Below are 57,450 nucleotides of genomic sequence, written 5' to 3' on the forward strand. Positions count from 1 at the left end.
GAACAACCTCCTCGCCGGCTCGAAAAAAGCCTTCGCGCAGAAACTGGAAATGGCGCGCGCCGTGAAGGCCCACGGCTATCCGATGGTGCTGAACTTCGTCACCCATCGGCACAACATCGACAAGATCGACCGCATCATCGAGCTGTGCATCGCGCTCGAAGCGGACTTCGTTGAGCTCGCCACCTGCCAGTTCTACGGCTGGGCGCAGCTCAATCGTGTCGGCCTGTTGCCGACCAAGGAACAACTGGTCCGCGCCGAACGCATCACCAATGAATACCGCGCCAAACTGGAAGCCGAAGGGCATCCGTGCAAGCTGATTTTCGTCACTCCGGACTACTACGAAGAGCGCCCGAAAGCCTGCATGAACGGCTGGGGCAGCCTGTTTCTGACGGTCACGCCGGACGGCACCGCCCTGCCCTGTCATGGCGCCCGACAGCTGCCGGTACAATTTCCCAATGTCCGCGACCACAGCATGCAGCACATCTGGTACGACTCGTTCGGCTTCAACCGCTTTCGCGGTTATGACTGGATGCCCGAGCCGTGCCGCTCCTGCGACGAGAAAGAACAGGACTTCGGCGGCTGCCGCTGCCAGGCGTTCATGCTCACGGGCGATGCCAGCAATGCCGACCCGGTGTGCAGCAAGTCCGAACATCACGGTGTGATCCTCAAGGCCCGCGAAGAAGCCGAGCACGCCACCCAGACCATCGAACAACTGGCCTTTCGCAATGAACGAAACTCGCGCCTCATCGCCAAAGGCTGAGCCTTTCAGCGCCACTGCCGCGGTTGCCGCTGGCGTGGATTTCGCCGAATTGCAGCTCGGTGCCCATGGCTTGTTCTGGAATGAATACCGCCCCGCAGACGCCGCATGCCGGATCTGGCACTGGCGCGATGGCGCGGCGAAATGTCTGACGCCTGCAGGTTTCAGCGTTCGCAGCCGGGTGTACGAATATGGTGGTGGGGCGTTTTGTCTGACGCCTGATGGAGTAGTCTTCATCAACGAGGCGGATCAACAGCTGTATCGCCAGACGCTGGATGGAGAGCCCGAGGTTCTGACGTCGGGCGAGTGCCGATATGGTGATCTGCACTTTGCCGATGGGCAGGTGCTGGCCGTTGAAGAGAACGGTGATTGCCATCGGCTAGTGGCCATCGATCTGGCGACTGGTGCCCGCCATAGGCTGGCTGAAGGCGCGGATTTCTACGCCTCGCCAATCATCAGCCCGGATGGTCAGCACCTGGCGTGGATCGAGTGGAGCCGCCCGCATCAACCGTGGACGTCCACCCGTTTGATGCTCGCCGAGCGCACAGGTAATGGATTTTCTGCCCCACGTTGCGTGGCCGGTGAAACGCTTGAAGAGTCGATCCAGCAACCGCGCTTCGATGCCAATGGCCGACTGGGCTGTCTGACCGACCGTAATGGATATTGGCAGCCGTGGATCGAGTCTGCAGACGGCTTGCAACCGCTACCCTGTGCCGCAGCCGATCACGCGCCGGCCCCATGGCAACTCGGCGGCTGCACCTGGCTGCCCACCGACGAAGGCTTTTTGGCGAGCTGGAGCGAAGGCGGTTTTGGTCGCCTCGCGCTCAACGGCGAAGACTTCACCGGCGACTACAGTCGCTTCCGTCATCTGGCTGTCGATGATCAGTTCATTTATTGCATCGCCGCTTCACCGATCAGCCCTTCAGCGGTACTCGCCATTGATCGCGATTCGCGTGAAGTGAAAGTGCTGGCCGGCGGCATTGCACCGCTGCCCGTCGAGCGCATCAGCCGCCCGCAAACCCTGCGCTATCCCAGCGGTTCGGGCGAGGCTCACGGCTTCTTTTACCCGGCCACCAATGGCGATGAGAAACCGCCGTTGGTGGTGTTCATCCATGGCGGCCCGACATCGGCGTGCTACCCGATGCTCGACCCGCGCATCCAGTACTGGACGCAACGCGGCTTCGCCGTTGCCGACCTCAACTACCGTGGCAGCAGCGGCTATGGCCGGGAATACCGGCAAGCGTTGCATCTGAGTTGGGGCGCGGTGGATGTCGAGGATGCCTGTGCGGTAGTGGCTTACCTGAATGAACGCGGCATGATCGACGGCGAGCGTGCATTCATCCGTGGCGGCAGCGCCGGCGGCTACACGACGTTGTGTGCCCTGGCGTTCCATCACGTGTTCCGCGCTGGCGCCAGCCTGTACGGCGTCAGTGACCCGGTCGCCCTGGGCCGCGCGACACACAAGTTCGAAGGCGATTATCTGGACTGGCTGATCGGCGATCCCGAGCAAGACGCCGAACGCTACGCGGCCCGCACGCCGTTGCTGCACGCCAGCAACATTCGCGTACCGGTGATTTTCTTCCAGGGTGAACTGGACGCCGTGGTCGTGCCGCAACAGACCCGCGACATGGTCGCGGCTCTGGAGCAAAACGGCATCGAGGTCGAAGCGCATTACTACGCCGACGAACGTCACGGCTTCCGCCGGGCCGTCAATCAGGCCCATGCGCTGGAGCAGGAGTGGCGCTTCTACCGGCGAGTGATGGGTCTGGCGGACTGAAACTCAGCGCTTGGCGATGATGTACACCGCATGCACGATCCCCGGGATGTAGCCGCACAGCGTCAGCAGAATGTTCAGCCAGAACGCACCGCCGAACCCGACCTGCAGAAACACACCCAGTGGCGGCAACAGAATGGCGATGATGATTCGAATGAAGTCCATGGGGCAGCTCCTGATTGGGGGTTGGCTCGACTGAGCCATACAAGCTAATCGACCTGTGCCGTTTGTCAGGGTTCAGTACAACCCGCGATCTCGCCATTTGAATGCCATTACCCGGCCACAAAAAAACGCCCCACGCCAAAAAAATCAGGCGTGGGGCGTGCGTTATACCGCGAGACGGTTCTTGAATTCGGGTGGGAAACTTCAGCTCAGACGGCAATCCCTTTTCGGCATTGCAGTTGCGCAGTACGTACCCGGGAGAAGGCGCGGGCGAGACGCAGGAGCATTTCGTCGATATTGGCCTTGCTGACGGTAAGCGCCGGGGTGAAGCGCAGGCAGTTGGCCTGCGGGGCGTTGAGCAGCAAACCTTCATGGAGCGCAGCTTTGACGACGGCCTCGGCAGAGTCTTCCGACAGGGTCAGTCCCCAAAACAGCCCTTGCCCGCGCAACTCGCCATGTTCATAACGATGCGCCAGACGAGCGAGCCCTTCGCGCAGATGCTGGCCGTTTTCCCGGATCTGTTCGAGGAATGCGCGGTCCTGCACGCTGTCTAGCACCACCAGCCCTGCAGCGGTCATCAGCGCGTTGCCGTGATGAGTCCCGCCCAACTCGCCGGAGTCGAAACAGCAGGCCTTGCCTCGCGCCAGCAATGCAGCCAGTGGCACGCCACCGCCGAGGCCTTTGCCGAGCACGACGATATCGGCGCGCACGCCGTAGGATTGTTCGGCGAGCAAGGTGCCGCAGCGGCCGATGCCGGTCTGCACCTCGTCGAGAATCAGCAGAATCCCCAGCTCACGGCACAGGCGCTCGACACCCTTGAGGTAATGCTCAGTCGCAGGAATCACACCGGCATCGCTCTGGATCGGTTCGAGCATGATCGCCACGGTCTGCGCATCGACCGCGGCATGCAGCGCTGGCAGGTCATTGAACGGCACCAGATCAAAGCCCGGCAGCAGCGGCGCAAAGCGATTATGCAGGTTGCAACTGTCCGACGCCGAAATCGTCGCCAGACTACGTCCGTGGCAGCCTTGTCTGGCGACAATGATCCGCGAGGCACCACCGCGATGCAGTTGACCCCATTTACGCGCCAGCTTGATTGCGGCTTCACAGGCTTCGCTGCCACTGTTGAGCAAATATGCTTGATCGCTTGAGGTACTGGCACACAGACGCTCGGCGAGGCTGAGCATGCCGCGATTGTGCAGATTGAAGCCGGGATTGATCAGGGCCTGGGCCTGGCTGGCGATGGCTTTGACCAGTGCCGAAGGGCTGTGGCCGAGGCTGTTAGCGCCACCGGCCTGGGAAAAGTCCAGATAGGCGCGGTCATTGCTGTCCCACAGCCAGGAACCCTGGCCGCGAACGAACACCTGTTGCGGGCGTTCGACGCTGGGCATCAGGCGCTCGGCATTCAGGCCGTCAGCGGCATCCGATTCATGGGTTTCAAAAGCCAGGTCATCGAGGCTCGGCGTCTGGCGCCGCAGGCTGAACAGATTCATTGCAAAAAGCCTCGCAGGAGGTTTTTTGAACTGCCTATGTAATCGTTATCGAAACAATCGCTGGTCATTGCCCTTTCCGGCCCTGTAAGCCCCGTGGATGCGGTTAGACTAGGCTCACACACGGCCGCCGGCCATTTCGATTTCTCAGCATTTTCGATAAGTATTACTTATGGATTTCAAACAACTGCGTTATTTCGTCGCGGTCTACGAAGAAGGTCACGTCGGACGTGCCGCCGAACGTCTGTCGATCTCCCAGCCGGCGCTGTCCCAGCAGATCCGCCACCTGGAACAGAACCTCGACGTCACCCTGTTCGAACGCAGCAGCAAACGCCTGCTGCCGACCCTCGCCGCCCATACGCTATACAACCACGCCCTGCCACTGCTCGACGGCATGCAACGCGCGCGTGAGGCGCTGGGCAACTTCAAGGGGCAGGCGCTGCGCACGCTGGCGATTGGCGTACTGCAAACCGTGCACACCAGCCTGGTGCCGCAAATGCTGGAACGGGTGCGCAAGGCCCAGCCGCATCTGGTAGTACAGATTTATGAACTGACAGGATTGGAGATCGAGCGGCGCCTGCTCAATGGCTCGCTGGACATTGGCATCAGTTATCTGCCGCCACGCCAGCCGGGGCTGCACGGCGTGATGCTGTACGAAGATGAACTGACGCTGGTCATCCCGGCGGATCATCCATTGCGGGAGTTCAAGAAAGTCTCGATGAGCCAGGCTGCCGAATTGCCGATGCTGCTGCTGGGCGAGGAATTCCAGATCCGCCAGATCTGGCAGGCCCAACTGGCCAGCCTTGGACGCCGCCCGCAAGTGCAGGCGGAACTGAACAATATGGTGGGGATTCTCGACAGCCTGCCGCACACACGTCTGGCGACGGTGCTGCCCGGTCGTTCGCAAAAGGAGTACGACGATCAGGATCTGCTGTGGAAACCGCTAAGTGAGCCGCGTGTGCCGTTGAAGGTCGGGCTGGTATGTCGCGACGTACAACGCCAGCAGGCGCCATTGGCCTTGCTGCGAACCTTGCTGGAAGAGGTGATGCAGCGCGAGGACAAACCGCTCAAAGGCGCGCCAGCCATGGATCCGCTGAGCTGAAAACTTTTCTGCGGGCAAAAGAAAACCCCGCCGAAGCGGGGCTTTGCAGACTGTTTCCCTGACATCCATTTCACTCCGCCACCCTGGCAGAATCCTACGTGTCCGTGTTGTTGCTTTGCGCTTCCTGCGCGACGTCCATGAAATGTAGATTAGCTCTGGATCCAATCTGCGCCTATGGGAGAACAGCAGCACGTCATGTAAGAGATTGCTTACATGACGTTACATCATCAGAACTGCCCGGCATCCAGCAGGAACAGCGACTCGCTGCCGGCCTTCACCGACGCGCTCAACGAGTGAATCCGCGGCAGCAGACGGGCGAAATAGAACCGCGCGGTGCCGAGTTTGCTCGCGTAGAAATCGTCCTGCGCTTCTTTGCCCAGCGATGCCTTGGCCATCAGCGCCCACATGTAGGCGTAGGACACGTAGCCAAACACCTGCAGATACTCGACCGACGCCGCACCGATTTCGTTCGGATTGGTTTTCGCCCGGTCCAACAGCCACGAGGTCAGCTCGTCGAGGGTGTCGACGGCGTCATTCAGCGGCTTGGTGAACTCGCCGAGATTGGCACTGGCGGTGGCGGTGAAATGGCGGATCTCGTCGGCGAACAGTTTGTAGAACGCACCGCCGCTGCCGACGATCTTGCGACCCACCAGGTCCAGCGCCTGAATGCCGTTGGTGCCTTCGTAGATCTGGGTGATGCGTACGTCACGCACCAGTTGCTCCTGGCCCCACTCGCGGATGTAGCCGTGGCCGCCGAAGATCTGCTGGCCATGGACAGTGGTTTCCAGACCCAGGTCGGTCAGGAACGCCTTGGCCACTGGCGTCAGCAAGGCAACCAGGTCCTCGGCACGTTTACGGGTGGCAGCGTCTTCACTGAACTTGGCGGTGTCGAGTTGCATCGCCACGTAGGTGGAGAACGCACGGCCGCCTTCGTTCGAGGCTTTCATGGTCAGCAGCATGCGACGCACGTCCGGGTGGACGATGATCGGGTCGGCCACCTTGTCCTTGTTCTGCGCGCCGGTCGGCGAACGGCTTTGCAGGCGGTCGCGGGCGTATTCGATGGCGTTCTGGTACGAGCGCTCGCCGGTAGCCAGGCCTTGGATACCGACACCCAGACGCTCGTAGTTCATCATGGTGAACATCGCGGCCAGGCCTTTGTTCGGCTCGCCGACCAGGTAACCCACGGCTTCGTCGAAGTTCATCACGCACGTGGCGGAGGCCTGGATGCCCATCTTGTGTTCGATCGAACCGCAGTTCGCCGGGTTGCGCGCACCCAGGCTGCCATCGGCATTGACCATGAACTTCGGCACCAGGAACAGCGAAATGCCTTTCGGCCCCGCCGGCGCGTCCGGCAGCTTGGCCAGCACCAGGTGGATGATGTTTTCGGTCAGGTCGTGCTCACCGCCGGTGATGAAGATCTTGGTGCCGCTGACCTTGTAGGAACCGTCCGCCTGAGGCTCGGCCTTGGTGCGAATGATGCCCAGGTCGGTGCCGGCATGCGGCTCGGTCAGGCACATGGAGCCGGCCCAGATCCCGGCGTACATATTCGGCAGGTAAGCGGCTTTCAGTTCTTCACTGGCGTGGGCGTTGATCGACAGGCAGGCGCCGGCAGTCAGCATCGGGTACAGACCGAAGGACAGGCTGGCAGAGTTGACCATTTCTTCGACCTGGGCCGACACGGCTTTGGGCATGCCCATGCCGCCGTATTCAGGATCACCGCCAACACCGACCCAGCCGCCTTCGGCATAAGTCTGATAGGCCTGTGGGAAACCGGCTGGCGTGGTGACAGCACCGTCGGCCCAGTGGCAGCCTTCTTCGTCGGCCGCACGGCTCAGGGGCGCGATACTTTTGCTGGTGACCTTGCCGGCCTCTTCGAGAATCGCTTCGACGGTTTCCGCGTCGACAGTCTCGGCCAGGGCCGGCAGTTCGGCCCAGAGTTTGGCGACTTCGAACACTTCATTGAGGACGAAGCGCATATCGCGCAGCGGCGCTTTGTAGTCAGCCATGGCAAACCTCGCAAAGATCTAAACAGGTGATTCGTGGAAAGGTGATTTCGTTGAGCTGGAGTGTAACCCAACAACTTTTGCGACACATAGGGTCAGGCCATGACTGTTTTGTTATTTTTAGTCACTAGATAGCACCCATAAAGAAGCCCGCAATCAGCGGGCTCTTTTGTTTAACAGGGGCGTGTTACAGCGAGAACAACTGCGCCGGCAATTTCATCAGGCAATCACTGCCCGCCTCAATCGCCGCGCGATGCGCCGCAGTACGTGGCAACAACCGCTTGAAGTAAAACTCGCACGTGGCCAGTTTGCCCTGACAGAAATCGCCATCACCTTCGCCCGACTCCAGCTGTGTCTGGGCGACCAGCGCCATGCGCAACCACAGATAGCCGAGGACGATGTAACCGCTGTACATCAGGTAATCCACCGACGCGGCGCCAACTTCATCCGGATTCTTCATCGCCGCCATACCGACCTGCATGGTCAGTTCGCTCCACTGCTGATTAAGGCTGTCGAGTTGCGCCACAAACCCGCCCAGATGCGCATGCCCGGCGTTGGCGGCGCAGAACTTGTGGACGATCTTGGTGAAGTTGCGCAGCAGCTTGCCTTGGCTGCCGAGGACTTTGCGCCCCAGCAGATCCAGTGCTTGAATGCCGTTGGTGCCCTCGTAGATCGGCGCGATCCGGCAATCGCGAACCAGTTGCTCCATGCCCCACTCGCGGATAAAACCGTGGCCGCCGAACACCTGCATGCCGTGGTTGGTCACCTCCAGACCGGTGTCGGTCATGAACGCCTTGCAGATCGGGGTCAGGAACGCCAACAGATCTTCAGCGTCCTGACGCGCGTCGGCGTCCGGGCTCAGGTGCGCGACATCGAGCATCTGCGCGGTGAAATAGGTCAGCGCGCGGTTGCCTTCATTGAAGGCTTTCATGGTCAGCAGCATGCGTCGCACGTCCGGGTGGACGATGATCGGATCCGCCGGTTTGTCCGGGGCTTTGGCGCCAGTCAGGGCGCGCATCTGCAGACGGTCGTTGGCGTATTTGATTGCGCCCTGGAAACTCGCCTCGCCCAGACAAAGGCCCTGCATCCCGGTGCCGAGGCGCGCATGGTTCATCATGGTGAACATGCAATTCAGGCCTTTGTTCGGCTCGCCGATCAGGAAGCCTTTGGCGTCATCGAAGTTCAGCACGCAAGTGGCCGAAGCCTTGATGCCCATCTTGTGCTCGATCGAACCGCAGGAAACGCCGTTGCGTTCCCCCGCCTCACCGGCTGTATCCGGCAGGAATTTCGGCACGATGAACAGCGAAATCCCCTTGGTCCCGGCCGGCGCGTCCGGCAGTTTGGCCAACACCAGATGAATGATGTTGTCGCTCATGTCGTGCTCGCCGGCGGAGATGAAAATCTTGCTGCCGGTGACCGCGTAACTACCGTCGGCCTGAGGCACGGCGCGGGTCTTGATGATGCCCAGGTCGGTGCCGCAATGGGCTTCGGTCAGGCACATGGTTCCGGTCCACTGGCCCGCAGTGAGTTTGCGCAGATAGGTGTTTTTCTGTTCCTCGGTGCCGTGGGCGTGGATCGCCGACATGGCGCCGTGGGTCAGGCCCGGGTACATGCCCCAGGAAGTGTTGCTGGAGGCGACCATTTCGCTGATCACCAGCCCCAGCGAACTCGGCAGGCCCTGACCGCCGTAGGTCGGGTCTGCCGCCAGACCGTGCCAGCCACCTTCCACGTATTGTGCGAAGGCCTGCTTGAAGCCTGTAGGCGTTGTCACCACGCCGTTGTCGAATTGGCAGCCCTCTTCGTCACCGCTGCGATTGAGCGGTGCCAGAACGTTCTCACAGAACTTCGCGCCTTCGTCGAGGATCGCGTTGACCATGTCCGGGCTGGCGTCGTGGGCGCCGAGGGCCGCGTACTGGGTGTGAAAGTCGAAGACGTGGTCGATCAGAAAGCGCATGTCGCGCAGGGGAGCTTTGTACTCGGGCATGGTGGCTTCTCCTTCAGCAGATTTCTCCAACCTACTGCCGGCCACCCTGCCCCACAATCACTGTCCAGACGCTGAATGCGCCGTCATCACTCAACCTGCGGCGCTGTCCATGCGCACCGCGCCACGACGGTTCTGACCGAACGCCATCACGCAGTTTCGACCTGCCCCTTTGGCGGCATAGAGCGCTTCGTCGGCGGATTTGAGCACTTGCTCCGGGTTGCGCTGCTCCACACGCTCGGCGACGCCGATGCTCACCGTCACGGACACACTGGACGCACCGGAACCGGCACGACGCTGGCGACCCTGCTGGTCGTCCTGCGGGCGGTTTTCCTGATTGCGCAACTGGATGTTGTAGGACGCGATCGACTCGCGGATGACTTCCAGGTGCGGCATGCACTCTTCAAGGGTCTTGCCCGCAAACACCAGGGCGAATTCCTCACCCCCGTAGCGATACGCCCTACCGCCACCGCTGATTTTGGACAGCTTGCTGGCCACCAGTCGCAGGACCTGGTCACCCACGTCGTGACCGTGGGTGTCGTTGAATTTCTTGAAATGATCGACGTCGCTCATCGCCAGCACATAGTTGCGCCCCAGACGCTGCATACGCTCGTTGAGTGCGCGACGGCCCGGCAGGCCGGTGAGTTCGTCGCGGAAGGCCATTTGGTAAGCCTCGTGCGCTACGGCCGCCGCAATCATCAGCATCACCTGGCTGCACATGATGTTCAGGGTGAACGGCAGGATGAAGGTTTTCGGCAGCATCCAGAACACCCCGAGCAACCCCACCAGTTGCGCCGCGTGCAGTGGACGCGGGTTGCGCCAGTACTGCCAGGCCAGCAACAGGAACGCCGAGAGGAACACCGGATAGGACATCTGGATCAGGCTCATCCACGCGCCGTGCAGCGCCGGCCAGCGAATCTCGGAAAGCCACATCAGCAACGCCTGCGGATAACTTTGCTCCAACCCCAGCGCCACGCTGCCAAACGCCAGCAGTACGGCAAACCGCGCCACCATATCCTGGAACAGGTGCGTGCGCTCCTGCCACGCGGCGAACAGTCCGAACAACAAGGGCAACAGCAGGCAGACCAGATGGAACACCACGGCCGCGTCTTCGCGCACCTTGCCGTTGTCACGGTAATAGTCGGTCTGGGTATCGAGCAAAAAGTAGGCGATGTACACCGTGACCATCAGAAACAGTTCGCGCTGGCGTCGGTAAACCGCGCAATACGACCCGCCCAGCAACAGCACCAGGGTTGGCAGCACGTTGAACAGCGAGGTGAAGAACACGTTGAGGTCTTTGACGTACGCAGCCGCCAACCCCGCAAGCAACAACAGCAGTGAAGGTATGAAATGACTGAAACGTACAGCGGAAGAACGCGGCAAGGGTAAAGCTCCGACCGTCTTGGCAAAGAGATGGCATTGTGCCTGCAATGTGGCCAGTTAAGCACACACAATGTGATCCAGATCACAGGCTGTCTCTTTAACGGCCGAATCCCTCGGTTTCTGAGCCTTCAATCAAGGTTTTTTGCCTGAGAAGCATGAAACTTTCGTCATGGCCATCATGCTTGATGGCCATGACGATCATTTCTACTCAAAGATCGTTGTAGAACGGCTGCAACGGCCCCTCCGCCGCCGGCCGACCTTCAGCGCCATAAGGCTTGAGATTGAGCGATGCATCCGTTGCCTGACGAGTCGTGACTTTCGGACTGGCCGGGCGCTGGGTCACGGCGTTTTCATCCCCGATATGGCCCTGCGGGATCACCAGCGACGGGTGATCGAAAGGCGCCCGTTCCCAGGCAACGCGCGGATCGGTCAGTCCGACTTCCATGAATTTCACCAACGCGTCGATTTCGTCAGGCGTCAGGTTCAGCGCCGTCATATCCGGATCGAGGTTGGAGGTGTTGTGCTGATTCACCGCCGGGTGCTCGAAACCGCTGGTGTTGTTGGCGTCCTCACCACGCCGGTCACCGCCACGGTTGTAGAACTCCATGACCTGCTTGAGCGTGGCGCGACTGCCGTTGTGGAAGTACGGGCCGGTCAGGGCGATGTTGCGCAGGGTCGGCGTCTTGAACGCGCCATCGACCGAATCGCGGAACCCGACATTAGGCTTGAGCGTGGCGTCGCACGGAATAGCTGCACTCAGCGGCGCTTCGAAGGTGCACACGTCGACATCCAGTGGGTCGACCGAGCGGCCGCCCTGCAACACGGTGTTGTACTGACGGGTGAACGACCACGGATTGCCCCAGGCATCCGCGCCACCGAGGGCCAGATCTTCGGAAGTCGGACGCACACCGGTGTTGTAGAAACCGTTGTCATAAAGGGTGGTCAGGTTGTCAGCCATCACCATGCGCTCGATACGCTCACGTGGGTGCATCAACAAGCGGCTGGCCGCGTTGGTCAGCTCCGCGCCGCCGTGGCAATTGACGCATTTGCCTTTGCCGAGGAACAGGTTCATCCCCTCGACCTGCTGCGCGTTCATGGCGGTGTGGTCGCCTTGCAGATAGGCATCAATCGGCGCCTGATCGGAGACCAGCGTGGCTTCGTACATCTGAATCGCCAGGCCGAAGAACAGCGGGAAGTTGGCCTCCATCTGGGTGTACGGCGCGCCGCCCACCGAGACGTTTTGCGTGGCGTTCCACAACCGGGGCTGGAAGGCATTCTTGATCAGTTCGCGATAAGTCGGCCGGCGCGCGCCGGACACTGGCCCCAGCACCGAATCACTGGAAGAAATCCGCTGCTGCTTGAGCATCAGGGTGTCCAGCATCCTGCGACCGATGTCGGCGAAGGTGCGACCGCCGCAGGACATTTCCACCGGGCTGCCGGGCGGGCCGACGGCTTGCGAGGCGGCAGACGCATCGTTGAGCGCCAGCCTGACTTTGGTAGCGACCGTGCTGCGTTCGCTGGTCACGTAGATCCCCGCATCCGGGTCGCGATTGCCGAAGGGCGAAAATCCGTTGAACACGTTGTTGGCCCGACCGTCCCAGAAGTTGCGCACGTTGAACGCGGCGTTGATCACCGACGGCGCGTTGCGACCGGTGCTGCGCCGTACGTTGATGCCGCCGACCTGGAACAGGCCGTCCGGCTGCTGGGTGCATTTGTCGAACCGTGGCTGGTTGGGTTTGACGAAGTTGGCGTCGAACACGCCTTGGGAACCGACCACATCGTCGGTCGAGTAAACGATCGGCGAGTTGCGCTCCAGTGGATTGCTCAGCACGTGGGTCGGGAAGTCGTTTTTTTTCAGCGTGTAGTTCGGGCCACCCTTGCCACCGGACAACGTGGCGTAGGTCGCCACGTCGCCGGGAATGTCGGAAGCCACAAACGGCTTGTTGAAAATCGACGCGACGTTGGCGTTGGTGTTGGTGTTGGCCTGGCCGGGGTTGAGCTGGTTGGTGATGCGATGATCGACGCCGGCATGGTAGTGGCAGGATGCGCACGCTGTGGCACCGTCGCTGCCGATCTCCATGTCCCAGAACAACGCCTTGCCCAACAGGATCGCAGCCGAACGATTGAGCACGTAGTCGGTCATCAGGTCGACCTTGCGTCCGCCTTCGGTCCCGGACGGATCGGGAGGCACCATCCCGCGCAACGATTGCAGCGACGGGACTTCCGGCACCGGGGGATCGACTTCGGCGGGGTCGGCGGCCCATGCGCTGTGGACTGACAGCGCGATGGGTAACCAGAAGGTCAAACGAGCGAGTCGACTGATGTTCATAGGCTTCACCCTGACTGTTGTTGTTAAGTGCCGGGCGTCATGCTTCTTTGAGCAGGCAGTTCTCGTTAGCACCGGTAATTCGGACAGTGCAATTAATTGGCCACCCTTCTGGAAACATCTTGAATCAATAAGCGCAGGGGTTCGGCTGAGCAAAGCCGTCATCAATGCTGGGGAATCAGCCCCGGGATTGGGGAAATCCGGGCACAAAAAAAACCGCTGCCCCCGAAGGAGCAGCGGTTTTCAGAACGACCGCGTTAAGGCTTAGTAGCCCAGCGAGAAGTTCTCTTCTTTCATGTCCATCAGGTTGTTTGCGCCCGACAGCATGGTTGCCACGTGCGTACGGGTACGCGGCAGGATGCGCTGGAAGTAGAAGCGCGCGGTTTGCAGCTTGGCGGTGTAGAAGGCCTCGTCGGTGGTACCGGCAGCCAGTTTTTCAGCAGCCAGACGCGCCATGTCAGCCCAGAAGTAAGCCAGGCAGGCGTAACCGGAGTACATCAGGTAGTCCACGGAGGCCGCGCCGACTTCTTCGCGATCTTTCATGGCAGCCATACCGACCTTCATGGTCAGCTCGCCCCACTCTTTGTTCAGTGCAGCCAACGGTGCGACGAATTCTTTAACGGCTTCGTTGCCTTCGTTGTTCTGGCAGAACTTGTGGACGATCTTGGTGAAGCCTTTCAGAGCCTCGCCTTGAGTCATCAGCACTTTACGTCCCAGCAGGTCGAGTGCCTGGATACCGGTGGTGCCTTCGTACAGCATCGAGATGCGGCTGTCGCGAACGTTCTGCTCCATGCCCCACTCGGCGATGAAGCCGTGGCCGCCGTAGATCTGTACGCCGTGGTTGGCGGATTCGAAACCGACTTCGGTCATGAACGCCTTGGCGATTGGGGTCATGAAGGCCAGCAGTGCGTCGGCTTTCTTCTTCTCTTCTTCGTCCACGCCGTATTTGACGATGTCGACCTGTTTGGCGGTGAAGTACACCATCGCACGGTTGCCTTCGGCGAATGCCTTCATGGTCAACAGCATGCGGCGTACGTCAGGGTGAACGATGATCGGGTCAGCCGCTTTTTCTGGCGCTTTCGGGCCAGTCAGGGAGCGCATTTGCAGGCGATCGCGAGCGTATTTCAGGCCGCCCTGGAAGCCGATTTCGGCGTGGGCCAGGCCTTGCAGCGCGGTGCCCAGACGTGCGGTGTTCATGAAGGTGAACATGCAGTTCAGGCCTTTGTTCGCCGGGCCGATCAGGAAACCGGTCGCGCCGTCGAAGTTCATCACGCAAGTGGCGTTGCCGTGGATGCCCATCTTGTGTTCCAGCGAGCCGCAGCTCACAGCGTTGCGAGCGCCAACAGTGCCATCGGCATTCGGCATGAACTTCGGAACGATGAACAGGGAAATGCCTTTGGTGCCAGCCGGTGCATCCGGCAGGCGGGCCAGTACGATGTGGACGATGTTGTCGGCCATGTCGTGTTCACCGGCCGAGATGAAGATCTTGGTGCCGGAGACTTTGTAGGAACCGTCGGCCTGAGGTTCGGCCTTGGTGCGCAGCATGCCCAGGTCGGTGCCGCAGTGCGGCTCGGTCAGGCACATGGTGCCGGTCCATTCGCCGGAGACCAGTTTGGTCAGATAGGCTTCTTGCTGCTCTGGAGTACCGTGCTCGGAGATGGTGTTCATCGCGCCATGCGACAGGCCCGGGTACATGCCCCACGACCAGTTGGCTTCGCCGACCATTTCGCTGACAGCCAGGCCCAGCGACTCAGGCAGACCCTGACCACCGTGCTCGACGTCATGGGCCAGGCTTGGCCAGCCGCCTTCGACGAATTGCTTGTAGGCCTCTTTGAAGCCGGTCGGGGTTTTCACGCCGGACTCGCTCCAGGTGCAACCTTCGATGTCGCCCACGCGGTTCAGCGGTGCCAGCACCTGCTCACAAAACTTGGCGCCCTCTTCGAGAATGGCGTCAACCATGTCCGGCGTTGCGTCTGCGCACGCTGGAAGGCTCTGATAGTGCGCTTCGTAGCCGAGCAGTTCGTCACGAACGAAGCGAATATCACGCAAGGGGGCCTTGTAGTCAGGCATAGCGATAAACCTCTGCTGATGTAACCGGGAATGAACGACCGCATTGATTTGTTGTGACGGTCAAACAGTTGTTTGAAACATACGTTTACGCCGAAATCTTGTCAAGCGTCGATCTTTTGCCATTCGTCATCACATTTTTCGAACACCGGACACAGCACCGCGACATGCGCCCGGGCGAGCCATGTGCAATGAAAAAAGATTAGTTGAGGGAGAAGGACTTACAACGAAAAACGCCGCGAACAGTCGCGGCGTCTGGCAAAGCGGATATCAGAAAATCAGGCGAACGTATCGATGATCGTACCGAGCATTTCATCGGAAGCCTTGGCGACTTTCGTGCCCAGCTCCACTTGAAACTTGCCCTGGGCCATCTCGGCCATGGCGCTGCCCGGATCCATTTGCTGGCTGCGATCCACACCGCGCAGGCGATCGATCTGTGCCTCGGAAGACTGACTGGTGACCGAGCGCTCAATGGTGTTGTTGGCGATCTGGCTGGCCGCCTGATCGACACGGTTCTGCCCGGTCTGAATGCTGCTCAGACCTGCATAAAAAGCTGTGTTTCCGGAGATTTCCATGGGAGCTCTCATCCTTGGGAAGGATCAATGGGTGCCATTGAACCAGAGGCGTCAGAAAAACACCCGTCAAAAACACTAATGGCACAGTGCCTTCCCATAGTCAAAATCAGTCGAGCAGATCCAGTTGCAAGTGATCGGCGACCGCCTCGGCGCTGACCGCCTTGAGTTTCGGCACCCGCCCCAGACACGGCGCCGGAATACGCTCGGCCAGTGTCGCCAGGTTTTCTTCCAGCCGCGAGGTCTTCGGATCAATGATGTTCGCTACCCAACCGGCCAGTTGCAGCCCGTCACGGGCAATTGCCTCGGCCGTCAGCAACGCATGGCTGATACAACCCAGACGCACGCCGACCACCAGAATCACCGGCAGATTCAGCGCAATGGCCAGGTCCGACAGATTGTCCTGATCTGCCAACGGCACCCGCCACCCGCCCGCGCCTTCAATCAATGTGAAGTCGGCGTTCATGGCCAGAATCTCGCGCATCGGCGCCAGCAGCGATTGCACGGTCAACGCCACGCCTGCCTCACGGGCCGCCAGATGCGGCGCGATGGCCGGCTCGAACGCCACCGGATTGACCTGTTGATAAGTCAGCGGCAACGAGCATTCGGCCTGCAGCGCCAAGGCATCGGAGTTGCGCAGACCTCTGGGCGTCACGACACAACCGGACGCCACCGGCTTGCCCGCCGCCGTACTCAACCCTGCCGATCGGGCGGCATGCAGCAACCCGGCGGCGACCGTCGTCTTGCCGACGTCAGTGTCGGTTCCGGTGATGAAATAGGCTGCGCTCATACGGGTTTCTCCAACACGGCGTAGACCACCTGATAAGTCGCCGGCAAGCCCTGCGGCTGACGGAACTGCTCGTAGGCTTCGACCAGCCCCAGAATCCGCGCCCGACCGGTCAATCCGCCCGGCCGACCGGGGTTCAGGTTATGCGCGCCCAGCGCCTTGAGTTCGTGCGTCAGGCTGCGCACATCCGGGTAATGCAGCACATGTGGCCGGTTCTCCAGACTGACCGTGCGCAGACCACTGGCCGCACACAATTGCTCGTACCGGGCGAACTCGCGGAAACGGTTGACGTGCACCAGGCCATCGACCTGACGCCAACTGTCGCGCAATTCGTACAGCGTCCCTACACAAAGACTAGCAAACGCAAAAATCCCCCCCGGTTTCAGCACCCGGAAGGCTTCGCCGAGTACCGATTCGAAGTCTGCGCACCACTGCACGGCGAGGCTGGAGAAGATCAGATCGCAGGTCGACTTCTGCAACGGCAGACGCTCAGCATCGCCAGCAATAAAGTGCGCGGCCCCGCCCAATGGCCGGGCGTGATTGAGCATGCCCTCGGCGATGTCCAGCGCCAGCCCTTCATTACAAGCAAAACGTTCGGCCAGCGCCCGGGTGAAATAGCCAGTGCCGCAGCCCAGATCCAGCCAGCGCGACGGCAGAAGACCCACCGGCAGACGATTCAGCAACTGCGTGCCGACATCACGCTGCAACTCGGCGACGCTGTCGTAGCTGGCCGCTGCGCGGGAAAAGGAAGCCGCTACCTGGCGCTTGTCAGGCAAGCCGCCGGGCAGCGCAGCAAGAGACAAATCAGTCATCACCACACTCACTTAAAAACGCCTGGATCGCACCGGCCACTCCGTGGGGGTCTTCCAGAAGAAACGCATGGCTGGCCTGCTCGATCAGCCCGACCTCGACATCCGCCAGCAAGGCGAACAACTCGCCCGCGGCTTCCGCCGGCACCAGCCCGTCCAGCCCGGCAAACAGATGCAATTGCGGGCCTCGAAACACCTGCAAGGCATTGCGCGTATCGATCTGCGCCAACAACTCCAGACCAGCCATCAATGCCGCCGGTGAAGTGTTTGGCGCGCCGCCCAGCAACAGTCGCGACAAGCCGCGAGAGTCTTGCGCACCCTGAGCGCACAGCAACGAAAAACGCTTGAGGGTCTGACGCGGATCAGCACTGCAACCGGCCAGAAATGCATCGAAGGTTTCCCCCGGCATCGCGCTCGGCCACTGGTCATGGGCAACAAAAGAAGGATTGCTCGCCAGCGTCAGCAAGCCGCAGCAATGTTCACCACGCCGCGCCGCCAGCTCAGAAGCCAGCATGCCGCCCAGCGACCAGCCACCCAGCCAGACGTCCTGGGGAATGCGCTCATCGAGTTCGTCGAGCCAATCCGCAGGATCGCTGGATTCCAGCTCCGGCAACGGTTCGATTTCGACCGTCAGGTGTTCGTCGAGCCCACGCAGCGCAGCCGCCAAGGGTTCCAGCGGGGAAACACCGAGGCCCCAGCCGGGGAGCAGAATCAGACGATCACGCATGGCTTGGCTCCGACTTCAGTTGGGCAAAGCAATCGGCCAGTCCTTCTAACAATAGTTGCACCTGCGCCTCGCTGTGGGCGGCGGTCAGCGTGACCCGCAGCCGAGCACTGCCGGCGGGCACAGTCGGCGGGCGGATCGCGGTGACCATCAACCCACGCTCGCGCAGCATCTGCGACAAACGCACGGCGCGGCCGGCATCGCCAATCATGATCGGCTGAATCGGCGTGAAGCTGTCCATCAGCTCCAGACCGATCTGTTCGGCGCCGTGGCGGAACTGGCGGATCAGCGTCTGCAAATGCTCGCGACGCCAGTGTTCGCTGCGCAGCAGTTCCAGACTTTTCAAGGTTGCGCAGGCCAACGCCGGTGGCTGGCTGGTGGTGTAGATGTACGGACGGGCGAACTGGATCAGGCTTTCGATCAGCTCTTCACTGCCAGCGACAAACGCGCCCGCCGTGCCGAACGCTTTGCCAAGGGTGCCGACCAGCACCGGCACGTCATCCTGGCTCAAGCCGAAATGCTCGACGATCCCGCCACCGTTCGCGCCCAGAGGACCGAAACCGTGGGCGTCATCGACCATCAGCCACGCGCCTTTGGCCTTGGCTTCGCGGGCCAGCGCCGGCAGGTCGGCGAGATCACCGTCCATGCTGAACACGCCGTCGGTGACCACCAGCGTATTGCCGGTGGCTTTCTCCAGACGTTTGGCGAGGCTTTCGGCGTCGTTATGCAGATAGCGATTGAACCGCGCGCCGGACAACAATCCGGCATCCAGCAACGACGCATGATTGAGCCGGTCCTCCAGCACCGTATCGCCCTGCCCGACCAGCGCCGTGACCGCGCCGAGGTTGGCCATGTAGCCGGTGGTGAACAACAGCGCACGTGGCCGTCCGGTGAGGTCGGCCAGAGCTTCTTCCAGCGCGTGATGCGGGCCGCTGTGGCCGATCACCAGATGCGAAGCACCGCCGCCGACGCCCCACTTCGAGGCACCGGCGCGCCAGGCTTCGATCACTTGCGGATGATTGGCCAGGCCCAAGTAATCGTTGTTGCAGAACGCCAGCAATGGCTGACCGTCGACCACCACTTGCGGCCCCTGGGGGCTTTCAAGCAGCGGTCGCTGACGATAGAGATTTTCGGCACGACGGGCAGTAAGGCGTGCGGCGAGATCGAAAGACATGCAAGCCTCACGGGTGGCAAATGAATCAGCAGGCGCTGCCCGAGGCAGCGCCTGAAAGAACGGACGATCAGACTGCCGCGTTGTAGAACTGCTCGCTGCTCTTCTGCTCCACCAGCGCCTGCTCGATGGCGGCCTGATGCACTTCATCGGCGTGTTCTTCGCGGGCTTCCGGCTGAATGCCCAGACGCGCAAACAGCTGCATGTCCTTGTCGGCCTGCGGGTTGGCGGTGGTCAGCAGTTTGTCGCCATAGAAAATCGAGTTGGCGCCGGCGAAGAACGCCAGGGCCTGCATCTGCTCGTTCATCGCTTCACGGCCGGCGGACAGACGCACATGGGATTGCGGCATCAGGATCCGCGCCACGGCGAGCATGCGGATGAAGTCGAACGGATCGACGTCGTCAGCGTTTTCCAGCGGCGTGCCGGCGACTTTCACCAGCATGTTGATCGGCACCGACTCCGGATGCTCCGGCAGGTTGGCCAACTGGATCAGCAGGTTCGCGCGGTCATCGAGGGACTCGCCCATGCCGAGGATGCCGCCGGAGCAGATTTTCATGCCGGCATCGCGCACGTAGGCCAGGGTCTGCAGACGCTCGCTGTAGGTGCGGGTAGTGATGATGCTGCCGTAGAACTCCGGCGAGGTGTCCAGGTTGTGGTTGTAGTAGTCGAGCCCGGCCTTGGCCAGTGCTTCGGTCTGATCCTGATCGAGGCGACCGAGGGTCATGCAGGTTTCAAGGCCCATGGCCTTCACGCCTTCGACCATCTTCAACACGTAGGGCATGTCCTTGGCCGACGGATGCTTCCACGCCGCGCCCATGCAGAAACGGGTCGAGCCGATGGCCTTGGCGCGGGCAGCCTCTTCGAGGACTTTCTGCACTTCCATCAGCTTTTCTTTTTCCAGGCCGGTGTTGTAGTGACCGGACTGCGGACAGTATTTGCAATCTTCCGGGCAGGCGCCGGTCTTGATCGACAGCAGGGTGGAAACCTGGACGCGGTTGGCGTCGAAATGCGCGCGGTGCACCGTCTGCGCCTGGAACAGCAAGTCGTTGAATGGCTGAACGAAGAGTGCTTTGACTTCGGCCAAAGACCAGTCGTGACGCAGGGTGGCAGTGGTGCTGGCGCTCATGGGCGATTCCTTGGTTATGCTTGGCTGGCGCCTGGGGAAACGGAATACCCACAGGCACGACACGGATGTTCGGCATATTTAAGGAAGAGCCATGCACTGTCAACCACATCAAGATAGACCGGTTTACATCTGGTTAAATAACAACCAGCACTGTTTACTGTGCGATGAGCCGGCGGAAACCGAAACACCCCTCTGCGTGGCCTGCGAAACCGAACTGCCCTGGCTGGGTGATCAATGCGTGACATGTGCCTTGCCGCTGCCCGCTGCGGGCCTGACGTGCGGCGGCTGCCTGAAGGATCCGCCCGCCTTCGAACACGTGGCGGTGCCCTGGTCCTACGGCTTCCCGGTGGACAGCCTGATCACCCGCTTCAAGCACAATGCGAAATGGCCGTTTGGCCGCCTGCTCGGCGATGTTCTCGGGCAATTCCTGCAACATCGCTTCGATGAAGGCCTGCCACGCCCGGACGCCTTGTTACCGGTACCGTTGGCGAACAAACGTCTGCGGCAGCGCGGATTCAATCAGGCGGCAATGCTGGCGCGGTGGCTCGGCAAGCAACTGGATCTGCGCTGTGAAGAAAATATCCTGCGCCGAATTCAGGACACCAGCGCCCAGCAGGCACTCGATGCCAAGGCGCGCAAACGCAATCTGCGCAATGCCTTCGAACTTTTGCCAGACGCCCACATACAAGGTCGGCATCTGGCCTTGGTGGATGATGTGCTGACCACCGGCGCCACCGCCCAGGCACTGGCCCGGCTGCTGGTGGACGCGGGCGCCACGCGGGTCGACGTCTACTGCCTGGCCCGAACACCGAAACCTGGCGACGCGGCTTGACTCACACGCGCCAAGCGGCCAACTTCCTCCACCATCAACCCAGCACAAAGCACCCGACATGTCCTTGCCTTCCCTGTTGTCCCAGCACATCGTCCGCCGCCCGCAGCGCATCGCCCTGCTGCAACACATTGCCGAACAGGGCTCGATCACCCGCGCCGCCAAAAGCGCGGGCCTGAGTTACAAGGCGGCGTGGGACGCTATCGATGAGCTGAACAATCTCGCGCAAAAGCCGCTGGTCGAGCGGGCTGTCGGCGGCAAGGGCGGCGGTGGCGCCAGACTGTCCAGCGAAGGCGAACGGGTGCTGCGTCTTTATCAGAAGCTGCAAGCCTTGCAGGCGCAGGTACTGGAAGCTGCCGAAGACGCCAGCGATCTGGATCTGCTGGGCCGCTTGATGCTCCGGACCAGTGCCCGCAATCAATTGCACGGCAAAGTCATCAGCATCGAGCATCAGGGCCGCAATGACCTGATCCGTCTCGAACTGGCCGAAGGCCTGTGCATCGATGCGCAGATCACCCACGACAGCACCGTGCATCTGGAGCTGCAACCGGGCACCGAAGTGGTGGCACTGATCAAGGCCGGCTGGCTGGAGTTGCTGGGGCGAGAACAGGCTGCAACATCTGGTCACAATCTTCTGAGCGGTACCCTCGAAGCCATTCTCGATGCCGAAGACGGCCCCAGCGAAGTACGCGTCGCCCTGCCCAATGGCCAGACACTCTGCGCCCTGGCTGAGCCGTTGCACCTGCGCACCCACGGACTGACCGTCGAACAACCGGTGCAAGTGCAGTTCTCGCCGTCCAATGTGCTGATCGGCACACCGCTTTAGCGCGGGTTCCTGCAACAAAAGCGTCATCGCCTCTCATTAAGGTGGCTGCCAAAACCAAGCAGGGAGCCTGATGTGAGCCTATTAGAAGAAAACCAATCCACTGACCTGGAAAAAATGGTCGGCATGAGCCGTCGCGGTTTCATCGGCGCCGGCGCACTGTGCGGCGCAGCGATGTTCCTCGGCGGCAGCCTGTTGAGCCGCAGCGCGCTGGCCACCGGTGTCAGCGCCGGCAACAGCCGCCTGCTCGGCTTCGACAGCATTCCGGCCGCCACCACCGACGTCATCAGCCTGCCCAAGGGCTACAAGTCGTCGGTGCTGATCAGTTGGGGTCAGCCCCTGCACAAGAACGGCCCGGCCTTCGACCCGAGCGGCAACGGCACTGCGGCTGCACAGGAAGTGCAGTTCGGCGACAACAACGACGGCATGAGCCTGTTCGCCTTCCCGGACGACAAGAATCGCGCCCTGATGGCGATCAACAACGAATACACCAACTATCGCTACCTCTACCCCCATGGCGGCCAGCCGCAATCGGCGGAAGACGTACGCAAGGCCCTGGCCTGCGAAGGTGTGTCGGTGATCGAAGTGGCGCGCAAGAACGGTCAGTGGCAGTTCGTTCAGGGCTCGCGCTACAACCGCCGCATCCACGGCAACTCGCCGCTGCGCATCAGCGGCCCGGCTGCCGGTCATGAGCTGATGAAGACCAGCGCCGACAAGCACGGCAAGAAAGTCCTCGGCACCTTCCAGAATTGCGCCAACGGCAAAACGCCGTGGGGCACTTACCTGACCTGTGAAGAGAACTTCACTGACTGCTTCGGCAGCAGCAACGCCCAGCAGCAGTTCGACCCGGCGCAGAAACGTTACGGCGTGTCGGTCGCCAGCCGCGAGATCAACTGGCATCCGTTCGATCCGCGCTTCGACATGGCGAAGAACCCGAACGAGCTCAACCGTCACGGCTGGGTGGTGGAAATCGACCCGTTCGACCCGCAATCGACCCCGGTCAAACGCACCGCACTCGGTCGCTTCAAACATGAAAACGCGGCCCTAGCCGAGACCGACGACGGTCGCGCCGTGGTGTACATGGGCGACGACGAACGCGGCGAGTTCATCTACAAGTTCATCAGCCGCGACCGCATCAACCACCGCAACGCGAAGGCCAACCGCGACATCCTCGATCACGGCACCCTGTACGTGGCGAAATTCGACGCGGGCGACGGCAACCCCGATCACCCGAAAGGCCAGGGCCAGTGGATCGAACTGACCCACGGCAAGAACGGCATCGACGCCAGCAGCGGTTTTGCCGATCAGGCCGAAGTGCTGATCCACGCACGCCTGGCGGCCAGCGTCGTCGGCGCGACGCGCATGGACCGCCCGGAATGGATCGTGGTCAGCCCGAAAGACGGCCAGGTCTATTGCACCCTGACCAACAACGCCAAACGCGGCGAAGACGGGCAACCGGTGGGCGGCCCGAACCCGCGCGAGAAAAATGTCTACGGGCAGATTCTGCGCTGGCGCACCGACCGCGACGATCACGGTTCGAAGACCTTCGCCTGGGATCTGTTCGTGGTGGCCGGCAACCCGGGCGTGCATGCCGGTACGCCGAAGGGCGGTTCGTCGAACATCACCCCGCAGAACATGTTCAACAGCCCGGACGGCCTCGGTTTCGACAAGGCCGGCCGACTGTGGATTCTCACCGACGGTGATTCGAGCAACGCCGGGGACTTTGCCGGGATGGGCAACAACCAGATGCTCTGCGCCGATCCCAAGACCGGTGAGATTCGCCGGTTCATGGTCGGGCCGATCGGTTGCGAAGTCACCGGGATCAGTTTCTCGCCAGATCAGAAAACCCTGTTTGTCGGGATCCAGCATCCAGGCGAGAACGGCGGCTCGACCTTCCCCGAGCATTTGCCGAACGGCAAGCCGCGCTCTTCGGTGATGGCGATTACCCGTGAGGATGGCGGGATCGTCGGCGCCTGATACGGCAGCGGTCAGATCGTTCCCGCGTTCTGCGCGGGAACGATCCCCCTCAAGACAGCCCGTCTGCGCTACCATGCTGGGCCGGACGCGGCAGCCTGCTGCGCGCAGGAGTCAGCATGGCCCACCCGTTTGAAACCCTCACCCCAGACCTCGTGCTCGATGCCGTCGAAAGCATCGGCTTTCTGAGCGACGCGCGCATTCTGGCGCTCAACAGTTACGAAAACCGCGTCTATCAGGTCGGCATCGAAGACTCCGAACCGCTGATTGCCAAGTTCTATCGCCCGCAGCGCTGGACCAACGAAGCCATTCTCGAAGAGCACCAGTTCACCTTCGAACTGGCCGACGTCGAGATCCCGGTGGTGGCGCCACTTATCCACAACGGCCAGACCCTGCACGAACACGCCGGTTTCCGTTTCACCCTGTTTCCCCGTCGCGGTGGCCGGGCGCCGGAGCCGGGCAACCTCGACCAGTTGTATCGCCTCGGTCAGTTGCTAGGGCGCATTCATGCAGTCGGCGCAACACGTCCGTTCGAGCATCGCGAAGCGCTGGCCGTGCAGAACTTCGGCCACGCCTCGCTGAACACGTTGCTGGAAGGCAACTTCATCCCCAAAAGCCTGTTGCCGGCCTACGAGTCCGTCGCCCGCGACCTGCTCAAGCGCGTGGAAGACGCCTACGCCGCCACGCCGCATCAGAACATCCGCATGCACGGCGACTGCCACCCCGGCAACATGATGTGCCGCGACGAGATGTTCCACATCGTCGACCTCGACGACTGCCGCATGGGCCCGGCCGTGCAGGATATCTGGATGATGCTCGCCGGCGATCGTCAGGAATGCCTCGGACAACTGTCGGAATTGATGGACGGCTACAACGAATTCCACGATTTCGACCCGCGCGAACTGGCGCTGATCGAACCGCTGCGCGCCCTGCGCCTGATGCATTACAGCGCCTGGCTGGCCCGACGCTGGGACGATCCGGCGTTTCCTCACAGTTTTCCGTGGTTCGGCACGGAACGCTATTGGGGCGATCAGGTACTGGCATTGCGTGAACAACTGGCGGCGTTGAATGAAGAGCCGTTGAAGCTTTTCTGACACGACACGTCTATACAACTGCCCGTACAATCGCTGCTTTGTTAGCTGCCTAAGCAAGGATTCTGCATGCAAGCCGCCAACCCGCGTCGCGGGTACATTCTGGGCCTGAGTGCCTACATCATCTGGGGCCTGTTCCCGCTCTACTTCAAAGCCATCGCCGAAGTGCCGGCGGTGGAGATCATCATCCACCGGGTGTTGTGGTCGGCGCTGTTCGGCGCGCTGTTGCTGATGGTCTGGAAGCATCCGGGCTGGTGGCAGGAGCTGCGCGACAACCCGAAACGCCTGGCGATTCTCGCGCTCAGCGGCACCCTGATCGCGGCCAACTGGCTGACCTACGTCTGGTCGGTGAACAACGGCCGGATGCTGGAAGCGAGTCTGGGTTACTACATCAACCCACTGGTGAATGTGCTGCTGGGCATGCTGATCCTCGGCGAACGCCTGCGGCGCATGCAGTGGCTGGCGGTCGGTCTGGCGGCGGTCGGCGTGGCGCAGCAGGTATGGCAGGTCGGCAGTCTGCCGTGGGTGTCGTTGGTGCTGGCACTGACCTTCGGTTTCTACGGGCTGATCCGCAAGCAGGCGCCGGTCAAGGCACTGCCGGGGCTGGTGGTGGAAACCTGGATGCTGGTGCCGATCGCCCTCGCGTGGCTACTGTTCAATCCGACCGCCACCAGTGCACAAGCTGCGTTCTGGACCACCTCCGAAGCCTGGTGGCTGGTGGCAGCCGGCCCGGTGACGCTGGTGCCGTTAGTGTGTTTCAACGCGGCCACGCGGCATTTGCCCTACACCACCATCGGCTTCCTGCAATACCTGGCACCGACGCTGGTGCTGTTGCAGGCAGTGCTGCTGTTCGGTGAGCACTTGTCGTCCAGCACGCTGATCGCCTTCATGTTTATCTGGGCCGGTCTGGCGGTGTACAGCGTCGATGCGTGGATGAGCCTGCGCCGCCGCAGCTGATCAAAAAACGCACAAACCTCCACAGGCCACGGTTCTCGTGGCCTGTATCGTTCCTTCCCAAGGTTATCCACAGCGTGATCCCCGCCGTTTGTGCGCAAGTCACTGAATGCTGGCGGTTTTTTGATCAATCTTCGCCAAGCCACGGCGGACGTGGCCTGGCGGTCGGTCTCTACAGGTTATCCACAGGCAGGTGCACGTTTAAACTGGATAACCCGATCCGTCTTCACGGGTCGGTGCGCAGCACCAGTTCCACCATCAAGTCATCGGCCAGGGTTTCCAGGCGCGATTGCAGCACATCCAGCGACAGGGTCAGCGGCACCGCCAGAATCGCCTCGGCGTGGAACAACGGCTCGCTGCTCATCGGCGCCGGGCGCACTTCGGTCACCAGCCGTTCGAGATTCACACCCTGCTCGCTCAGCAGCCGGGTGATATCGCGCACGATGCCCGGACGATCATTGCCCACCAGTTCCATGGCAATCGGTTTCCAGGTGCAGGCCTGTTCAATACCGCTTTCGGCGACCAGCACACGAATGCCCTGAGCCGACAAAGCTTGTAGGGCATCGACTAATTCGTCGTAAGCCTCCGCCGGCACGCCGACCCGCAGAATCCCGGCGAACTGCCCGGCCATCCGTGACATGCGGCTTTCCAGCCAGTTGCCACCGTGCTCGGCGATGCATTGGGCGATGCGCTCGACCTGCCCGGGCTTGTCCGGCGCGAAGACGGTGAGTACGAGGTGATCCATGGCGCAGCCCTCTTGTCATGACTTTTGTTATAGAAAAACAAGTATAGGCAAGCGTTCGACAGACGCCTCAGACGCTCGAAATCACAAATCGTGTACAACTTTTTATATTTAACTGGAACAATCCATTGGTTTTTTGAGAACATCCCGTTCCGCGCCGTGACCGCAATGCGTCATGGGGTCGCAGAACGACGTAATTAGTCTGATTTTCACAACCGCAATGCATCATGTAGTATGCCGCAGCGCGCACTACATAACGTTGGATCGATGTCTGCCCAAGGCACGTTCGCAACCCTGAAAGCCCCGTCAGCAAGGCCCCAAGCCGTTGATTGGTCCCAGCCCAGCCGCCAGCGATGGCATGTACTGGTCGAGGGGTTTGTGGTTTAAATGGCCAGAGGCTTCATTGTTAAATTGAAGAGCTGAAAAGCGAAATAGCTGAGCAGAGTGAGGCAAGCAATGACTGAACACGTTCAAGTCGGTGGCCTGCAGGTCGCCAAAGTCCTGTTCGACTTCGTGAACAACGAAGCCATTCCCGGTACCGGCCTCACCGCCGAAAAATTCTGGGAAGGCGCCGACAAGGTCATTCACGACCTGGCGCCGAAGAACAAAGCCCTACTCGCCAAACGCGATGACTTCCAGGCCCGTATCGACGGCTGGCACCAGAGCCGTGCCGGTCAACCACACGACGCCGTGGCCTACAAAGCCTTCCTGCAAGAGATCGGTTATCTGCTGCCAGAAGCGGCTGATTTCCAGGCAACGACGCAAAACGTCGATGACGAAATCGCCCGTACCGCCGGCCCGCAACTCGTGGTCCCGGTGATGAACGCCCGCTTCGCCCTCAACGCCTCGAACGCCCGCTGGGGTTCGCTGTACGACGCCCTGTATGGCACCGACGCCATCAGCGAAGCCGGCGGCGCGGAAAAAGGCAAAGGCTACAACAAGGCGCGTGGCGACAAAGTCATCGCCTTCGCCCGTGCGTTCCTCGACGAAGCGGCGCCACTGGCCGCCGGCTCCCACGTCGATTCCACCGGTTACAAGATCGCTGACGGCAAACTTGTCGTCACCCTCAAGGGCGGCAGCAACAGCGGACTGCGCAACGATGCGCAACTGATCGGTTTCCAGGGCGATGCGTCGGCTCCGATCGCGATCCTGCTGAAGAACAACGGTCTGCATTTCGAAATCCAGATCGATGCCAGCACCCCGGTCGGCCAGACCGACCCCGCTGGTGTCAAAGACATCCTGATGGAAGCGGCGCTGACCACCATCATGGACTGCGAAGACTCCGTGGCCGCCGTCGATGCCGACGACAAGGTTGTGATCTACCGCAACTGGCTAGGTCTGATGAAGGGCGACCTCGCGGAATCCGTTTCCAAGGGCGGCCAGACTTTCACCCGCACCATGAACCCGGATCGCACCTACACCAAGGTCGACGGCAGCGAACTGACCCTGCACGGCCGCTCGCTGTTGTTCGTGCGCAACGTCGGTCACCTGATGACCATCGACGCGATCCTCGACAAGCACGGCAATGAAGTGCCGGAAGGCATCCTCGACGGTCTGGTGACTTGCCTGGCGGCGATGCACAACCTGAGCGGCAACACTTCGCGCAAGAACACCCGCACCGGTTCGGTCTATATCGTCAAACCGAAGATGCACGGCCCGGAAGAAGCAGCGTTCACCAACGAACTGTTCGGTCGCATCGAAGACGTGCTGGGCCTCAAGCGCAACACCCTGAAAGTCGGGATCATGGACGAGGAACGCCGTACCACGGTCAACCTCAAGGCCTGTATCCAGGCGGCCAGCGAGCGCGTGGTGTTCATCAACACCGGTTTCCTCGACCGCACCGGCGACGAAATCCACACCTCCATGGAAGCCGGCCCGATGGTGCGCAAGGCTGACATGAAGGCTGAAAAGTGGATCGGCGCCTACGAAAACTGGAACGTCGATATCGGTCTGAGCACCGGCCTGCAAGGTCGTGCGCAAATCGGTAAAGGCATGTGGGCGATGCCCGACCTGATGGCGGCGATGCTCGAACAGAAAATCGCTCACCCGATGGCCGGTGCCAATACCGCCTGGGTTCCATCGCCGACGGCTGCCGCGCTGCACGCGCTGCACTACCACAAGGTCGACGTGTTCGCCCGTCAGGCCGAGCTGGCCAAACGTGCTCGCGCTTCGGTCGATGACATCCTGACCATCCCGCTGGCGGTCAACCCGAACTGGACCCCGGAGCAGATCAAGAACGAACTGGACAACAACGCCCAGGGCATTCTCGGTTACGTGGTGCGCTGGATCGACCAGGGCGTGGGTTGCTCGAAAGTGCCGGACATCAACGACGTCGGCCTGATGGAAGACCGTGCGACGCTGCGTATCTCCAGCCAGCACATCGCCAACTGGCTGCGCCACGGAGTGGTCACTGAAGCGCAAGTGATGGAAAGCCTCAAGCGCATGGCGCCGGTGGTTGACCGTCAGAACGCCAACGACCCGCTGTACCGTCCGCTGGCACCTAACTTCGACAGCAACATCGCCTTCCAGGCGGCGGTGGAACTGGTGATCGAGGGCACCAAACAGCCGAACGGTTACACCGAGCCGGTCCTGCACCGTCGCCGTCGCGAGTTCAAGGCTGCCAATGGCCTGTAACCCGCGCTGATGCCGGACATGAAAAAGCCCTGATCTTTCGATCAGGGCTTTTTTGTTTGCGTCGGATTAGCTAGGGCTCGATCCCCAACTCATGCTTGACCAGCCCAAGCAATTTGACGGTATCAATCGGCTTGAGCAAAAAATCCACCACGCTCAAATGCATCGCCGCGATGGCGTCCTTCACGTCGGCATCACCCGACACAATGATGATCGGCATCGCCGCCCGTACCGACTCGCGCACCTGGCGGACCAGCTCGAGACCGCCGACATGCCCCATCCGCAGATCCGTGATCACCAGCCCGATGGAAGGTTTTTCCTCGATCATCTTCAGCGCGGATTCGCCGCTGGCTGCCGTCATGCAACGAATGCCGTCCAGTGCCAGGATCTCCGACAGCAACTCGCGGGCGTCCTTGTCGTCATCAACGATCAGTACCCGCTGCGGCGGCAGGTCGGGTTCCAGCATGACGGCGCTGAGCGCTTCCCGCTCGGCGTCGCTCAAAATATCGTGGTCGGACATGGCGTTCTCTACGTTTTCAAATCGATCCCCTGGCACAGTGGTCAGACATCGCTGGGCAGAGCTTCAATGTGCACTTCGTCGGATTTTTTTCCAAGGGGCTAACCTGAGAATTTCCGACTGTTTGTGTAGGGCATATCCGAAAACTACCCAACGGCACGCCAAACCTAGACTTACGTCCAATGGGCACCCCGCGCGATGGGGTCGACCATGGCTGCAACGATCCAATAACAACAATTCGAAAAAGACTGCGGTAATGGTTATGAGTAAAGCGGACGCCTTCACCCAGGCAGGGAAAACCGCGGTGTTGCAGAACATTCAGGGCACTTTGCAATTCCTCCAGCGCTTCCCCCCTTTCAATCAGATGGAACACGCCCACCTGGCCTATCTGGTGGAGCAATGCCAGCTGCGCTTCTACGGTCAGGGCGAGAGCATCATCAAACCCGCCGACGGGCCGGTCGAACACTTCTACATCGTCAAGCAGGGCCGGGTGGTCGGCGAGCGGCCGCACACGGCCAAGGGTGGCACCGAAACCACGTTTGAAATCACCACCGGCGAGTGTTTTCCCCTCGCCGCACTGCTCGGCGAACGGGCGACCCGCACCGAGCATCTGGCCGGCGAAGACACCTTCTGCCTGCAACTGAACAAACTGGCGTTCATCAAGCTGTTCGCCCTCTCCAACACCTTCCGCGACTTCGCCCTGCGCGGGGTCAGCAGCCTGCTCGATCAGGTCAACCAGCAAGTCCAGCAGAAAGCCGTGGAAACCCTCGGCACCCAATACTCGCTGAACACTCGCCTGGGCGAATTGGCCATGCGCCATCCGGTGACGTGCAGCCCTTCCACTCCACTGCGCGAAGCGGTGAAGCTGATGCACGAACAACAGGTCGGCAGCATCGTCGCGGTGGATGAGCACAAGGCGCCACTGGGGATTTTCACCCTGCGCGATCTGCGCCATGTGGTGGCTGCGGGCGTCGGCGACTTCAATGAACCGATCGAACGCCACATGACGCCCTCGCCGTTCTATCTGTCGCCGGATCACAGCGCCTTCGATGCGGCGATCGCGATGACCGAGCGGCATATCGCCCACGTCTGTCTGGTCAAGGATCAGCGTCTGTGCGGCGTGGTCTCCGAGCGTGATCTGTTCTCGCTGCAACGGGTCGATCTGGTGCACCTGGCACGGACCATCCGCAGCGCCCAGCGGGTTGAACAACTGGTGACCCTGCGCGGCGAGATCGGCCAACTGGTGGAGCGCATGCTGGCTCACGGCGCATCGTCGACCCAGATCACCCACATCATCACCCTGCTCAACGATCACACCGTGTGCCGGGTGATCGAACTGACGCTCGCGGAGAAAGGCGACCCCGGCGTGCCGTTCAGTTGGCTGTGTTTCGGCAGCGAAGGCCGGCGTGAGCAGACCCTGCACACCGATCAGGACAACGGCATTCTGTTCGATGCGCGGGATGCGGCCCATGCGGCGGAGATTCGCGGCAAGTTGCTGCCCATCGCCCAGCAGATCAATAACAGCCTGGCGCAGTGCGGCTTCACTCTGTGCAAAGGCAACGTCATGGCCGGCAATCCGCAGCTGTGCCTGTCCCGTGCCGAATGGGCTCGACGCTTTGCCGCGTTCATCCGCGAGGCAACGCCGGAGAACCTGTTGGGCTCAAGCATCTATTTCGACCTGCGGGTGGTCTGGGGCGACGAACAGGGTTGCGAGCAATTGCGCCGGGGGATTCTCGATCAGGTCGGCGACAATCGTTTGTTCCAGCGGATGATGGCCGAGAACGCCTTGCGCAACCGCCCGCCGGTGGGGCGTTTCCGTGAATTCGTGCTAACCCGCAAGAACGGCGAGAAAGCCACGCTGGACCTGAAGATCCAGGGCCTGACGCCGTTTGTCGACGGTGCACGTCTGCTGGCTCTGGCCAATGGCATCGACGCCAACAACACCCTCGAACGCTTCCGCCAGTTGGTGGAGAAAGAAGTCATCGACCGACTGGATGGCGCCGCGTACGAGGAGGCTTATCACTTTATCCAGCAGACACGCATGCAGCAGCATCAGCTGCAGACCCGGGAAAACCTGCCGTATTCGAACCGGGTCGATCCCGACAGCCTCAATCATCTGGACCGGCGCATCCTGCGTGAATCCCTGCGTCAGGCCCAGCGCCTGCAAAGCAGCCTGACCCTGCGGTATCAGCTATGAGCCTGTTCTCGTGGCTGCGTCCGGCCAGCCCGGTTCTGCCGGACGATCTACAACAACGCCTGGCGAAACTGCCGGCAATCGGCGAACTAAGCGAATGCAGCCTGCGCGAACAGCGCTGGGTGGTGCTGGATCTGGAAACCACCGGGCTGAACCTGAACAAGGATCGGGTGCTGTCGATTGGCGCGGTGGTGATCGAGGACGGCGCCATCGATTTCAGCCAGCAGTTCGAACGCACCCTGCAATGTCGCGAACTCAAGCTCAGCCCCAGTGTTTTGATCCACGGGTTGGGACCGAACGCGATTGCCGCCGGCAGCGAGCCGGCCGAGGCGCTGCTCGAGCTTCTGGAGTTTATTGGCGACAGCCCGGTGCTGGCGTTTCATGCGCCGTTCGATCAGCACATGCTGGGCCGGGCGGTGAAAGAACACCTGGGCCACAAGTTGCAGCAAGTGTTTCTGGATGTCGCCGACATTGCACCGCTGGTTTGCCCGCAGGCGCACATCCGCGAGGCTGGGCTGGACGAGTGGATCGACTGGTTCAAGCTCGAAGTGTTCGAGCGCCACCATGCCAGCGCCGACGCACTGGCCACGGCGGAACTGGCGTTGATTCTGTTCAGCCGGGCACGTCAGCAGCAGATTCACAGCCCATTGAATTTGCAGCAACGCCTGAGTCAGTGGAAGCGCCGCCAGCAGACGCATTCGTTCTGAGCCCCGGGTTGTCGCCCGACAACCCGACCGGTGGCCAATTGCTAACCATTCCCACCTCTGCCACAATCGCGAACAATTCTCGTTAGTTAGCATTTCCCAGTCGGTGCCTTCGTGTCGTCAGCCCAAAGCCCTCACAGTGAGCTCGTCGGTGCGTTGTATCGCGACCATCGCGGCTGGCTGCTGGGCTGGCTGCGGCGCAACGTGGCCTGCCCGCAACGCGCCGAAGACCTGAGCCAGGACACCTTCGTCCGCCTGCTCGGTCGCGAGGAACTGCTGACGCCCCGCGAACCCCGAGCCTTTCTGGTGGCCATCGCCAAGGGTCTGCTGTTCGACTACTTCCGTCGCGCGGCACTGGAACAGGCTTATCTCGCTGAGTTGATGCTGATCCCCGAAGGCGAGCAGCCGTCGGTCGAAGAGCAGCAACTGATCCTCGAAGACCTCAAAGCTATCGATCGTCTGCTCGGCCAATTGTCGACCAAGGCCCGCGCCGCATTCCTTTATAACCGTCTCGACGGCCTGACCCATGCCGAGATCGCCGACAAACTCGGCGTGTCGGTGCCGCGCGTGCGCCAGTATCTGGCCCAGGGCATCCGCCAGTGCTACATCGCCCTGTACGGTGAGCCGACATGAACCCGGCCAGTTCCAAACCGGTCTCGGCCCACGTGCTGGACGCGGCGATAGCCTGGCAATTGACCCTCGATTCCAGCAGCCCGCTGGAGCGCGAAGAATTCGCCAAATGGCACGCCGCCAACGAAGAACACGCCCGTGCCTGGCGTCAGTTGGGCATGCTCGACCAGCGTTTCAGCGTGGCCAACGGCCCGGCCCGCAGCGCGTTGCTGCAATCGCGCGAAGGCATCCGTCGCCGGGTGCGCAAGCTCGGCAGCGGTCTGGCCAGTGTTGTCGCGGTGGTCGGCCTGTCACTGTTTGCCGCAGAACACTATCTGCCGCTGGATTACTGGCTCGCCGACCAGCGCACCGCTACCGGTGAACAACGCACCGTACGGCTGGCGGACGGCACCGTGATCAACCTCAACACTCACAGCGCCGTGGATGTGCGATTCAATGAAAAGCAGCGGCTGATCGTGCTGCAGGAAGGTGAAATCCTCATCGAGACCGGTCATGGCGATGCACGACCGTTCATCGTCGAAACCCGCGAAGGCCGCATGCGCGCGCTGGGTACGCGGTTTCTGGTCAAACGCGAAGAACAGGGCACGCGCCTGAGCGTGTTGCAGTCGGCCGTCGCGGCGCATCCGCAATCCGATCCGCAGGAACAGATCCTGCGCGAAGGCCAGCAGGTGCTGATCCGCAATAACGGGCTGGGCGCAGTCGTCGCGCTCAACCCCGGCGCCGATGCCTGGACCCGCGGCATGCTGGTGGTGGACAACGCTCGCCTGGAAGACCTGATACACGAGCTCGGTCGCTATCGTCGTGGCCATCTGGGCATCACACCGGAAGTCGCCGACCTGCGCATCACCGGCAGTTTCCCGCTGCACGATACCGACAAGGCGTTGAGCGCCCTGCTCCCGACCCTGCCGGTGCAGATCGAGCAACATACGCCGTGGTGGGTCACCGTGGCCAAGGCTGATCCGAAGCCCTGATCCTCTGCCATAACGCCGTCCATTTCGCGTTAATGGAAATTATTTTCATCCAGCCCTATCACTTTTCGATTCTCGTCCGGCACACAGGCAATTGAGAAATATTTCCATTCAGGAGCCGCCGTATGTCCCGTTCGCTAGACACCTTGTTGCGCCCCAGTTTGCTGGCGGTCGCCATTGCCCTCTGCACCCCGCTGGCCAGCAGCCAACTGATCGCCGCAGAACAGGCGTCGAGCGTTCGCGCCTACAACCTGCCGGCCGCGCCGCTCTCCACCACCCTGAACCAGATCGCCAGCCAGGGCGGCCTCACGCTTTCGCTGAATCCGTCGCTGGCGGCGGGCAAGACGTCGGCGCCAGTCAACGGCCAATATGACGCGGCAGGCGCACTGAGCGCCGCCCTGCGCGGCACCGGCCTGCAACTGGAACAAAGCAGCACCGGCACGTACACCCTGGTCGCGGTGCCGGAAGGCGTGATGGCCCTGCCGGAAACTTCGGTAATCGGTGTGGAAAACTCTGAAAGCGCCTGGGGCCCGGTCGAAGGCTACACCGCCACTCGCACCGCCGCCGGCACCAAGACCGACACCGCGCTGGTCGAAGCACCGCGTTCGATCTCCGTCGCCACCCGCCAGCAGATGGACGACCGCAGCGTCCACAGCCTCGATGACGCCGTGCGCTACATGCCGGGCATCACCGCCAGCAGCTACGGCAGCGACACCCGCTCCGACTGGCTGCGCGTGCGTGGCTTCGAACCGACCCAGTTCCTCGATGGCCTGCCGCTGCCAAAAGGCGTGTACGCCAACCCGAAACAGGAAACCTGGAACCTCGACCGCCTCGCCCTGCTGCGCGGCCCGGCCTCGTCGGTTTACGGCCAGACCCCGCCGGGCGGCCTGCTGGACATGGTCAGCCGACGTCCAAGCGATGTGCAGAGCAGCGAAATCCAGTTGCAGTACGGCAGCGACAACCACCGTCAGATCAACTTCGCCAGCACCGGCAAGATCGACGACGCCGGTCAGTTCCTCTACGGCCTCAGCGGCGTGGTACGTGAAAGCGGCACGCAGATCGATCACGTCGACAACAAGCGCTACAACATCGCGCCGAGCCTGACCTGGAACATCGACGACGACACCAAGTTCACCCTGCTGACCCAGTTCACCCGCGACGATACCGGCATCACCAGCCAGTTCCTGCCAGTGCAGGGCACCAAGATCGACATGCCGTTCGGCAAGGTTTCCCACCACAAGAACCTCGGCGATCCGGACTGGGAATACTACGACCGCACCTACTACGCGCTCGGTTATGCCTTCGAACATCGCCTGAACGATGTGTGGCAGTTCAAGCAGAACCTGCGTTACACCAAGTCGGATCTGTCGTTCCAGAGCCTGACCCCGGGTTCGTATCCGTACACCCAGGTGGACAACGCTGGCAACGTCGGCCGCACCAGCACCAGTGTCGAAGAGGACATCAGCCAGTTCGCCGTGGACAACAACTTCCAGGCTGACTTTGCCACCGGCGACATCCGCCACACGCTGCTGCTGGGTCTGGATCACCAGCGCAGCAACACCAACTACACCTCGATCTTCGGTGACGGTCTGACCACCAACGTGCTCAACCCGATCTACGGTCAGCCGATCGTACGCCCGGCGCGCTCCACCGCCTTCTACGACTACGACCAGAAGACCTACCAGACCGGTCTGTACGTGCAGGACCAGATGGCCCTCGACCAATGGCGCCTGACCCTCGGTGGCCGTGAAGACTGGGTGCACACCGGTACGAAGTTCATCAACAAGGCCGACGCCACCAACACCGACCGCGACAAGGCCTTCAGCGGCAACGCGGCACTCAGCTACGTGTTCGACTCCGGTTTCGTGCCGTACATTTCCTACGCCGAATCCTTCCAGCCCACCAGTGGCGCCGACGCCTCTTCCACTGAATCGCTCAAGCCGACCGAAGGCAAGCAGTGGGAACTGGGCATCAAGTACCAGCCGCCCGGCAGCAAGACCCTGCTGTCCGCCGCGGTGTATGACCTGACCCAGAAAAACGTCTCGGTAAGCTCCTTCGTCAACGGAGTATCGATCACCAGCCAGACCGGCGAAGTGAAAGTCAAAGGCCTGGAGCTGGAAGCCACCTCCGATGTCACCGACAACCTGAAAGTCATCGCCGCCTACACCCTGGCCAAGTCCGAAGTGCAGAACGGTGCCGACAAAGGCAATCGCCTGCAACTGATGCCGAACCAGCAAGCCTCGCTGTGGACCGATTACACCTGGCACAGCGGCGTGCTCGACGGCTTCGGCGTCGGCGGCGGTGTGCGTTACACCGGCAACACCTACGGCGACAAGGCCAACACCTGGCTGGGCAAGGCTGACGCCTACACCGTGTTCGATGCCGCCGTGCATTACGACCTCGGTCGCCTGGACAACAGCCTCAAAGGCGCGTCGCTGGCACTCAACGCCACCAACCTGCTGAACAAGGACTACATTTCCACCTGTGACAGCTTCTACTGCTACTACGGCGACCAACGCAGCGTCGTCGCCAGTGCCACCTACAAGTGGTAAGCGCTTGAGCTGAAACAGGCCCTGCAACCAGGCCGTCCCTCGTGGACGGCTTTGGTGTTTTTGAAGGTCATGAAATGAAAAGTAAAACAATCCGCCGCTGGTCGTTCGTCCACACCTGGACCAGCCTGATCTGCACCGTGTTTTTGCTGCTGCTGGCCCTGACCGGCCTGCCGCTGATCTTTCATCACGAGATCGAGCATCTGCTCGGTGACGCACCCCAGGTGCGCGAGATGCCGGCCGATACGCCGCACCTGAATCTGGCGCAACTGGTGCAAGCCGCCGAAGCCCATCGCCCCGGTGAAGTCGTGCAGTACTTCGGCTTCGAAGACGACGAGCCGAACACCGTGCTGACGATCATGGCGAAGACGGCCGGCACCGAGCCGAACTCCTCGCACACTTTCATGCTCGACGCCCGCACCGGCGAAGCGCTGGAAACACCCTCGGCCAACGGTGGCCTGATGCTGTTCATCCTGCGCCTGCACGTCGACATGTTTGCCGGTTTGCCGGGCAAGTTGCTGCTGGCGTTCATGGGCGTGCTGTTCGTGGTGGCGATCGTGTCCGGGACGGTGTTGTACCTACCGTTCATGCGTCGCCTGGACTTCGGCACCGTGCGCCGGGACAAATCCACCCGTCTGCGCTGGCTCGATCTGCACAACCTGATCGGCGTGGTGACCCTGACCTGGGCGCTGGTGGTCGGTGTGACGGGAGTGATCAGCGCCTGTGCCGATCTGATCATCGCGGCCTGGCGCAACGATTCGCTCAACGCTATGATCGCGCCCTACCGCGATGCGCCGCCGCTGACTCACCTCGCCCCGGCCACTCGCCTGCTGGATATCGCCGGCGAAGTCGCGCCGGGGATGAAACCGGACTTCATCGCGTTCCCCGGCACCCGGTTTTCCAGCGAGCACCACTACTCGGTGTTCATGAAGGGTGGCACCCACCTGACCTCGCACTTGCTGACGCCAGTGCTGATCGACGCCAGCAACTTGCAGGTCACGGCGGTCGCTGAACGGCCGTGGTACATGGACGCCATGGGCATGTCGCAGCCGCTGCACTTTGGCGACTACGGCGGCATGCCGATGAAAATCCTCTGGGCCACCCTCGATGTGCTGACCATCATCGTCCTCGGCAGCGGCGTGTACTTGTGGGTGGTGCGGCGCAAGGCCGCGAAACCGGTGCTGGAAACAGCGGAGGCTTCGGCATGAAACCGCGTCAGTCGAATTTCTGGAAAGTCTTCAGCACGCCATTGGTGATCGCGTTGCTCAGTGCGGCGGGGTTGTTCGCCGCCCTGCTGGGCGACGGGGTCTGGGATGGCTTGAGCTGGATCGGTCTGGGTGTGCCAGCCGCACTCGCCCTTCGCGGTCTGCTGCAACGGCACTGAATGGCTTGAGCCTGACGGGCAACGCGCTATGCTGCCCGTTCATTGCCCTTGACCGAGACCCTGCCGATGTCCGCTCCCAGCATGACCCTGTTCCACAACACCCTGTCCCCGTTCGTGCGCAAAGTCATGGTGCTGCTGCACGAGACCGGCCAGCAGGATCGCGTCGCCTTGCAGGACTGCGTCCTGACACCGGTCAACCCCAGCACTGCGCTGAACGAAGACAACCCGCTGGGCAAGATCCCGGCCCTGCGCCTGGCTGATGGCAATGTCATCCATGACAGCCGGGTGATTCTCGATTACCTCGACCACCAGCACGTCGGCAACCCGCTGATCCCTCGCGACGGCTCGGCCCGCTGGCGTCGTCTGACCCTGGCCTCGATGGCCGACGGCATCATGGACGCCTCCGTCATGGTGCGTTACGAGCAAGTGCTGCGTGCCCCGGAAAAGCACTGGGACGAGTGGCTCGAGGCCCAGCGCGACAAGATCCGCCGGACCCTGGCGCTGCTGGAGCGCGACGCCATCGCCGAACTGACCTGCCATTTCGACGTCGCTTCGATCAGCGTGGCCTGTGCACTGGGTTATCTGGATCTGCGCTTCCCGGATCTGGGCTGGCGTGAAGCCAACCCGCAACTGGCCAACTGGTTCTTTGAAGTGAGCCAGCGGCCGTCGATGATTGCGACAATGCCGAAGGTTTGATGCGCGGGGCGGGAGGCAGTGACGCAAAGATCAGCGTCACCAATACCTCTGCCTCCCGCTGATCCTCACGCAACCCCACAAACCGGCTCATTGCACCGCTCCGAGATCAAACTCCAGCGGTTTGGCCGGTTTCTGCCCGACGCCATACCAGTCCAGGTTACGGGTCAGCACCATGAACACGCCCAACAGGCCGAACAGCAACAGCGAGCCCATCAGCAGCGCGTAATCCTCGGCGCTGAGCAAGCCGTAGAGCAGGCCATACAACGCCGCCAATCCCGCCGAAAAACTCAGGCCATGACGCACGCTGTGCAACACGTGGCAGACATAGAAGCCAATCAGCAACACACAACCACTGGCCGACAGCAGATACGCCAGGGCAAACCCGATGTGTTCCGACAACGACAGCAACAACAGATAGAAGAACGCCAGCGCCACGCCCACCAGCGCGTATTGCACCGGGTGCACGGCCAGGCTTTTCAATATCTCGAACAGGAAGAAACCGGCGAACGTCAGGACAATGAACAACAGCGCATATTTGATCGCCCGGTCACTCTTCAGGTATTGATCCACCGGATCGATGAAGCTCACCCCGAAACTGCGGCCGTTGAACGCCTCGCAATCCTTGCCCGAGACGCAACGGTTCATGGCCTCTTGCAGGTTGGTGGAGAAAAACGAGGTCTGCCAATCGGCGGTGAAGCCCTGATCGGTGACTTCACGCTTGGCCGGCAGGAAGTTGCCGATGAAGCTCGGGTGCGGCCAGTTGGCGGAAAGATTCACGCGGCTGGTCTTGCCCACCGGCAGCACCTGCAACGAGCCGGTGCCTTGCAAGCGCAGGTCGAAACCGAAGGCCAGTTCCGTGACCTGAGTTGTATCGAGTGCCGGCAACGTCGCCCGAACGCCCTCGCCGAGCCAGCCCACTTGCGTGCCGGGCACGAAGTCCAGGCGTTGCGAACCGAGTTCCAGTTTCAGGGCATTTTCGATCCCGCGAATATCACTGATGCCAATTGCGAGAAACGGCGCATCGAATTTGTAATCAGCAAAATCTTCCTTGATCCCCAACTGCGCCGGCAGCGAAAAATGCCCGCTGATGCGGTTGTCGGCGTGGAACAGCCGCGCTTCATAGATGCCCCGGGCACGCAGTTCGGTCTGCACCTGGCCGTCGAGTTCGAAGCGCTCCGGCAGGAAGTACAAGCGTCCACGTTCCTCGCCGATTTCCTGATAACGCTCATCGGTCTTTTCCTTGGTTTTCCAGGTGCGCACCACTTTGCGGTACGGCACCACCATCACCGGCCCGCTGATCTGCTGGCTGTAGCTTGAGCTTCTGGCGATGTCTTCGAGCACACCGTCGCGCAGTTGCTGGCGATCATCGATGACGCCGTCGATCATCAGCAGCGGCACCAGCAGTAACAGGATCAACAGGGCAATGGCCCCGAGCTTGAATGTCAGATTTCGGTTCATCGGAACGCTCCCTTGTTGGAATGGAGCGAGTCTGTAAACGCTGTGTGGGTTTGTGATGGAGGTTGTGTGGGCTTTGTGTGGAAATACCTGTAAAACGCCTTTTCCGTCATCAAGTGCAGGACCACTTCGCGCCATAAGGGCAAGGTTCGAACAAGGATTATTCAATTGCGAAACAACTCATTCGACTTGATCAGGCATTTTGCCGCGCTGATGGTGCTGGTCAGTCACCACTTCGCACTTTGGGGTCAGGAAGAGCCTGGCATCGCCGGCTACAGCTCATTGGGCGGCATCGCCGTCATCGCCTTCTTCTCGATCTCCGGCCTGCTGATCACCCACAGTTTCCTCAATGCCAGCAGCGTCACCGACTACCTGACCAAACGTGTCGCGAGGATTTTCCCGGCGCTGATCGCCTGCGCGTTCATCATGACGTTTGTGGCGGGCGGGATATTTGCCGACGGCTATATCACCGGTCCTGCGGCGCTGATCGACTTCCTGCGCATCTCGCTGTTCGGCCGCGCGGCAATCGATGAAATCACCAACGGTTTTATCTTCAGCGAGTCGTTCAATGGCAGCCTGTGGACACTGAAGATCGAATTCGCCTTTTATCTGCTGGTGGCGGCCGCGCTGAGTCTGTACCGCCGGGCTGCGACGGCCGGTGCAATGCTGGTGGCGTTCTGTGTTGCGACCTATGTGCTGGGCAATGGCCCCGCCTCGGCGCTGACGCAGAAACTGGCGGTGTATGGCTGTGCCGGTATCGCCTTTTTTGCCGGGTCGCTCCTGGCCTTCTACAAACAATACCTGGGCGCCAGACATCGAATGGCAATGACGCTGGTGGCCTGTCTCGGCCTGATGCCGTTGGCGACGGGAACCCCGTTGACCGGGGTGGTCGTCACACTGTGCATTTGCCTGGCCACGTTGAGCCTGGGCCTGCTGTATATCGATAGCACCATTCGTGGCCGGTTCGACCTCTCCTACGGCATCTATCTGTATGCGTTTCCCGTACAGCAATTGGTGATCAACAAGACGTCGCTGACGTTCGTGCCGTCCATGATCGTGTCGGCGCTGATCGTGATCGCGTTGGCCATCGCGTCCTGGCTGTGGATCGAACGACCGGCACTGCAATGGGTGCACCGCCGAAGCAAGGCCCGGATCAATGAGGTGATGACGCCGTCCTGAGCGCAAGACGGCTCGCCCGAGTGTTCACGGCAGGTGCAATTGCACCTGCACGCCACCGTCAAGGTTGTCGATGCGCAGAGAGCCACCGTGCAACTTGACCACCTCTTCGACGAAGTTCAGCCCAAGCCCCGTGCTTTTGCGGCCACTGTCCGGACGCGGCAATGAATAGAATCGCTCGGTCAGACGCGTCAGCGCGTAATCGGGAATCGGTGTGGCTTCGTTGAACAGCCGAAACTCGATCTGCTCGCCAACCCGCTCGGCGTCAAATCGCAGCAACCCCCGTGGCGGTGTGAAATCCAGTGCGTTCTCCAGCAGATTGCCCAAAGCCTGACGCAGCAGAAACGGCTCGCCGATCAGCAACAGGTCCGCCGGGATGGCGCACTCGATTCGCAACTGCTTGCCCTCGATCCTCGCAGCCTGTGCCTGCAACACTTCATCGACCAGCGCAGCGAGCGGCACAGCGACGCGTTCTTCCAGCGCCTGACGCTGCTCCACCTGGGCCAGATCGAGCAGCCGCTCGATCAGTTGCTGCATGCGCGCACTTTCGCTGTCGATGTTGCTGACGAAACGCTGCCGTTGCGCCAGCGGCATTTCGCTTTGCAACAGCTCCGCAGCGCCGCGAATTGCCGCCAGCGGGCTCTTCAATTCATGGGTCAAGGTGTGGACATAGCGTTCGACGTAGGCCTTGCCTTCAAGCTGGGTGCGCATCTGTTCCACGGCGCTCGCCAGTTGTTCCAGCTCGCCACCACGGTAATGCGGCACTTCCACCCGACGCCCTTCGCTCACGGCCTCGGCATAACGGGTCAAACGGTGCAGTGCCCGGCTCAGCCACCATGACAACAGCGCACCGAACAACAGACCCAGAATGATCAGCCCGGCGCCATAACCCAACAAGCGGCGCTCGGTACGGTCGACATAGGGTTGCAACGAGCTGTTGGGTTTGGCCACGGTGACCACGCCGATGATCTGGCCAGCGTCGCGGATCGGCGCACCGACGTGCATGACCGAAGAGTTCGGATCATTGGGGTCGCTGCGGCTGGAGCGCGCGCCGTATTCGCCGCGCAGGGTCAGGTAGACGTCGTTCCAGCGCGAGTAATCCTGGCCGACCGCGAGGCCACTGGAATCCAGAACCACGATGCCCTTGGCGTCAGTGACGTAGATGCGGTGGTTGACCTGGTTTTTCGGCAGGCCCCAGATCGTCGCTTTCGGCTGGCGCTCGCCATAGGCACGGAGCAGTTCCGGCCAGCGATTCTGGCTGAGGGTGCCGGCCTTGAAATCGTCCTTGAGGATTTCCGCCATCAGGTTGGCCGTGTCGACCAGGGTTTCCTCGGTGGACTGACGCACGCCGGGGCGGATTTCCTCCATCACGGTGTTGAGCACGAAATAACCGGTGAGGCCGATGAACAGCACGTACACCAGGAAAATCCGCAGCCCCAGCGACATCAGCTGTGCCCCGGGCTGTAGCTGTAGCCGAGGCCGCGATGGGTCTGGATCGGCTCGGCTTCGGCGCGAATCAGGCGCAACTTGGCGCGTACGCTCTTGATGTGGCTGTCGATGCTGCGCTCGTAGCCGGCATCCGCTGCCACCCCCAGCGCATCGAGCAGTTGCTCGCGGCTGAACACCCGCTCCGGTTGTTCGAGCAGGCATTGCAGCAGACGGAATTCATGACGGGTCAGGCTCAACGCCTGGCCGCGATAGCTGATTTGCACGCGCTCGGAATCGATACGAAACACCCCCGACCACGCTTCGGCCGGCGGGCGCGGAGCCATGCGCTTGAGAATCGCCCGGACCCGCGCCGCCACTTCACGAGGGCTGAACGGCTTGACCACGTAGTCGTCGGCGCCGATTTCCAGGCCCACCACGCGGTCGATTTCGGCATCCCGGGCGCTGAGGAACAGCACCGGCACTTCGCTGAACCGGCGCAGTTGCTTGCAGGTTTCAAAGCCGCTGATGTCCGGCAGACCAATGTCGAGGATGATCAGGTCGGCCGGCGTCTGGCGCTGATGCTCCAGCGCCGCCGCGCCGAGGTTCAGCCAGGTCGTGGTGAAACCCTCGCCCTGCAAGGCAAAAATCAGCGTGTCGGCAATTGCCGCTTCGTCTTCGACAATCAGGATATGAGGCATGGCGTCCGAGCCTGTGGATTAAGTGCGCGAACGGTGCCCCAAGCCTGACGTTACGTCAATGAGACCACTTGTTTCAGCAGTCGGGTTTGTCGGCTGTGAAGCGCCTTGCCGGATTGACGGCTGCGCCGAACTCACGCAAGGCCTTGGCACCGATCAGCAGCGGGTAGTTGAAATGGCTGCGGTCGGTCAGGTTGACCTCCACGGTACGCTTGACGTTGCCCAGGCACAGCTCCAGATCGACCACCGGGCGCTTGGCGGCTTCCGTGGTGTCGCGATCCTCGTCGTCCTCGTCGGAGCGGCTCTTGATCTTGCTGATCCGCGCGATCTTGTGTTCGAACACCTTGTTGCTGGCGTCCTTGGTGGCGAGGCGGAAACGCACCCAGTCTTCGCCGTCGCGGGTGAAGGTCTCGATGTCCTTGGCCGACAGCGAGGCGGTCAGCGCGCCGGTGTCCATTTTCGCCTTGAGCACTTGCCCGCCGATTTCCGGCAGCGCGATGTATTCGTAACGCCCGTACAGGGTCGGCTCGGCGGCCAGCACCGGCAGGGCAACAAGGGAAAGCAAAGCAAGGAGGGATTTCACGTAAGGGGCTTCCTTGAGAAATGGGGCGTCAGACGCGAGATTTTAGACCGCTGTTCACTTGATCGTTCCCACAAGGCTAACGCGCCAAAGGTGAAACATTCGTAACCCGCGATTTGGCCTGTCGCCCGAAGCCACTTATCATGGCGCGCCCATCCGCTTTCATAGAGTTGCTTATGCGCCGCCTGCTCACCGGCTGTTTCATCACCCTGCTGTTATTGCTCAACACCCTGGTGCTGTTCGGCCCGCTGATGGTGTTCGCCCTGCTCAAGCTGATCCTGCCGGGACGCTTTCGCGATTACGCCTCGTGGGCGGTGATGTGGATTGCCGAGACCTGGGCGGAAATCGACAAACTGATCTTCCGCCTGTGCATCCCGACGCAATGGGACATCCGGGGCGGCGATGATCTGCGTGGCGACACGTCGTATCTGGTGATCAGTAACCATCAGTCCTGGGTCGATATCCCGGCGCTGATCCAGACCCTCAACCGACGCACGCCGTTCTTCAAGTTTTTCCTCAAGAAAGAGCTGATCTGGGTACCGTTCCTGGGCCTGGCCTGGTGGGCGCTGGATTACCCGTTCATGAAACGCTACACCAAGGCGTTCCTGGCGAAGCACCCGGAACTGGCCGGCAAGGATCTGGAAATCACCAAAGCGGCGTGCGAGCTGTTCAAGCGTCAGCCGGTGACGGTGGTCAACTATCTGGAAGGCACTCGCTATACCGCGGCCAAAAGCACGCAGCAACAGTCACCGTTCAGCCACCTGCTCAAGCCCAAGGCGGGCGGTGTGGCGTTTGTGCTGGCGGCGATGGGTGAACAGCTGGACGCGATTCTGGATGTGACCGTGGTTTATCCACAGCCGAAGATTCCGGGTTTCTGGGACCTGATCAGCGGGAACGTGCCGCGGGTGATCATCGATATCCGTACTCGTGAACTCGACCCGGCGCTGTGGCAAGGCGACTACGAAAACGATCCGGTGTTTCGCGAGAAGATCCAGAACTGGGTCAACCAGCTCTGGACCGAGAAAGACCAGCGTATCGCCGAACTGCGCGGCGAGCGCGACTGATCAGTGGGGGTCGGTCAACCGCCGACGCCCCAGACACCGCCGAGGGTTTTCAGCAGCGAACCGCCAACGCCCTGGTCACCCAGGTACTTGAGGATCACCGGAGCAAACTGGCCGACCATGCTGTCGTTCATGCCCAGTGCGCCGAATGCGCTGTTCAGGTCATTGGTACTTTTCACATTGCCCAGCGCATTCTCCAGCCCCGCCGACTTGCCGGAAGAACCGAGCACGCTGCTCAGCGCGCCCAACTGACCGGCACCACCCGACAGTTTGTCGAGCCCTGGAACGCTTTTGGCCAGTTCCGAATAATCGCTGCCGCTGAGCTTGTTCTTCGCCAGGCCGAACATTGCACTGGTGCCACCGACTGCTTGTTGCGGCGTAACCCCCAGACCAGTGACCGCTTGCAGCAAACCGGCCGTTTCCGAGGTCGGCGCGGCGGCGGTGGCCGCGTTACCGCCCTGCATGCTTGAGGCTGCCTTCGTCACGTCATCCAGGCTGAAACCTGCGAAAACCGGGCTCGCCACAACAGTCATCAGCGAAGCCAGTGCGAAACCGCGTGAAATCTTCATCCAGACATCCTCTTTCGTCATGAAAAACCGCCCGTCACGGGTGGCAAAACTGTCGGTTTGACCGGCGATTCGCCAGCATGTTCCGAGCGTAGCGCATCCATTCTGAACCCGGCCGCGTATATGAAACGTGAAACCCCGGAAACCCCATGATGAATGGCACGAGCGCAGTAGCTGAACTAGCCTGTGAACTACCCGAAACCAGCGCCCGCCCTGTCTGGAGACTTGTCATTACCCTCGCCGACACCGATCAGCTGCGGCAATTGCTGGCCCAGTGTTCACTGGGCGACCGCCGTGCCTTCGAAACGCTGTACCGCAGCGTTGGCCCGCGCCTGCACGGCGTGGCGCTGCGTTTCATGGGGCGCCCGGATCTGGCGGAGGAAGTGTTGCAGGAAAGCTTCGTGCGGATCTGGAACAACGCCTCGCGCTACGAATCGCACCTGTCGGCGCCAATGACCTGGATGATCAACATCACCCGCAACCAGGCCATCGACCAATTGCGCAAGCACCGAGACCGGCCTCTGACCGATGTTGAACAGGACGCTCTGGCGGACGAAAGCCCGTCGGCCCATGACCAATTGAACAGCGCCCGCGAGGCCACAGCCCTGAACCGCTGCCTGGAAACCCTCGAAGGCATGCAGCGCCGGTCGATTACCGTGGCGTACTTTCAGGGTTTGTCCTGCTCGGAACTGGCCGAGCATCTGGCGGCGCCGCTCGGCTCGGTCAAATCATGGATTCGCCGTGGCATGGAACGCCTGCGTCGGTGCCTTGAATCATGAACTACCAGACCCCTGCCCTGCGCCGCGCCCTCGCCGCCGATTACGCCATCGGCTTGATGGCTGCGCCGGCCCGTCGGCGTTTCGAGCAGTTGTTGCTGGAAGACGCGGCCCTGCGCGTCGAACTGGCGCACTGGCAGGAAAGCCTCGCCAGCCTCACCGAAACATTGCCGGAGGTTCCAGTGCCGGAGCGCGTGTGGCACGGCGTTACTGCGCGTATCGAGCCGCAGGTGCTGCACGTCCCCGAGAAGCGTCCGTTCTGGAACTGGCTGCGGGTGACGGCGGCACTGGCTTCAATCGTGGTGCTGGTGTTCCTCGGCTCGCTGTACACCCACGACGACGCCCGCTACCGCGCCACCCTGCTGAGCGCCGACGCGAAACCGGCGCTGAAGGTCGAGGCGCATGACGATTACCTGCAAGTCGAGCCGCTGACATTGGCGGCTGTCGATCCTCAGCGCAGTCTGGAACTGTGGGCGATTCCGGCCGATGGCAAGCCGATCTCGCTGGGTGTGATCCCGGCGGGCGGCAAAGGTAAGGTTGAATTGAACGACGCGCAGAAGGCGCTGATCGGTAAGCCGATTGCGCTGGCGGTCAGTCTTGAGCCGAAGGGTGGGTCGCCGACCGGGCAGCCGACGGGGCCGGTGCTGTATCAAGGCGCATTGGCCGCGCTGTGACAACCATAAAAAACGGCGACCTCAGGTCGCCGTTTTTTTGTGCTCTGACGCTTACGCCGCACTGAACAACTTGTGCGGATCAATCACAAACTTCTTCGGCACGCCCGCATCGAACTCGCCGTAGCCTTCCGGCGCCTGGTCGAGGCTGATGACCTGCACGCCCACCACTTCGGCAATGTTGATGCGGTCCCACATGATCGCCTGCATCAGTTGGCGGTTGTACTTCATCACCGGGGTCTGGCCGGTGTGGAAGCTGTGGGATTTGGCCCAGCCGAGGCCGAAGCGGATGCTCAGGCTGCCCATTTTTGCGGCAGCATCCACAGCACCCGGATCTTCGGTCACGTACAGGCCCGGAATACCGATCTTGCCAGCTACGCGCACCACGCCCATCAGCGAGTTGAGCACGGTGGCCGGAGCTTCGGATTTGACGCCGTCATGGCCATGACCACGGGCTTCGAAGCCCACGCAGTCCACCGCGCAATCCACTTCCGGTTCGCCCAGCAGTGCGGCGATCTGTTCGTGCAGCGGGGTGTCTTTCGACAGGTCGACGATTTCGAAACCCTGAGCCTTGGCGTGGGCCAGGCGGATGGTGTTGACGTCGCCGATGATGACCACCGCCGCGCCCAGCAGACGGGCCGAAGCGGCAGCGGCCAGACCGACCGGGCCGGCGCCCGCGATGTAAACGGTGCTGCCCGGGCCAACGCCAGCAGTAACGGCGCCGTGGTAACCAGTCGGCAGGATGTCGGAGAGGCAGGTCAGGTCACGGATTTTCTCCATGGCCTTGTCGCGGTCCGGCAGTTTCAGCAGGTTGAAGTCGGCGTACGGCACCAGCACGTACTCGGCCTGGCCGCCGGTCCAGTCGCCCATGTCGACGTAACCGTAGGCACCGCCGGCACGGGCCGGGTTGACGGTCAGGCAGACGCCGGTGTGTTGCTCCTTGCAGGAACGGCAGCGCCCGCAAGCCACGTTGAACGGAACGGACACCAAGTCGCCGATCTTCAGGTTCTCGACGTCGGAACCCTTCTCGATCACTTCACCGGTGATTTCATGGCCCAGTACCAGACCGGTCTGCGCCGTGGTGCGGCCGCGCACCATGTGCTGGTCGGAGCCGCAAATGTTGGTTGAAACCACACGCAGGATGACACCGTGCTCGATCTTCCTGCCGCGCGGATCCTGCATTTTCGGATAGTCGATTTTCTGTACTTCGACCTTGCCAGCGCCGAGATACACCACACCACGATTGCCAGACATGCTTTCACCTCGCTGTTGTTTTTATGGAACCGCGCCGCCCAGGCAGGCAGCGCGTTAAGTGCTCGGGTTATTGCTTGTTGGTCTTGCGTTGTCTGTGACTCAAAGAACGACGGTGCGGTTGGCGTTCAGGAACACCCGTCGCTCGATGTGATACCCCACGGCCCGGGCCAGGGTCAGGCCTTCGATGTCACGGCCCTTGGCAATCAGGTCTTCGGGGTAATGACTGTGATCCACCGCCTCGACGCCCTGGGCGATGATCGGCCCCTCGTCCAGGTCGTTGTTGATGTAGTGCGCCGTCGCACCCACCAGTTTCACACCCTTGTTATAGGCCTGGTGATACGGCTTGGCGCCCTTGAAGCCCGGCAGCAGCGAGTGATGAATGTTGATCGCCTTGCCATCGAGCTTGCGGCACAGCTCCGGCGACAGCACCTGCATGTAGCGGGCGAGGATCACCAGTTCGGCGCCGGACTCTTCGATCACCTGCCACACCTGACGCTCCTGCGACGGCTTGTCGTTGGGGTCGAGGGGGAAGTGGTAGTAGGGAATCTGGTGCCAGTCGGCCAGCGGCTTGAGGTCCGGGTGGTTGGACACCACTGCCGCCACGTCCATCGACAACTGGCCTATGCGTTGGCGGTAGAGCAAGTCATTAAGGCAGTGATCGGCCTTGGAGACCATGATCACCACTTTCGGCCGGTAGTTCGGCGCGGTCAGTTCGAAGATCATGCCGAACGCCTGACCGCGTTCGGCGAGGCCGGCGCGGAAGGATTGCTCGTCAAAACCGTCGGGCTGACGGAATTCCACACGAATGAAGAAGCGACCCGAGAGCCGGTCGTCGAACGAGTGGTGCTCAGTGACGTAGCAGCCCTGCTCGAACAGAAAACGCGTCACCGCGTCCACGGTGCCGAGAACGCTGGGGCAGTCGGCGGTCAGAATCCATGTATCCGGGGCGCGGCTCATTGTCGTTTTTCTCCTCTACTCGCTCCCACGCACAGCGTGGGAACGATCATTACGCCTGAACGCTAAGGCCGTATTCGGCGGAAGCATCCTGCAACCACAACCACCAGTAATCCGAGAAGCTGCGACGAATCAGCAGTTCCCAGGTGTCTTCGGCGGTATGACGGATCATCAGCTGCGACTTGGCGAACACCGTGCCCACGGCCTTGCCGACCGGGAAGTTGTTCGGGTGCACGTCGTAGCTGGTGGACTTCATCAGCACCTGACGCACGTTCGGGCCGCTCAGTTCGAGCACTTGCTGGCCGCCGCTGACGTTGACGATTGCGATGTGCAGATCGCCCAGCGCTTCGCGCAGTTTCTGCTCGGCGGCGAACTCTTCTCCGCTCGGCACGATCAACAGCCACTCGTCCGGGCCCATCCATTGCAGGCTGGTTTCGCCTTTGACGATCACGCTCAGGGCGCCCGGCAACTCAATGCCCAGGGCCTTGTGCACGCCGGCAGCGAACGCGGCATCGTGGCCGTCGCCACGAATGGTCAGATGGCCAAGGAGTTTCTTCTCGCGCACGGTCACGCCGGCGCTTTTGCGGCCCTTGCCCACCAGGCTGGCGAGGTCGGCGTGATGCAGCGACGACTCGGCCTTGGCCCCGGTGGTCGGGCGTTGTTGGTAAACGTTGGCTGCGGTCATAAAGCACCCTTCCTGAATTCTGTGCCGCTCCCGCGCCAGGCGCGGGAGCGATCAATTAGATGTTCTGGCGATCGCCTTTCGGATCGAAGAACACCGAAGAAACGATTTCCGCCTCGATCACGCTGCCATCCGCCAGTGGTGCGAACACCCGCTCGCCCAGACGCTTCAGACCGCCCTTCACCACGCCCATGGCAAACGAATAACCGAGGGAGTTGTGCGCGTAGCTGGAGGTCACGTGGCCGACCATGGTCATCGGGATCGACTGCTTGGTGTTGAACACCAGTTGCGCACCTTCCGGCAGCCATACGTTCGGATCGATCGGTTTCAGGCCCACCAGCTGTTTACGCTGGTCACGGACGCAGTCTTCTCGGTTCATGCCGCGCTGGCCGATCCACGAGAACGGTTTGGTGCGACCGACACACCAGCCCATGTTCAGGTCGTCCGGGGTCATCGAGCCGTCGGTGTCCTGGCCGACGATGATGAAGCCCTTCTCGGCCCGCAGCACGTGCATGGTTTCAGTACCATATGGCGTCAGGTTGAACGCCTTCCCCGCCTCAACAATCTTCTCCAAAACACCCATCGCGTAGTCGGCCTGGACGTTGACTTCGTACGACAGCTCGCCGGTGAACGAGATGCGGAATACCCGCGCCGGCACACCACCGACCAGACCTTCTTTCCAGGTCATGAACGGGAACGCTTCGTTGGCAAGGTCGATGTCGGTCACGGCGCTGAGCAGCTTGCGGCTGTTCGGGCCGGACAGGGTCATGGTCGCCCAGTGGTCGGTGACGGAGGTGAAGTAGACCTTCATCTCTGGCCATTCGGTCTGGTGGTACAGCTCCAGCCACTGCAGTACACGAGCCGCGCCGCCGGTGGTGGTGGTCATGACGAAATGGTTGTCGGCCAGACACGCCGTCACACCGTCATCGAAGACCATGCCGTCTTCTTTGCACATCAGGCCGTAACGGGCCTTGCCCACGTCGAGTTTGGTCCAGGCGTTGGTGTAAACGCGGTTGAGGAACTCACGGGCGTCCGGGCCCTGGATGTCGATCTTGCCCAGGGTCGAAGCGTCCAGCAGACCAACGCTGTCGCGCACAGCCTTGCATTCGCGCTTGACGGCGGCATGCATGTCTTCGCCGTTTTTCGGGAAGTACCACGGACGTTTCCACTGGCCGACGTCTTCGAACTCGGCGCCGTTTTTCAGGTGCCATTGATGCAGTGCGGTGTAACGCACAGGTTCGAAAATGTGCCCACAGTGACGGCCCGCTACCGCGCCGAAAGTCACCGGCGTGTAGTTCGGACGGAACATCGTGGTGCCCATCTGCGGGATGGTCACGTTCAGCGAACGGGCGGCAATCGCCAGACCGTTGACGTTGCCGAGCTTGCCCTGATCGGTGCCGAAGCCCAGCGCGGTGTAGCGCTTGACGTGCTCGACCGACTCGAAACCTTCGCGGGTCGCCAGTTCGATGGCGGCGGCGGTCACGTCGTTCTGCAGGTCGACGAATTGCTTCGGTGCCCGTGAGGTGTTCTTTTCATGCGGCACCTGGAACAGCGCCAGCGTCGGCTCTTCATGACGGCTCAAGGCTTTCGGCAACACGCCTTCGACGGTCTGGAACCCGGCTTCGGACGCAGCGCGCACGCCGCCTTCAAAACCGTCGGCCAGAGAATCGCCGAGACCGTAGACGCCGTTGATGCCACCGACGCACACGCGTTTCTGCGGCGCTTCGCCCGGTACGAAACCGAGGATGTCTTCGCGCCAGATCGGCTTGCCGCCGAGGTGCGACGCCAGGTGAACCACCGGGCTGTAACCGCCGGAGCTGGCGATCAGGTCGCAGTCGAGCCATTCGCCCGGGCTGGTGACCTTGTGACCTTTGACATCGATCGCCGCCACGCGGGCAGCGGTGACGTGCTTGCTGCCACGGGCCTCGATCACAGCGCTGCCGGTGAGGATGCGGATACCTTTGGCGCGCGCCTCTTCCACCAGCGCACCGCGCGGATTGCTGCGGGCGTCGGCGATGGCCACGACTTGCAGGCTGGCATCGAGCCAATCCAGCGCCACGCGATAGGCGTGATCGTTGTTGGTCGACAGCACCAGCTTCTTGCCCGGTGCCACACCGTAGCGACGCACGTAAGTCGACACAGCACCGGCGAGCATGTTGCCCGGCACGTCGTTGTTGCCGTAGACCAGCGGACGCTCGTGGGCACCGGTCGCCAGCACCACGCGCTTGGCGCGGACGCGGTGAATGCGCTGACGCACCTGGCCGATTGGCGCGCGGTCGCCGAGGTGATCGGTGAGGCGTTCGTGAATGGTCAGGAAGTTGTGGTCGTGGTAACCGTTGACCGTGGCGCGCGGCAACAGCAGCACGTCCGGGGTGTTCTTCAATTCGGCAACGACACTGGCGACCCACTCCACCGCAGGCTTGCCATCGAGGCTTTCGCGGGAGTCGAGCAGGCTGCCGCCGAACTCTTCCTGCTCGTCGGCGATGATCACCCGCGCACCGCTGCGCGCAGCCGCCAGGGCAGCCGCCAGACCGGCAGGGCCGGCACCGACGATCAGCACGTCGCAGTGCTGGTTCATGTAGTCGTAGGTGTCCGGATCGACTTCGGTCGGCGAACGGCCAAGACCGGCAGCCTTACGAATGTACTTCTCGTAAGTCATCCAGAACGATTGCGGGTACATGAAGGTTTTGTAGTAGAAACCCGGTGGCATCAGCTTGCCGCCGACCTTGCCGAGAATCCCCATCATGTCGTTGTTGACGCTCGGCCAGCCGTTGGTGCTGGTGGCAACCAGGCCTTGGTACAACGCCTGTTGCGTGGCGCGCACGTTGGGGATCTGGGTGGCTTCGGTAGCACCGATCTGCAGCACCGCGTTCGGCTCTTCGGCACCGGCGGCGAAGATGCCGCGCGGACGCGAATACTTGAAGCTGCGGCCAATGATGTCGACACCGTTGGCCAGCAGTGCAGCGGCCAGCGAATCGCCTTCGAAACCTTTGTAGACCTGGCCGTTGAAGGTGAAGCTCAGCACTTTGTTGCGGTCGATCCGTCCACCGTTGGACAGGCGATTGGTCTGGCTCATACCTTCTCTCCCAGCGCCGTCGTGGCTGTTTTCGCAGTGTCAGCCTTGTCGGTGAATTGCGGCTTGGTGCCGATCTTGTAGGTTTCGAGAATCTCGTAGGTCACGGTGTCGCGGGTGACGTTGAAGTACTGGCGGCAACCGGCGACGTGATCCCACAACTCGTGGTGCAGGCCACGAGGGTTGTCGCGGAAGAACATGTAGTCGCCCCACTCCTCGTCGGTGCAGCTTGCAGGGTCCAGCGGACGCGGGATGTGCGCCTGGCCGGATGCGTGGAATTCCTCTTCGGAGCGCAGTTCGCCGCAGTGAGGACAGAAGATATGCAACATGGGATTTCTCCTGTTAGTGGGCGACAGCCGCAGCGCCGTGTTCGTCGATCAACGCACCGTTGTGGAAACGGTCGATGGAGAAAGGTGCGGCCAGCGGGTGCATTTCACCCTTGGCCAGACTCGCGGCAAACACGTTGCCCGAGCCAGGTGTGGCCTTGAAGCCGCCGGTGCCCCAACCGCAGTTGAAGAACATGTTCGGCACCGGGGTTTTCGAAATGATCGGGCAGGCGTCCGGCGTGGTGTCGACGATGCCGCCCCACTGACGGTTCATGCGCACCCGCGACAGCACCGGGAACATCTCGACGATGGCCTGGATGGTGTGCTCGATCACCGGGTACGAACCGCGCTGGCCGTAGCCGTTGTAGCCGTCGATACCGGCACCGATCACCAGGTCGCCCTTGTCGGACTGGCTGATGTAACCGTGCACGGCGTTGGACATGATCACGCTGTCGATGATCGGCTTGATCGGCTCGGACACCAGCGCCTGCAACGGGTGGGATTCGATCGGCAGACGGAAACCGGCGAGCTTGGCCATGTGCCCGGAGTTACCGGCGGTGACCACGCCGACGCGCTTGGCGCCGATGAAACCCTTGTTGGTTTCAACGCCGATGCACACGCCATTCTCCTTGCGGAAGCCGATCACTTCGGTCTGCTGGATCAAGTCCACGCCCAAGGCGTCGGCGGCACGGGCAAAGCCCCACGCCACGGCATCGTGACGGGCCACGCCGCCGCGACGCTGGACGGTTGCGCCCATCACCGGGTAGCGGGTGTTTTTCGAGCAGTCGAGGTACGGGATTTCGTCCGCGACTTGCTTGGCGTTGAGCAGTTCGCCGTCGACGCCGTTGAGGCGGTTGGCGCTGACCCGACGCTCGGAATCGCGAATGTCCTGCAGGGTGTGGCACAGGTTGTAGACGCCGCGCTGGGAGAACATCACGTTGTAGTTCAGGTCCTGAGACAGGCCTTCCCACAGTTTCATCGCGTGTTCGTACAGGTGCGCCGACTCGTCCCACAGGTAGTTGGAACGAACGATGGTGGTGTTGCGCGCGGTGTTACCGCCGCCCAGCCAGCCCTTCTCGACCACGGCCACGTTGGTGATGCCGTGCTCTTTGGCCAGATAGTAGGCAGTCGCCAGACCGTGCCCGCCGCCGCCGACGATGACTACGTCGTAGACCTTCTTCGGGGTCGGCGTGCGCCACATGCGCTGCCAGTTTTCGTGGTGGCTGAGGGAGTGTTTGAAGAGGCCGAAGCCCGAATAGCGTTGCATAGTCATGTACTCCAGAACGCTCAGCGATAAACCGGGAAGTCAGCGCACAGGGCCGAAACCTGCTGGGCGACATTGGCCTCGACATCGGCGTCGCCGAGGTTGTCGAGGATGTCGCAGATCCAGCCGGCCAGCGTCACGCACTGGGTCACCTTGAAGCCGCGCGTGGTTACCGCCGGGGTGCCGATGCGCAGGCCGGAGGTGACGAACGGCGACTGCGGGTCGTTCGGTACGGCGTTCTTGTTGACGGTGATGTGAGCGCGACCGAGGGCGGCGTCCGCGTCTTTACCGGTGAGGCCCTGACGGATCAGGCTGACCAGGAACAGGTGGTTGTCGGTGCCGCCGGACACTACATCGTAGCCACGTTTGATAAATACGCTCGCCATCGCCTGGGCGTTGTCGATCACTTGTTGCTGATAGGCCTTGAAGCCTGGCTCCAGCGCTTCCTTGAAGCACACGGCTTTACCGGCGATGACGTGCATCAGCGGGCCGCCCTGGGCGCCGGGGAATACCGCAGCGTTGAGTTTCTTCTCGATCTCTTCGTTGGCCTTGGCCAGGATCAGGCCGCCACGCGGACCACGCAGGGTCTTGTGAGTGGTGGTGGTGACCACGTCGGCGTACGGCAGCGGGTTCGGGTACAGACCGGCAGCCACCAGACCAGCCACGTGGGCCATGTCGACGAACAGCAGCGCACCGACCTTGTCGGCGATCTGACGAAAGCGCGGGAAGTCGAGGGTTTTCGAGTAGGCCGAGAAACCGGCGACGATCATTTTCGGTTTGTGCTCGACGGCCAGACGCTCGACTTCGTCGTAATCGATCAGGCCGGTCTTGGTGTCGATGCCGTACTGCACGGCGTTGTAGAGCTTGCCCGAGGACGACACCTTGGCGCCGTGGGTCAGGTGACCGCCATGGGCCAGGCTCATGCCGAGGATGGTGTCGCCAGCCTGGATCAGCGCCAGATAGACAGCGCTGTTGGCCGAGGAACCGGAGTGCGGCTGGACGTTGGCGTAATCGGCACCGAACAGTTGCTTGGCGCGTTCGATAGCCAGCGCTTCGACCTTGTCGACGTGCTCGCAGCCACCGTAGTAGCGCTTGCCCGGATAGCCTTCGGCGTACTTGTTGGTCAGGCCGCTGCCTTGCGCTTCCATGACGCGTTTGCTGGTGTAGTTCTCCGACGCGATCAGCTCGATGTGATCTTCCTGACGTTGCTCCTCGGCATTCATCGCCGCCAGCAGTGCATCGTCGTAACCCTGGATCTGGTCTTGCTTGCTGAACATCGCGTCTCTCCCAGCGGCATCTGTGCGCCATTCGTCTCGGTAAGGCACGGCGTTTCGGCAGTGCCCTTTGATGCGATGGTATGGCCGGCGCAGGGAGGTCAAATGCCTACGGACGCCACGCAAAGGTGCGTTTACGACATGGCGGGGGCGACGGACTCAAACAAGCAGCTGGCGCAAGCCCAGAAGAACCATGAAATGCGCGGGATAGAGCGCATACGCCCAGCGGCGCATGGGTGGCGCGCGGAGGAAAGTGACATGTCGCAACAGGAACATTCCGAGCAGTGGCGCAATCAGGCATGTCGCAATGCCGAAGATCGCCACGCGGTTGCCGAACTGGGCGGACTCGTAGAGCACCTGCCACTGATTCGCCGCCAGACACACCAACCCCGGCAGCAGGCTGAAATACCAGGGTTTGCGAAACGCCAGCAACATCGCCAGCGGCAGCAGGATGCCGAACAGACCGAACATCAGTCGCTCCGGGAACAACGCTGCCACCAGCAAGGCGCTGATGCCCAGCAGTCGCGAAATCAGCGCTCGATCCTGCCAGCCCCGCGCCACCAGCAAGCCCAGCGCCAGCGTGGGCATCACGTTCAAGGTGTCGGGATCGGGAATGTACAAACGGTAGGGAATCTCGCTGAGCAGACTGAACAGCAGCAACCAGCCCAGATAGCGCCATTCGGTCTTGCGCGCCCCGTCACGCGCCAGGTTCGCCGCCATCGCCAGGCAGAACCACGGGAACGCCAACCGCCCCGGCACATACAGCCAATCGGCGCTGATCCCGACATATCGCAGGTGATCGAGCAGCATGCTCAGCAGCGCCAGCCACTTGAGCAGATCGAGTGCGCCGTCGCGCTGGCTCAGGTGCATAATCGGCTCGCATCCTTGTAAAGTTCTGATAGCGACATCCCGTGTGCTCCCCGGATGATCTTCGGTACAGTGCGCACCATCATTGACCCCACGAAGCGCCACAAGCGCCTCGATCACGGAAGCCGGCCATGACCGACAAGAGCCAACAATTCGCCAGCGACAACTACTCCGGTATCTGCCCTGAAGCCTGGGCTGCCATGGAACAGGCCAACCACGGCCACCAGCGCGCCTATGGCGACGATGAGTGGACAGCACGCGCCTCGGATGATTTCCGCAAGCTGTTCGAGACCGACTGCGAAGTGTTCTTCGCCTTCAACGGCACCGCCGCCAACTCGCTGGCCCTGTCGTCGCTGTGCCAGAGTTATCACAGCGTGATCTGCTCGGAAACCGCCCACGTCGAAACCGACGAATGCGGCGCCCCGGAG

Annotated in this window: 50 protein-coding genes (2 of these 50 only partly in view); 22 read left to right on the forward strand and 28 right to left on the reverse strand. The window is 61.6% G+C overall.

The window, feature by feature from the left end; genetic code table 11:
* On the forward strand, nt 1-760 hold the 3' portion of the coding sequence (gene pqqE, locus IF199_RS27445; RefSeq protein WP_192559139.1) for a pyrroloquinoline quinone biosynthesis protein PqqE. Its footprint begins 413 nt before the window's first position; the window shows 760 of its 1,173 coding nt (coding positions 414-1,173); its start codon lies beyond the left edge, outside the window; it ends in the stop codon at nt 758-760.
* Nucleotides 726-2,534, forward strand: coding sequence for a S9 family peptidase (locus IF199_RS27450; RefSeq protein WP_192559140.1), 1,809 nt, complete (start codon nt 726-728; stop codon nt 2,532-2,534). The genes pqqE and IF199_RS27450 overlap by 35 nt, the downstream gene beginning before the upstream one ends.
* Before the next feature lie 3 nt (nt 2,535-2,537).
* Here the strand turns inward: IF199_RS27450 and IF199_RS27455 are convergent, their stop codons facing one another.
* Nucleotides 2,538-2,696 (reverse strand): YqaE/Pmp3 family membrane protein, encoded by a 159-nt coding sequence (locus IF199_RS27455; protein ID WP_003228885.1) that lies wholly within the window; start codon nt 2,694-2,696, stop codon nt 2,538-2,540.
* Between the two features lie 206 nt (nt 2,697-2,902).
* Nucleotides 2,903-4,186 (reverse strand): aspartate aminotransferase family protein, encoded by a 1,284-nt coding sequence (locus IF199_RS27460; RefSeq protein WP_192559141.1) that lies wholly within the window; start codon nt 4,184-4,186, stop codon nt 2,903-2,905.
* 169 nt (nt 4,187-4,355) lie between these two features.
* Here IF199_RS27460 and IF199_RS27465 point away from each other — a divergent pair, with 169 nt between their 5' ends.
* A complete protein-coding gene (locus tag IF199_RS27465; RefSeq protein ID WP_192559142.1) occupies nt 4,356-5,285 on the forward strand; it encodes a LysR family transcriptional regulator in 930 nt (309 codons plus the stop codon).
* 227 nt (nt 5,286-5,512) lie between these two features.
* Here the strand turns inward: IF199_RS27465 and IF199_RS27470 are convergent, their stop codons facing one another.
* The 11 genes from IF199_RS27470 to bioB form a co-directional block, all read right to left on the reverse strand.
* Complete coding sequence (locus tag IF199_RS27470) at nt 5,513-7,291, reverse strand: acyl-CoA dehydrogenase C-terminal domain-containing protein (protein WP_192559143.1); 1,779 nt, start codon at nt 7,289-7,291, stop codon at nt 5,513-5,515.
* Between the two features lie 184 nt (nt 7,292-7,475).
* Nucleotides 7,476-9,272, reverse strand: coding sequence for an acyl-CoA dehydrogenase C-terminal domain-containing protein (locus IF199_RS27475; protein ID WP_192559144.1), 1,797 nt, complete (start codon nt 9,270-9,272; stop codon nt 7,476-7,478).
* Nucleotides 9,273-9,362: 90 nt separating this feature from the next.
* Nucleotides 9,363-10,652 carry a GGDEF domain-containing protein gene (locus IF199_RS27480; protein WP_096817856.1) on the reverse strand — a complete coding sequence of 430 codons (1,290 nt, stop codon included), beginning with the start codon at nt 10,650-10,652 and terminating at the stop codon, nt 9,363-9,365.
* Between the two features lie 208 nt (nt 10,653-10,860).
* Entirely contained in the window at nt 10,861-12,981 is a 2,121-nt protein-coding gene (locus IF199_RS27485) for a cytochrome-c peroxidase (RefSeq protein ID WP_192559145.1), read from the reverse strand.
* 261 nt (nt 12,982-13,242) lie between these two features.
* Nucleotides 13,243-15,048: a phenylacyl-CoA dehydrogenase gene (locus tag IF199_RS27490; protein ID WP_096817852.1), complete on the reverse strand. Its 1,806-nt coding sequence runs from the start codon at nt 15,046-15,048 to the stop codon at nt 13,243-13,245.
* 275 nt (nt 15,049-15,323) lie between these two features.
* Nucleotides 15,324-15,620 carry a pyrroloquinoline quinone biosynthesis protein PqqE gene (locus tag IF199_RS27495; protein ID WP_085731685.1) on the reverse strand — a complete coding sequence of 99 codons (297 nt, stop codon included), beginning with the start codon at nt 15,618-15,620 and terminating at the stop codon, nt 15,324-15,326.
* A gap of 106 nt (nt 15,621-15,726) precedes the next feature.
* Nucleotides 15,727-16,407 carry a dethiobiotin synthase gene (gene bioD, locus IF199_RS27500; RefSeq protein ID WP_096817848.1) on the reverse strand — a complete coding sequence of 227 codons (681 nt, stop codon included), beginning with the start codon at nt 16,405-16,407 and terminating at the stop codon, nt 15,727-15,729.
* Nucleotides 16,404-17,216 carry a malonyl-ACP O-methyltransferase BioC gene (gene bioC / locus IF199_RS27505; protein WP_192559146.1) on the reverse strand — a complete coding sequence of 271 codons (813 nt, stop codon included), beginning with the start codon at nt 17,214-17,216 and terminating at the stop codon, nt 16,404-16,406. Before bioC ends, bioD begins: the two co-directional genes overlap by 4 nt.
* Nucleotides 17,209-17,940: an alpha/beta fold hydrolase gene (locus IF199_RS27510; RefSeq protein WP_192559147.1), complete on the reverse strand. Its 732-nt coding sequence runs from the start codon at nt 17,938-17,940 to the stop codon at nt 17,209-17,211. The genes bioC and IF199_RS27510 overlap by 8 nt, the downstream gene beginning before the upstream one ends.
* Nucleotides 17,933-19,111, reverse strand: a complete 1,179-nt coding sequence (gene bioF / locus IF199_RS27515) for an 8-amino-7-oxononanoate synthase (RefSeq protein ID WP_192559148.1) — start codon at nt 19,109-19,111, stop codon at nt 17,933-17,935. Before bioF ends, IF199_RS27510 begins: the two co-directional genes overlap by 8 nt.
* Nucleotides 19,112-19,178: 67 nt before the next feature.
* Nucleotides 19,179-20,234, reverse strand: a complete 1,056-nt coding sequence (bioB, locus tag IF199_RS27520; protein ID WP_085731680.1) for a biotin synthase BioB — start codon at nt 20,232-20,234, stop codon at nt 19,179-19,181.
* Nucleotides 20,235-20,325: 91 nt separating this feature from the next.
* On the opposite strand from bioB, the gene IF199_RS27525 reads away from it, so the two are divergent.
* The 5 genes from IF199_RS27525 to rarD all read left to right on the forward strand — a co-directional run bounded on the left by IF199_RS27525 (nt 20,326) and on the right by rarD (nt 25,908).
* Nucleotides 20,326-21,066: a ComF family protein gene (locus IF199_RS27525; RefSeq protein ID WP_192559149.1), complete on the forward strand. Its 741-nt coding sequence runs from the start codon at nt 20,326-20,328 to the stop codon at nt 21,064-21,066.
* A 58-nt stretch (nt 21,067-21,124) separates the two neighbouring features.
* The gene (locus IF199_RS27530) at nt 21,125-21,889 is read left to right on the forward strand and encodes a TOBE domain-containing protein (RefSeq protein ID WP_192559150.1); all 765 of its coding nucleotides are present in this window, start codon (nt 21,125-21,127) and stop codon (nt 21,887-21,889) included.
* A gap of 72 nt (nt 21,890-21,961) precedes the next feature.
* Nucleotides 21,962-23,863 (forward strand): PhoX family protein, encoded by a 1,902-nt coding sequence (locus IF199_RS27535; RefSeq protein ID WP_096817837.1) that lies wholly within the window; start codon nt 21,962-21,964, stop codon nt 23,861-23,863.
* A 116-nt stretch (nt 23,864-23,979) separates the two neighbouring features.
* Nucleotides 23,980-24,954: a serine/threonine protein kinase gene (locus IF199_RS27540; RefSeq protein ID WP_096817835.1), complete on the forward strand. Its 975-nt coding sequence runs from the start codon at nt 23,980-23,982 to the stop codon at nt 24,952-24,954.
* 66 nt (nt 24,955-25,020) lie between these two features.
* On the forward strand, nt 25,021-25,908 hold the full coding sequence (gene rarD, locus IF199_RS27545; protein WP_096817833.1) for an EamA family transporter RarD: 888 nt from the start codon (nt 25,021-25,023) through the stop codon (nt 25,906-25,908).
* Nucleotides 25,909-26,131: 223 nt separating this feature from the next.
* Here rarD and IF199_RS27550 read toward each other — a convergent pair whose 3' ends face one another.
* Complete coding sequence (locus IF199_RS27550) at nt 26,132-26,650, reverse strand: glycine cleavage system transcriptional repressor (protein ID WP_007959830.1); 519 nt, start codon at nt 26,648-26,650, stop codon at nt 26,132-26,134.
* 453 nt (nt 26,651-27,103) lie between these two features.
* Between IF199_RS27550 and IF199_RS27555 the strand changes: the two genes are divergently transcribed.
* On the forward strand, nt 27,104-29,281 hold the full coding sequence (locus IF199_RS27555) for a malate synthase G (protein ID WP_192559151.1): 2,178 nt from the start codon (nt 27,104-27,106) through the stop codon (nt 29,279-29,281).
* 70 nt (nt 29,282-29,351) lie between these two features.
* Here IF199_RS27555 and IF199_RS27560 read toward each other — a convergent pair whose 3' ends face one another.
* Nucleotides 29,352-29,798: a response regulator gene (locus tag IF199_RS27560; RefSeq protein WP_192559152.1), complete on the reverse strand. Its 447-nt coding sequence runs from the start codon at nt 29,796-29,798 to the stop codon at nt 29,352-29,354.
* Between the two features lie 253 nt (nt 29,799-30,051).
* On the opposite strand from IF199_RS27560, the gene IF199_RS27565 reads away from it, so the two are divergent.
* The 8 genes from IF199_RS27565 (at nt 30,052) to IF199_RS27600 (ending at nt 38,920) form a co-directional block, all read left to right on the forward strand.
* The gene (locus IF199_RS27565) at nt 30,052-31,992 is read left to right on the forward strand and encodes a putative nucleotidyltransferase substrate binding domain-containing protein (RefSeq protein ID WP_096817826.1); all 1,941 of its coding nucleotides are present in this window, start codon (nt 30,052-30,054) and stop codon (nt 31,990-31,992) included.
* Nucleotides 31,989-32,696 (forward strand): 3'-5' exonuclease, encoded by a 708-nt coding sequence (locus tag IF199_RS27570; protein WP_192559153.1) that lies wholly within the window; start codon nt 31,989-31,991, stop codon nt 32,694-32,696. The genes IF199_RS27565 and IF199_RS27570 overlap by 4 nt, the downstream gene beginning before the upstream one ends.
* Nucleotides 32,697-32,807: 111 nt before the next feature.
* A complete protein-coding gene (locus IF199_RS27575; protein ID WP_096817822.1) occupies nt 32,808-33,326 on the forward strand; it encodes an RNA polymerase sigma factor in 519 nt (172 codons plus the stop codon).
* Complete coding sequence (locus tag IF199_RS27580) at nt 33,323-34,294, forward strand: FecR domain-containing protein (protein ID WP_192559154.1); 972 nt, start codon at nt 33,323-33,325, stop codon at nt 34,292-34,294. The genes IF199_RS27575 and IF199_RS27580 overlap by 4 nt, the downstream gene beginning before the upstream one ends.
* A 122-nt stretch (nt 34,295-34,416) precedes the next feature.
* Complete coding sequence (locus tag IF199_RS27585) at nt 34,417-36,843, forward strand: TonB-dependent siderophore receptor (protein WP_192559155.1); 2,427 nt, start codon at nt 34,417-34,419, stop codon at nt 36,841-36,843.
* Between the two features lie 74 nt (nt 36,844-36,917).
* Nucleotides 36,918-38,048 (forward strand): PepSY-associated TM helix domain-containing protein, encoded by a 1,131-nt coding sequence (locus IF199_RS27590; protein WP_096817817.1) that lies wholly within the window; start codon nt 36,918-36,920, stop codon nt 38,046-38,048.
* The gene (locus IF199_RS27595) at nt 38,045-38,224 is read left to right on the forward strand and encodes a hypothetical protein (RefSeq protein WP_192559156.1); all 180 of its coding nucleotides are present in this window, start codon (nt 38,045-38,047) and stop codon (nt 38,222-38,224) included. Before IF199_RS27590 ends, IF199_RS27595 begins: the two co-directional genes overlap by 4 nt.
* 66 nt (nt 38,225-38,290) lie before the next feature.
* Entirely contained in the window at nt 38,291-38,920 is a 630-nt protein-coding gene (locus tag IF199_RS27600) for a glutathione S-transferase (protein WP_096817813.1), read from the forward strand.
* Nucleotides 38,921-39,007: 87 nt separating this feature from the next.
* Here IF199_RS27600 and creD read toward each other — a convergent pair whose 3' ends face one another.
* Entirely contained in the window at nt 39,008-40,378 is a 1,371-nt protein-coding gene (gene creD / locus IF199_RS27605) for a cell envelope integrity protein CreD (RefSeq protein ID WP_192559157.1), read from the reverse strand.
* A 165-nt stretch (nt 40,379-40,543) separates the two neighbouring features.
* Here creD and IF199_RS27610 point away from each other — a divergent pair, with 165 nt between their 5' ends.
* On the forward strand, nt 40,544-41,554 hold the full coding sequence (locus tag IF199_RS27610) for an acyltransferase family protein (RefSeq protein WP_192559158.1): 1,011 nt from the start codon (nt 40,544-40,546) through the stop codon (nt 41,552-41,554).
* A gap of 24 nt (nt 41,555-41,578) precedes the next feature.
* On the opposite strand, the gene creC is transcribed toward IF199_RS27610, so the two are convergent.
* From creC to rloA2, 3 genes are all read right to left on the reverse strand, one after another.
* Entirely contained in the window at nt 41,579-42,997 is a 1,419-nt protein-coding gene (creC, locus tag IF199_RS27615; RefSeq protein WP_192559159.1) for a two-component system sensor histidine kinase CreC, read from the reverse strand.
* Nucleotides 42,997-43,677, reverse strand: coding sequence for a two-component system response regulator CreB (gene creB / locus IF199_RS27620; protein ID WP_192559160.1), 681 nt, complete (start codon nt 43,675-43,677; stop codon nt 42,997-42,999). The genes creC and creB overlap by 1 nt, the downstream gene beginning before the upstream one ends.
* Nucleotides 43,678-43,750: 73 nt before the next feature.
* Entirely contained in the window at nt 43,751-44,257 is a 507-nt protein-coding gene (gene rloA2 / locus IF199_RS27625) for a retropepsin-like aspartic peptidase RloA2 (RefSeq protein WP_102619757.1), read from the reverse strand.
* A 173-nt stretch (nt 44,258-44,430) separates the two neighbouring features.
* Between rloA2 and IF199_RS27630 the strand changes: the two genes are divergently transcribed.
* Nucleotides 44,431-45,318 (forward strand): acyltransferase, encoded by an 888-nt coding sequence (locus IF199_RS27630; RefSeq protein ID WP_192559161.1) that lies wholly within the window; start codon nt 44,431-44,433, stop codon nt 45,316-45,318.
* A 14-nt stretch (nt 45,319-45,332) separates the two neighbouring features.
* Here IF199_RS27630 and IF199_RS27635 read toward each other — a convergent pair whose 3' ends face one another.
* Entirely contained in the window at nt 45,333-45,884 is a 552-nt protein-coding gene (locus IF199_RS27635) for a DUF2780 domain-containing protein (RefSeq protein ID WP_192559162.1), read from the reverse strand.
* Between the two features lie 149 nt (nt 45,885-46,033).
* Between IF199_RS27635 and IF199_RS27640 the strand changes: the two genes are divergently transcribed.
* On the forward strand, nt 46,034-46,660 hold the full coding sequence (locus IF199_RS27640; protein ID WP_192561012.1) for a sigma-70 family RNA polymerase sigma factor: 627 nt from the start codon (nt 46,034-46,036) through the stop codon (nt 46,658-46,660).
* Entirely contained in the window at nt 46,657-47,331 is a 675-nt protein-coding gene (locus IF199_RS27645; protein WP_192559163.1) for an anti-sigma factor, read from the forward strand. Before IF199_RS27640 ends, IF199_RS27645 begins: the two co-directional genes overlap by 4 nt.
* Before the next feature lie 51 nt (nt 47,332-47,382).
* Here IF199_RS27645 and fdhA read toward each other — a convergent pair whose 3' ends face one another.
* From fdhA to IF199_RS27685, 8 genes are all read right to left on the reverse strand, one after another.
* Nucleotides 47,383-48,582, reverse strand: coding sequence for a formaldehyde dehydrogenase, glutathione-independent (fdhA, locus tag IF199_RS27650; RefSeq protein ID WP_096817794.1), 1,200 nt, complete (start codon nt 48,580-48,582; stop codon nt 47,383-47,385).
* 99 nt (nt 48,583-48,681) lie between these two features.
* Nucleotides 48,682-49,539, reverse strand: coding sequence for a formyltetrahydrofolate deformylase (gene purU / locus IF199_RS27655; protein ID WP_008086918.1), 858 nt, complete (start codon nt 49,537-49,539; stop codon nt 48,682-48,684).
* Between the two features lie 49 nt (nt 49,540-49,588).
* Entirely contained in the window at nt 49,589-50,221 is a 633-nt protein-coding gene (locus IF199_RS27660) for a sarcosine oxidase subunit gamma (protein ID WP_096817792.1), read from the reverse strand.
* A 55-nt stretch (nt 50,222-50,276) separates the two neighbouring features.
* Complete coding sequence (locus IF199_RS27665; protein WP_192559164.1) at nt 50,277-53,294, reverse strand: sarcosine oxidase subunit alpha; 3,018 nt, start codon at nt 53,292-53,294, stop codon at nt 50,277-50,279.
* Nucleotides 53,291-53,620, reverse strand: coding sequence for a sarcosine oxidase subunit delta (locus IF199_RS27670; RefSeq protein ID WP_007959805.1), 330 nt, complete (start codon nt 53,618-53,620; stop codon nt 53,291-53,293). The genes IF199_RS27665 and IF199_RS27670 overlap by 4 nt, the downstream gene beginning before the upstream one ends.
* Nucleotides 53,621-53,633: 13 nt before the next feature.
* Nucleotides 53,634-54,884, reverse strand: coding sequence for a sarcosine oxidase subunit beta (locus IF199_RS27675; RefSeq protein ID WP_003206307.1), 1,251 nt, complete (start codon nt 54,882-54,884; stop codon nt 53,634-53,636).
* 20 nt (nt 54,885-54,904) lie between these two features.
* Nucleotides 54,905-56,158: a serine hydroxymethyltransferase gene (gene glyA, locus IF199_RS27680; RefSeq protein WP_096817789.1), complete on the reverse strand. Its 1,254-nt coding sequence runs from the start codon at nt 56,156-56,158 to the stop codon at nt 54,905-54,907.
* A gap of 156 nt (nt 56,159-56,314) precedes the next feature.
* Nucleotides 56,315-57,025: a TraX family protein gene (locus IF199_RS27685; protein ID WP_192559165.1), complete on the reverse strand. Its 711-nt coding sequence runs from the start codon at nt 57,023-57,025 to the stop codon at nt 56,315-56,317.
* 128 nt (nt 57,026-57,153) lie between these two features.
* Between IF199_RS27685 and IF199_RS27690 the strand changes: the two genes are divergently transcribed.
* Nucleotides 57,154-57,450: the 5' end (the start) of a threonine aldolase family protein gene (locus tag IF199_RS27690; RefSeq protein ID WP_192559166.1), read on the forward strand. 744 nt of this gene lie beyond the right edge of the window; only the first 297 of its 1,041 coding nucleotides appear in the window; it begins with the start codon at nt 57,154-57,156; the stop codon falls past the right edge of the window.

Source organism: Pseudomonas allokribbensis, from assembly GCF_014863605.1.
Lineage (GTDB): Bacteria > Pseudomonadota > Gammaproteobacteria > Pseudomonadales > Pseudomonadaceae > Aquipseudomonas > Aquipseudomonas allokribbensis.

What these genes read in the sequence shown, in the direction of transcription:
- IF199_RS27630 (WP_192559161.1), top strand. Translation starts at nt 44,431, where the DNA reads ATGCGCCGCCTGCTCACCGGCTGTTTCATCACCCTGCTGTTATTGCTC.
- IF199_RS27685 (WP_192559165.1), bottom strand. Translation starts at nt 57,025, where the DNA reads ATGCACCTGAGCCAGCGCGACGGCGCACTCGATCTGCTCAAGTGGCTG.
- IF199_RS27675 (WP_003206307.1), bottom strand. Translation starts at nt 54,884, where the DNA reads ATGCAACGCTATTCGGGCTTCGGCCTCTTCAAACACTCCCTCAGCCAC.
- IF199_RS27465 (WP_192559142.1), top strand. Translation starts at nt 4,356, where the DNA reads ATGGATTTCAAACAACTGCGTTATTTCGTCGCGGTCTACGAAGAAGGT.
- IF199_RS27595 (WP_192559156.1), top strand. Translation starts at nt 38,045, where the DNA reads ATGAAACCGCGTCAGTCGAATTTCTGGAAAGTCTTCAGCACGCCATTG.
- IF199_RS27585 (WP_192559155.1), top strand. Translation starts at nt 34,417, where the DNA reads ATGTCCCGTTCGCTAGACACCTTGTTGCGCCCCAGTTTGCTGGCGGTC.
- IF199_RS27555 (WP_192559151.1), top strand. Translation starts at nt 27,104, where the DNA reads ATGACTGAACACGTTCAAGTCGGTGGCCTGCAGGTCGCCAAAGTCCTG.
- IF199_RS27640 (WP_192561012.1), top strand. Translation starts at nt 46,034, where the DNA reads ATGAATGGCACGAGCGCAGTAGCTGAACTAGCCTGTGAACTACCCGAA.
- IF199_RS27560 (WP_192559152.1), bottom strand. Translation starts at nt 29,798, where the DNA reads ATGTCCGACCACGATATTTTGAGCGACGCCGAGCGGGAAGCGCTCAGC.
- IF199_RS27670 (WP_007959805.1), bottom strand. Translation starts at nt 53,620, where the DNA reads ATGTTGCATATCTTCTGTCCTCACTGCGGCGAACTGCGCTCCGAAGAG.
- IF199_RS27600 (WP_096817813.1), top strand. Translation starts at nt 38,291, where the DNA reads ATGTCCGCTCCCAGCATGACCCTGTTCCACAACACCCTGTCCCCGTTC.
- fdhA (WP_096817794.1), bottom strand. Translation starts at nt 48,582, where the DNA reads ATGTCTGGCAATCGTGGTGTGGTGTATCTCGGCGCTGGCAAGGTCGAA.
- IF199_RS27540 (WP_096817835.1), top strand. Translation starts at nt 23,980, where the DNA reads ATGGCCCACCCGTTTGAAACCCTCACCCCAGACCTCGTGCTCGATGCC.
- IF199_RS27455 (WP_003228885.1), bottom strand. Translation starts at nt 2,696, where the DNA reads ATGGACTTCATTCGAATCATCATCGCCATTCTGTTGCCGCCACTGGGT.
- IF199_RS27525 (WP_192559149.1), top strand. Translation starts at nt 20,326, where the DNA reads ATGCACTGTCAACCACATCAAGATAGACCGGTTTACATCTGGTTAAAT.
- IF199_RS27470 (WP_192559143.1), bottom strand. Translation starts at nt 7,291, where the DNA reads ATGGCTGACTACAAAGCGCCGCTGCGCGATATGCGCTTCGTCCTCAAT.
- bioD (WP_096817848.1), bottom strand. Translation starts at nt 16,407, where the DNA reads ATGAGCGCAGCCTATTTCATCACCGGAACCGACACTGACGTCGGCAAG.
- IF199_RS27565 (WP_096817826.1), top strand. Translation starts at nt 30,052, where the DNA reads ATGGTTATGAGTAAAGCGGACGCCTTCACCCAGGCAGGGAAAACCGCG.
- glyA (WP_096817789.1), bottom strand. Translation starts at nt 56,158, where the DNA reads ATGTTCAGCAAGCAAGACCAGATCCAGGGTTACGACGATGCACTGCTG.
- bioB (WP_085731680.1), bottom strand. Translation starts at nt 20,234, where the DNA reads ATGAGCGCCAGCACCACTGCCACCCTGCGTCACGACTGGTCTTTGGCC.
- IF199_RS27530 (WP_192559150.1), top strand. Translation starts at nt 21,125, where the DNA reads ATGTCCTTGCCTTCCCTGTTGTCCCAGCACATCGTCCGCCGCCCGCAG.
- creC (WP_192559159.1), bottom strand. Translation starts at nt 42,997, where the DNA reads ATGTCGCTGGGGCTGCGGATTTTCCTGGTGTACGTGCTGTTCATCGGC.
- IF199_RS27460 (WP_192559141.1), bottom strand. Translation starts at nt 4,186, where the DNA reads ATGAATCTGTTCAGCCTGCGGCGCCAGACGCCGAGCCTCGATGACCTG.
- IF199_RS27580 (WP_192559154.1), top strand. Translation starts at nt 33,323, where the DNA reads ATGAACCCGGCCAGTTCCAAACCGGTCTCGGCCCACGTGCTGGACGCG.
- rarD (WP_096817833.1), top strand. Translation starts at nt 25,021, where the DNA reads ATGCAAGCCGCCAACCCGCGTCGCGGGTACATTCTGGGCCTGAGTGCC.
- purU (WP_008086918.1), bottom strand. Translation starts at nt 49,539, where the DNA reads ATGAGCCGCGCCCCGGATACATGGATTCTGACCGCCGACTGCCCCAGC.
- IF199_RS27485 (WP_192559145.1), bottom strand. Translation starts at nt 12,981, where the DNA reads ATGAACATCAGTCGACTCGCTCGTTTGACCTTCTGGTTACCCATCGCG.
- bioF (WP_192559148.1), bottom strand. Translation starts at nt 19,111, where the DNA reads ATGTCTTTCGATCTCGCCGCACGCCTTACTGCCCGTCGTGCCGAAAAT.
- creB (WP_192559160.1), bottom strand. Translation starts at nt 43,677, where the DNA reads ATGCCTCATATCCTGATTGTCGAAGACGAAGCGGCAATTGCCGACACG.
- IF199_RS27495 (WP_085731685.1), bottom strand. Translation starts at nt 15,620, where the DNA reads ATGGAAATCTCCGGAAACACAGCTTTTTATGCAGGTCTGAGCAGCATT.
- IF199_RS27645 (WP_192559163.1), top strand. Translation starts at nt 46,657, where the DNA reads ATGAACTACCAGACCCCTGCCCTGCGCCGCGCCCTCGCCGCCGATTAC.
- IF199_RS27490 (WP_096817852.1), bottom strand. Translation starts at nt 15,048, where the DNA reads ATGCCTGACTACAAGGCCCCCTTGCGTGATATTCGCTTCGTTCGTGAC.
- IF199_RS27550 (WP_007959830.1), bottom strand. Translation starts at nt 26,650, where the DNA reads ATGGATCACCTCGTACTCACCGTCTTCGCGCCGGACAAGCCCGGGCAG.
- creD (WP_192559157.1), bottom strand. Translation starts at nt 40,378, where the DNA reads ATGAACCGAAATCTGACATTCAAGCTCGGGGCCATTGCCCTGTTGATC.
- IF199_RS27590 (WP_096817817.1), top strand. Translation starts at nt 36,918, where the DNA reads ATGAAAAGTAAAACAATCCGCCGCTGGTCGTTCGTCCACACCTGGACC.
- bioC (WP_192559146.1), bottom strand. Translation starts at nt 17,216, where the DNA reads ATGACTGATTTGTCTCTTGCTGCGCTGCCCGGCGGCTTGCCTGACAAG.
- IF199_RS27450 (WP_192559140.1), top strand. Translation starts at nt 726, where the DNA reads ATGAACGAAACTCGCGCCTCATCGCCAAAGGCTGAGCCTTTCAGCGCC.
- IF199_RS27510 (WP_192559147.1), bottom strand. Translation starts at nt 17,940, where the DNA reads ATGCGTGATCGTCTGATTCTGCTCCCCGGCTGGGGCCTCGGTGTTTCC.
- IF199_RS27570 (WP_192559153.1), top strand. Translation starts at nt 31,989, where the DNA reads ATGAGCCTGTTCTCGTGGCTGCGTCCGGCCAGCCCGGTTCTGCCGGAC.
- IF199_RS27635 (WP_192559162.1), bottom strand. Translation starts at nt 45,884, where the DNA reads ATGAAGATTTCACGCGGTTTCGCACTGGCTTCGCTGATGACTGTTGTG.
- IF199_RS27665 (WP_192559164.1), bottom strand. Translation starts at nt 53,294, where the DNA reads ATGAGCCAGACCAATCGCCTGTCCAACGGTGGACGGATCGACCGCAAC.
- IF199_RS27475 (WP_192559144.1), bottom strand. Translation starts at nt 9,272, where the DNA reads ATGCCCGAGTACAAAGCTCCCCTGCGCGACATGCGCTTTCTGATCGAC.
- IF199_RS27660 (WP_096817792.1), bottom strand. Translation starts at nt 50,221, where the DNA reads ATGACCGCAGCCAACGTTTACCAACAACGCCCGACCACCGGGGCCAAG.